The organism is Sphingobacterium sp. UBA2610, assembly GCF_002339225.1.
Lineage (GTDB): Bacteria > Bacteroidota > Bacteroidia > Sphingobacteriales > Sphingobacteriaceae > Sphingobacterium > Sphingobacterium multivorum.
Genome location: NZ_DDKA01000019.1, coordinates 342,226 through 399,896, shown reverse-complemented (window position 1 = coordinate 399,896; position 57,671 = coordinate 342,226). Strand labels below are relative to the sequence as shown.

Annotated in this window: 55 protein-coding genes and 2 tRNA genes (2 of these 57 only partly in view); 33 read left to right on the top strand and 24 right to left on the bottom strand. The window is 41.1% G+C overall.

From position 1 onward, the window contains the following. A protein-coding gene (locus B4Z47_RS14390) for a SusC/RagA family TonB-linked outer membrane protein (RefSeq protein ID WP_070561034.1) crosses the window boundary here: on the top strand, positions 1 to 735 show its end. The gene continues 2,475 nt to the left of window position 1, outside the view; the window shows 735 of its 3,210 coding nt (coding positions 2,476–3,210); its start codon lies off the left edge, out of view; its stop codon occupies positions 733 to 735. Between the two features lie 13 nt (positions 736 to 748). Next, the gene (locus B4Z47_RS14385; RefSeq protein WP_139144865.1) at positions 749 to 2,119 is read left to right on the top strand and encodes a RagB/SusD family nutrient uptake outer membrane protein; all 1,371 of its coding nucleotides are present in this window, start codon (positions 749 to 751) and stop codon (positions 2,117 to 2,119) included. A 56-nt stretch (positions 2,120 to 2,175) separates the two neighbouring features. On the opposite strand, the gene B4Z47_RS14380 is transcribed toward B4Z47_RS14385, so the two are convergent. From B4Z47_RS14380 to B4Z47_RS14370, 3 genes are all read right to left on the bottom strand, one after another. Then, positions 2,176 to 2,538, bottom strand: a complete 363-nt coding sequence (locus B4Z47_RS14380) for a hypothetical protein (protein WP_070561036.1) — start codon at positions 2,536 to 2,538, stop codon at positions 2,176 to 2,178. A gap of 94 nt (positions 2,539 to 2,632) precedes the next feature. Further along, positions 2,633 to 2,845, bottom strand: a complete 213-nt coding sequence (locus tag B4Z47_RS14375; RefSeq protein WP_139144866.1) for a hypothetical protein — start codon at positions 2,843 to 2,845, stop codon at positions 2,633 to 2,635. A gap of 205 nt (positions 2,846 to 3,050) precedes the next feature. Continuing rightward, complete coding sequence (locus B4Z47_RS14370) at positions 3,051 to 4,007, bottom strand: helix-turn-helix domain-containing protein (RefSeq protein WP_070561037.1); 957 nt, start codon at positions 4,005 to 4,007, stop codon at positions 3,051 to 3,053. Positions 4,008 to 4,367: 360 nt separating this feature from the next. Between B4Z47_RS14370 and B4Z47_RS14365 the strand changes: the two genes are divergently transcribed. Beyond that, positions 4,368 to 4,649 (top strand): hypothetical protein, encoded by a 282-nt coding sequence (locus tag B4Z47_RS14365; protein ID WP_070561038.1) that lies wholly within the window; start codon positions 4,368 to 4,370, stop codon positions 4,647 to 4,649. Positions 4,650 to 4,804: 155 nt separating this feature from the next. Here the strand turns inward: B4Z47_RS14365 and B4Z47_RS14360 are convergent, their stop codons facing one another. Beyond that, positions 4,805 to 5,152, bottom strand: coding sequence for a helix-hairpin-helix domain-containing protein (locus tag B4Z47_RS14360; protein ID WP_070561039.1), 348 nt, complete (start codon positions 5,150 to 5,152; stop codon positions 4,805 to 4,807). Between the two features lie 318 nt (positions 5,153 to 5,470). Between B4Z47_RS14360 and B4Z47_RS14355 the strand changes: the two genes are divergently transcribed. Beyond that, positions 5,471 to 6,082 (top strand): hypothetical protein, encoded by a 612-nt coding sequence (locus tag B4Z47_RS14355; RefSeq protein WP_139144867.1) that lies wholly within the window; start codon positions 5,471 to 5,473, stop codon positions 6,080 to 6,082. An 89-nt stretch (positions 6,083 to 6,171) separates the two neighbouring features. Here the strand turns inward: B4Z47_RS14355 and B4Z47_RS14350 are convergent, their stop codons facing one another. The 3 genes from B4Z47_RS14350 to B4Z47_RS14340 form a co-directional block, all read right to left on the bottom strand. After that, entirely contained in the window at positions 6,172 to 7,482 is a 1,311-nt protein-coding gene (locus B4Z47_RS14350; protein WP_083295745.1) for a site-specific integrase, read from the bottom strand. Positions 7,483 to 7,729: 247 nt separating this feature from the next. Beyond that, positions 7,730 to 7,801 (bottom strand) — tRNA-Glu (locus tag B4Z47_RS14345). A 110-nt stretch (positions 7,802 to 7,911) separates the two neighbouring features. Next, complete coding sequence (locus tag B4Z47_RS14340) at positions 7,912 to 8,553, bottom strand: 4'-phosphopantetheinyl transferase family protein (RefSeq protein ID WP_070561499.1); 642 nt, start codon at positions 8,551 to 8,553, stop codon at positions 7,912 to 7,914. Between the two features lie 119 nt (positions 8,554 to 8,672). Between B4Z47_RS14340 and dcd the strand changes: the two genes are divergently transcribed. Both dcd and B4Z47_RS14330 read left to right on the top strand, forming a co-directional pair. After that, the gene (dcd, locus tag B4Z47_RS14335) at positions 8,673 to 9,209 is read left to right on the top strand and encodes a dCTP deaminase (RefSeq protein ID WP_046673098.1); all 537 of its coding nucleotides are present in this window, start codon (positions 8,673 to 8,675) and stop codon (positions 9,207 to 9,209) included. Positions 9,210 to 9,217: 8 nt separating this feature from the next. Then, complete coding sequence (locus B4Z47_RS14330) at positions 9,218 to 10,318, top strand: MBL fold metallo-hydrolase (RefSeq protein WP_175441943.1); 1,101 nt, start codon at positions 9,218 to 9,220, stop codon at positions 10,316 to 10,318. Positions 10,319 to 10,321: 3 nt separating this feature from the next. Here the strand turns inward: B4Z47_RS14330 and B4Z47_RS14325 are convergent, their stop codons facing one another. Further along, positions 10,322 to 11,557, bottom strand: a complete 1,236-nt coding sequence (locus tag B4Z47_RS14325) for a glycosyltransferase family 4 protein (protein WP_286727428.1) — start codon at positions 11,555 to 11,557, stop codon at positions 10,322 to 10,324. A gap of 124 nt (positions 11,558 to 11,681) precedes the next feature. Here B4Z47_RS14325 and B4Z47_RS14320 point away from each other — a divergent pair, with 124 nt between their 5' ends. The 6 genes from B4Z47_RS14320 to B4Z47_RS14295 all read left to right on the top strand — a co-directional run bounded on the left by B4Z47_RS14320 (position 11,682) and on the right by B4Z47_RS14295 (position 18,745). Then, positions 11,682 to 14,276: a phosphatidylglycerol lysyltransferase domain-containing protein gene (locus B4Z47_RS14320; RefSeq protein ID WP_115046358.1), complete on the top strand. Its 2,595-nt coding sequence runs from the start codon at positions 11,682 to 11,684 to the stop codon at positions 14,274 to 14,276. Positions 14,277 to 14,297: 21 nt separating this feature from the next. Beyond that, the gene (locus B4Z47_RS14315; RefSeq protein WP_115046359.1) at positions 14,298 to 14,966 is read left to right on the top strand and encodes an AcvB/VirJ family lysyl-phosphatidylglycerol hydrolase; all 669 of its coding nucleotides are present in this window, start codon (positions 14,298 to 14,300) and stop codon (positions 14,964 to 14,966) included. A gap of 171 nt (positions 14,967 to 15,137) precedes the next feature. Continuing rightward, a complete protein-coding gene (locus B4Z47_RS14310; RefSeq protein WP_115046360.1) occupies positions 15,138 to 16,178 on the top strand; it encodes an Atu2307/SP_0267 family LLM class monooxygenase in 1,041 nt (346 codons plus the stop codon). Between the two features lie 71 nt (positions 16,179 to 16,249). Continuing rightward, positions 16,250 to 16,831, top strand: a complete 582-nt coding sequence (locus B4Z47_RS14305) for a tRNA-(ms[2]io[6]A)-hydroxylase (RefSeq protein ID WP_046673102.1) — start codon at positions 16,250 to 16,252, stop codon at positions 16,829 to 16,831. Between the two features lie 74 nt (positions 16,832 to 16,905). Next, entirely contained in the window at positions 16,906 to 18,006 is a 1,101-nt protein-coding gene (gene rlmN, locus B4Z47_RS14300; protein WP_376782373.1) for a 23S rRNA (adenine(2503)-C(2))-methyltransferase RlmN, read from the top strand. Between the two features lie 40 nt (positions 18,007 to 18,046). Next, the gene (locus B4Z47_RS14295) at positions 18,047 to 18,745 is read left to right on the top strand and encodes a ComF family protein (protein WP_115046362.1); all 699 of its coding nucleotides are present in this window, start codon (positions 18,047 to 18,049) and stop codon (positions 18,743 to 18,745) included. Positions 18,746 to 18,876: 131 nt separating this feature from the next. On the opposite strand, the gene B4Z47_RS14290 is transcribed toward B4Z47_RS14295, so the two are convergent. Continuing rightward, the gene (locus tag B4Z47_RS14290) at positions 18,877 to 19,263 is read right to left on the bottom strand and encodes a VanZ family protein (RefSeq protein WP_083295776.1); all 387 of its coding nucleotides are present in this window, start codon (positions 19,261 to 19,263) and stop codon (positions 18,877 to 18,879) included. 154 nt (positions 19,264 to 19,417) lie between these two features. Between B4Z47_RS14290 and B4Z47_RS14285 the strand changes: the two genes are divergently transcribed. The 3 genes from B4Z47_RS14285 to B4Z47_RS14275 all read left to right on the top strand — a co-directional run bounded on the left by B4Z47_RS14285 (position 19,418) and on the right by B4Z47_RS14275 (position 23,993). Beyond that, positions 19,418 to 19,789: a PadR family transcriptional regulator gene (locus B4Z47_RS14285; protein ID WP_046673104.1), complete on the top strand. Its 372-nt coding sequence runs from the start codon at positions 19,418 to 19,420 to the stop codon at positions 19,787 to 19,789. Then, positions 19,782 to 21,446: a PspC domain-containing protein gene (locus B4Z47_RS14280; RefSeq protein ID WP_286727427.1), complete on the top strand. Its 1,665-nt coding sequence runs from the start codon at positions 19,782 to 19,784 to the stop codon at positions 21,444 to 21,446. The genes B4Z47_RS14285 and B4Z47_RS14280 overlap by 8 nt, the downstream gene beginning before the upstream one ends. A gap of 138 nt (positions 21,447 to 21,584) precedes the next feature. Then, positions 21,585 to 23,993, top strand: a complete 2,409-nt coding sequence (locus B4Z47_RS14275) for a TonB-dependent receptor (RefSeq protein WP_286727426.1) — start codon at positions 21,585 to 21,587, stop codon at positions 23,991 to 23,993. Positions 23,994 to 24,076: 83 nt separating this feature from the next. Here B4Z47_RS14275 and B4Z47_RS14270 read toward each other — a convergent pair whose 3' ends face one another. From B4Z47_RS14270 to uxaC, 5 genes are all read right to left on the bottom strand, one after another. Beyond that, entirely contained in the window at positions 24,077 to 25,696 is a 1,620-nt protein-coding gene (locus B4Z47_RS14270; RefSeq protein WP_286727425.1) for an NADP-dependent glyceraldehyde-3-phosphate dehydrogenase, read from the bottom strand. A 71-nt stretch (positions 25,697 to 25,767) separates the two neighbouring features. Continuing rightward, positions 25,768 to 27,210, bottom strand: coding sequence for an MFS transporter (locus B4Z47_RS14265; RefSeq protein WP_376745389.1), 1,443 nt, complete (start codon positions 27,208 to 27,210; stop codon positions 25,768 to 25,770). A 115-nt stretch (positions 27,211 to 27,325) separates the two neighbouring features. Further along, positions 27,326 to 27,970, bottom strand: coding sequence for a bifunctional 4-hydroxy-2-oxoglutarate aldolase/2-dehydro-3-deoxy-phosphogluconate aldolase (locus B4Z47_RS14260; RefSeq protein WP_070561479.1), 645 nt, complete (start codon positions 27,968 to 27,970; stop codon positions 27,326 to 27,328). Then, complete coding sequence (locus tag B4Z47_RS14255; protein WP_236586150.1) at positions 27,967 to 28,992, bottom strand: sugar kinase; 1,026 nt, start codon at positions 28,990 to 28,992, stop codon at positions 27,967 to 27,969. Before B4Z47_RS14255 ends, B4Z47_RS14260 begins: the two co-directional genes overlap by 4 nt. Before the next feature lie 9 nt (positions 28,993 to 29,001). Then, on the bottom strand, positions 29,002 to 30,402 hold the full coding sequence (gene uxaC, locus B4Z47_RS14250) for a glucuronate isomerase (RefSeq protein ID WP_286727424.1): 1,401 nt from the start codon (positions 30,400 to 30,402) through the stop codon (positions 29,002 to 29,004). 384 nt (positions 30,403 to 30,786) lie between these two features. Here uxaC and B4Z47_RS14245 point away from each other — a divergent pair, with 384 nt between their 5' ends. From B4Z47_RS14245 to B4Z47_RS14235, 3 genes are all read left to right on the top strand, one after another. Continuing rightward, a complete protein-coding gene (locus B4Z47_RS14245) occupies positions 30,787 to 32,088 on the top strand; it encodes a UDP-N-acetylmuramoyl-tripeptide--D-alanyl-D-alanine ligase (RefSeq protein ID WP_070561473.1) in 1,302 nt (433 codons plus the stop codon). Between the two features lie 330 nt (positions 32,089 to 32,418). After that, on the top strand, positions 32,419 to 33,174 hold the full coding sequence (truA, locus tag B4Z47_RS14240) for a tRNA pseudouridine(38-40) synthase TruA (RefSeq protein WP_201639993.1): 756 nt from the start codon (positions 32,419 to 32,421) through the stop codon (positions 33,172 to 33,174). An 8-nt stretch (positions 33,175 to 33,182) separates the two neighbouring features. Further along, complete coding sequence (locus tag B4Z47_RS14235; protein WP_070561471.1) at positions 33,183 to 34,946, top strand: ABC transporter ATP-binding protein; 1,764 nt, start codon at positions 33,183 to 33,185, stop codon at positions 34,944 to 34,946. Here the strand turns inward: B4Z47_RS14235 and B4Z47_RS14230 are convergent, their stop codons facing one another. Beyond that, the gene (locus B4Z47_RS14230) at positions 34,947 to 35,468 is read right to left on the bottom strand and encodes a hypothetical protein (RefSeq protein ID WP_070561469.1); all 522 of its coding nucleotides are present in this window, start codon (positions 35,466 to 35,468) and stop codon (positions 34,947 to 34,949) included. A 194-nt stretch (positions 35,469 to 35,662) separates the two neighbouring features. Between B4Z47_RS14230 and B4Z47_RS14225 the strand changes: the two genes are divergently transcribed. Next, positions 35,663 to 36,145, top strand: coding sequence for a DUF4293 domain-containing protein (locus tag B4Z47_RS14225; RefSeq protein WP_070561467.1), 483 nt, complete (start codon positions 35,663 to 35,665; stop codon positions 36,143 to 36,145). A gap of 67 nt (positions 36,146 to 36,212) precedes the next feature. Further along, positions 36,213 to 36,677, top strand: coding sequence for a hypothetical protein (locus B4Z47_RS14220; protein ID WP_070561465.1), 465 nt, complete (start codon positions 36,213 to 36,215; stop codon positions 36,675 to 36,677). A gap of 68 nt (positions 36,678 to 36,745) precedes the next feature. Here B4Z47_RS14220 and B4Z47_RS14215 read toward each other — a convergent pair whose 3' ends face one another. After that, positions 36,746 to 37,285 carry a hypothetical protein gene (locus B4Z47_RS14215; RefSeq protein WP_070561463.1) on the bottom strand — a complete coding sequence of 180 codons (540 nt, stop codon included), beginning with the start codon at positions 37,283 to 37,285 and terminating at the stop codon, positions 36,746 to 36,748. 228 nt (positions 37,286 to 37,513) lie between these two features. Here B4Z47_RS14215 and ung point away from each other — a divergent pair, with 228 nt between their 5' ends. Beyond that, on the top strand, positions 37,514 to 38,188 hold the full coding sequence (ung, locus tag B4Z47_RS14210) for a uracil-DNA glycosylase (RefSeq protein ID WP_070561461.1): 675 nt from the start codon (positions 37,514 to 37,516) through the stop codon (positions 38,186 to 38,188). Between the two features lie 148 nt (positions 38,189 to 38,336). Here ung and B4Z47_RS14205 read toward each other — a convergent pair whose 3' ends face one another. Next, a complete protein-coding gene (locus B4Z47_RS14205; RefSeq protein ID WP_046673117.1) occupies positions 38,337 to 38,807 on the bottom strand; it encodes an Lrp/AsnC family transcriptional regulator in 471 nt (156 codons plus the stop codon). A 332-nt stretch (positions 38,808 to 39,139) separates the two neighbouring features. Between B4Z47_RS14205 and sufB the strand changes: the two genes are divergently transcribed. From sufB to sufD, 3 genes are all read left to right on the top strand, one after another. After that, the gene (gene sufB / locus B4Z47_RS14200) at positions 39,140 to 40,591 is read left to right on the top strand and encodes a Fe-S cluster assembly protein SufB (RefSeq protein WP_046673118.1); all 1,452 of its coding nucleotides are present in this window, start codon (positions 39,140 to 39,142) and stop codon (positions 40,589 to 40,591) included. A 61-nt stretch (positions 40,592 to 40,652) separates the two neighbouring features. Then, positions 40,653 to 41,411: a Fe-S cluster assembly ATPase SufC gene (gene sufC / locus B4Z47_RS14195; RefSeq protein WP_046673119.1), complete on the top strand. Its 759-nt coding sequence runs from the start codon at positions 40,653 to 40,655 to the stop codon at positions 41,409 to 41,411. A 59-nt stretch (positions 41,412 to 41,470) separates the two neighbouring features. After that, positions 41,471 to 42,778 (top strand): Fe-S cluster assembly protein SufD, encoded by a 1,308-nt coding sequence (sufD, locus tag B4Z47_RS14190; protein WP_286710273.1) that lies wholly within the window; start codon positions 41,471 to 41,473, stop codon positions 42,776 to 42,778. A 518-nt stretch (positions 42,779 to 43,296) separates the two neighbouring features. On the opposite strand, the gene B4Z47_RS14185 is transcribed toward sufD, so the two are convergent. Together B4Z47_RS14185 and B4Z47_RS14180 are read right to left on the bottom strand one after the other, a co-directional pair. Next, positions 43,297 to 43,369: transfer RNA gene (locus tag B4Z47_RS14185), tRNA-Gly, on the bottom strand. A 59-nt stretch (positions 43,370 to 43,428) separates the two neighbouring features. Next, on the bottom strand, positions 43,429 to 44,973 hold the full coding sequence (locus B4Z47_RS14180) for an NAD(P)/FAD-dependent oxidoreductase (protein WP_070561455.1): 1,545 nt from the start codon (positions 44,971 to 44,973) through the stop codon (positions 43,429 to 43,431). A gap of 165 nt (positions 44,974 to 45,138) precedes the next feature. On the opposite strand from B4Z47_RS14180, the gene B4Z47_RS14175 reads away from it, so the two are divergent. The 5 genes from B4Z47_RS14175 to B4Z47_RS14155 all read left to right on the top strand — a co-directional run bounded on the left by B4Z47_RS14175 (position 45,139) and on the right by B4Z47_RS14155 (position 49,250). Then, positions 45,139 to 45,717 carry a LemA family protein gene (locus B4Z47_RS14175; RefSeq protein ID WP_046673163.1) on the top strand — a complete coding sequence of 193 codons (579 nt, stop codon included), beginning with the start codon at positions 45,139 to 45,141 and terminating at the stop codon, positions 45,715 to 45,717. Between the two features lie 155 nt (positions 45,718 to 45,872). After that, positions 45,873 to 46,301 (top strand): TPM domain-containing protein, encoded by a 429-nt coding sequence (locus B4Z47_RS14170; protein WP_070561453.1) that lies wholly within the window; start codon positions 45,873 to 45,875, stop codon positions 46,299 to 46,301. Between the two features lie 199 nt (positions 46,302 to 46,500). Next, complete coding sequence (locus B4Z47_RS14165) at positions 46,501 to 47,262, top strand: TPM domain-containing protein (RefSeq protein WP_046673124.1); 762 nt, start codon at positions 46,501 to 46,503, stop codon at positions 47,260 to 47,262. A 74-nt stretch (positions 47,263 to 47,336) separates the two neighbouring features. After that, a complete protein-coding gene (locus B4Z47_RS14160; protein WP_070561522.1) occupies positions 47,337 to 48,476 on the top strand; it encodes a TlpA disulfide reductase family protein in 1,140 nt (379 codons plus the stop codon). Positions 48,477 to 48,803: 327 nt separating this feature from the next. Beyond that, positions 48,804 to 49,250 carry a hypothetical protein gene (locus tag B4Z47_RS14155; protein WP_070561451.1) on the top strand — a complete coding sequence of 149 codons (447 nt, stop codon included), beginning with the start codon at positions 48,804 to 48,806 and terminating at the stop codon, positions 49,248 to 49,250. A gap of 167 nt (positions 49,251 to 49,417) precedes the next feature. On the opposite strand, the gene pfkA is transcribed toward B4Z47_RS14155, so the two are convergent. The 4 genes from pfkA to B4Z47_RS14135 form a co-directional block, all read right to left on the bottom strand. Further along, positions 49,418 to 50,392, bottom strand: a complete 975-nt coding sequence (pfkA, locus tag B4Z47_RS14150) for a 6-phosphofructokinase (protein ID WP_046673127.1) — start codon at positions 50,390 to 50,392, stop codon at positions 49,418 to 49,420. Positions 50,393 to 50,589: 197 nt separating this feature from the next. Further along, positions 50,590 to 52,293, bottom strand: coding sequence for a protein-disulfide reductase DsbD family protein (locus B4Z47_RS14145; RefSeq protein ID WP_070561449.1), 1,704 nt, complete (start codon positions 52,291 to 52,293; stop codon positions 50,590 to 50,592). Positions 52,294 to 52,379: 86 nt separating this feature from the next. After that, positions 52,380 to 52,829, bottom strand: a complete 450-nt coding sequence (locus B4Z47_RS14140) for a protein-disulfide reductase DsbD domain-containing protein (protein WP_070561447.1) — start codon at positions 52,827 to 52,829, stop codon at positions 52,380 to 52,382. A 155-nt stretch (positions 52,830 to 52,984) separates the two neighbouring features. Next, positions 52,985 to 53,755, bottom strand: coding sequence for a biotin--[acetyl-CoA-carboxylase] ligase (locus B4Z47_RS14135; protein ID WP_083295773.1), 771 nt, complete (start codon positions 53,753 to 53,755; stop codon positions 52,985 to 52,987). 47 nt (positions 53,756 to 53,802) lie between these two features. Between B4Z47_RS14135 and rsfS the strand changes: the two genes are divergently transcribed. The 4 genes from rsfS to B4Z47_RS14115 are packed head-to-tail and all read left to right on the top strand — an operon-like array spanning position 53,803 to position 57,639. Beyond that, positions 53,803 to 54,177, top strand: a complete 375-nt coding sequence (rsfS, locus tag B4Z47_RS14130) for a ribosome silencing factor (protein ID WP_046673130.1) — start codon at positions 53,803 to 53,805, stop codon at positions 54,175 to 54,177. A gap of 46 nt (positions 54,178 to 54,223) precedes the next feature. Beyond that, complete coding sequence (ftsH, locus tag B4Z47_RS14125) at positions 54,224 to 56,305, top strand: ATP-dependent zinc metalloprotease FtsH (protein ID WP_112375078.1); 2,082 nt, start codon at positions 54,224 to 54,226, stop codon at positions 56,303 to 56,305. Between the two features lie 55 nt (positions 56,306 to 56,360). Further along, positions 56,361 to 57,008 carry a LutC/YkgG family protein gene (locus B4Z47_RS14120; RefSeq protein ID WP_115046382.1) on the top strand — a complete coding sequence of 216 codons (648 nt, stop codon included), beginning with the start codon at positions 56,361 to 56,363 and terminating at the stop codon, positions 57,006 to 57,008. Positions 57,009 to 57,015: 7 nt separating this feature from the next. Beyond that, positions 57,016 to 57,639: a rhomboid family intramembrane serine protease gene (locus B4Z47_RS14115; protein ID WP_115046384.1), complete on the top strand. Its 624-nt coding sequence runs from the start codon at positions 57,016 to 57,018 to the stop codon at positions 57,637 to 57,639. Here B4Z47_RS14115 and B4Z47_RS14110 read toward each other — a convergent pair. Beyond that, positions 57,636 to 57,671: the final stretch of a YifB family Mg chelatase-like AAA ATPase gene (locus tag B4Z47_RS14110; RefSeq protein WP_070561518.1), read on the bottom strand. 1,509 nt of this gene lie beyond the right edge of the window; the window shows 36 of its 1,545 coding nt (coding positions 1,510–1,545); its start codon lies off the right edge, out of view; it ends in the stop codon at positions 57,636 to 57,638. The two genes, B4Z47_RS14115 and B4Z47_RS14110, sit on opposite strands and share 4 nt — an antisense overlap.

Genomic DNA, 57,671 nt, shown 5'->3' with positions numbered 1-57,671 from the left:
AACGGCATAATCCGAGCAGGTTATAACAGGACCATATTGGATAAGTACCATGGAAGGATGCTCACAGTAACCAATCAGGCCATGAATGCCGGATATTTTGTAGGCAGGGACAGAAATATACTGACCAGTTTCCGATGGGGAGGACTGACCGCAGAGGAGGGGGCTCCGAAAGGATTTGAACATGGCGAACCTTCAACAAATTACCGAAGTATCATCAGGGATACTCCGCTGGACGAACTTGTATACCATGGATCAGCTGTCCCAAGAACTACTGCTTCATTCAGAAACCGGGTCAGTTATAAAAATCTCGAACTTGCCTTTACCCTTTCAGGGCAGTTCATCTATTTTTTCCGAAAGAACAGCATCAATTATGCTTCTTTTTTTAGCAACTGGACTGGCCACCCTGACGTTTCAGCCCGATGGCAGCATCCGGGCGATGAACAGCATACCAATGTACCGGCTATGTACTATCCCCTGAATACGGACCGGGAAACTTTCTACAGTCTCAGCGAAGTGCTGGTAAGACGGGGAGACCATATCCGGTTACAGGACGTCCGGCTGTCCTATAAACTGTCACCGCAGAAAAAAACAAGGATCAGGTCAATGGAAATATTTCTTATGGGCACAAATCTCGGCTTGATCTGGACGAAGAACAAAGAAGGGATAGACCCGATATATAATGGCGGAATAGTTCCACCGCTTACGATGACGGGAGGATTTAAGGTTGGATTTTAAAAACAGTGATAAAATGAAAAGACTGAACACGTATAAAACTTTCGCAATGATCGGGATGCTGACCTGCAGTATCTCCGGCTGTTCTAAATACCTTGGCCTAAAACCGGACAATAGTTTCTCAGTTCCGGGCAGCCTACAAGATCTACAGGGACTATTGGACAACAGCGAGGTGGTCATGAATTTTGCAGCAACTGGCCTTGCGGAAATCGCTAGCGATAGCTATTACCTAAATGAAACGTCCTGGACAGCAATGACGGACGAAAGGGACCGGTTCCTTTACCTATGGCAGCCTTATAGTCCCATTGCCAGTCAGTGGACGGGGCCTTATCAGGCAATCCTGCACGCCAATACCGTCCTTAAATATCTTCCCTCGATAAAGATATCCCCTGGTGAAATTACCGTTGCCAACAGTCTCAGGGGAGCTGCTCTTTTCCACAGGGCGTACCAGCTACTGCACCTGTTACAGGTATTTTCACTTCCCTATGATCCTGCCGGGAGCAATGACAACCTGGGCGTAGTATTACGGAAAGAGCCTTCACTTGATGAGAAAATTTCAAGAAGCACCGTCAGGCAATGCTATGATTTTATCATTGGTGATCTGAAAGAGTCCGTTAATCTACTTCCGGAAAAAGCGGATATTCCGACCAGGCCTTCAAAAGCTGCCGCCTACGCAGCGCTGGCAAGAGCATATCTTGTGATGTCAGCATTTGAAAATGCAGGACGATACGCGGATTCCGCGCTAATGATCCAGCCGGATCTTATCGACTATGGCACGGAAATAAATACAGCTTCCAATGTCCCCTTCTCCAAATGGAACAAAGAAGTGATATTTGATATGGCCATGAATGGCGGCGCACCACTTGCACCTGCTAGAAGACGGGTAAACATCGCTGAGTATGGGAATTATGAAGAAAGCGACCTTAGGAAAAAGGCTTTCTTTTCCCTGAACAATCAGGGGGAGGTTCTCTTTAAGGGCAATTATAACGGGCTGAACTCCTCCCAATTATTCTGTGGACCGACTACCGCCGAAATGTACCTTATCCGTTCTGAAACAAATATCCGTAAAAACCGTTTGTCTGAAGCCGCAAAGGACATCAATACGCTCCGTGCAAAGCGTTTTGCCTCAAGTGACTTTAGCGAGGTCGAATTTACGGAACAGAAATGGGCAATGGATTTCATAAAAAAGGAACGGCGAAGGGAACTCATATTCAGGGGACAGCGCTGGCCGGATGTCAGAAGATATATTCTTCTTGGGGAACAGGAAGAAACGATGACACGGATTGCCGGAGGCAAAATATATACAATGACCGCACCCGATATTGTCGGATATACCTACAAACTGCCCGATGAGGTGATCGACAACGGCTCGCTCATTCAGAATTGACATGTAAAAAGAGCGGAAAACTGAAGTGATTTTCCGCTCTTCTGAGCCTGGCCCACTTAATCTCTTACACGTACATTTGCCGAATGCTGCTGACTGGAAGTCGCATTCTGTATTTCATTCTGCAGTGTACTGTCAATGATAGGCTGTCCGTTTGAGTCTACAGTTGCTTTTAGGGCACATACCTGATCGCCGGGATTACAGGTCGGCATCGGTTCGCCTTCTTCTATGGCCCGATATTTCGTCGGATCAGTGGGCGAGTCGGATGAAGATCCTGTAAATTCAAACCACTGGGTTACCAGCACCTTTGGTGCAACTATAGATTCGGGGCTGCTCTGGCTTGCTTTCACTAGATAGAAAGCTCCGAACAATAAAACTAGTGCTGTCACGCCAGCTACAAATTTTGATTTTAACGTTCTCATAACGCTGTGCTTTAAGTTTTAAAATTTTGTTGTTTACTCTTTGCCTTTCGGTTTAACCTCCCGGTAAAGCTATCGAGGGATCCTGTACACTGGCTTACCTGTCTCCTTGAAACCGGTAGACCGGCAATCCCGGGAATAGTGCAAACCGTTTGGCGTACCGAATTTTAGTGATGCAGATACTGGGTGGAATATTCTTAAAAATCGCCATAGTAGGAACTCTCCGCCATATCGGTATGGCCACGAATATTTCTATGGTCTTAAAAAGAACACCTATTATATGCTTTACTGCTGTTTCCTGTCCGTTCATGGTTCATAATTTTTTATCGCTGATGGTGGTTCTCCTCTATCATCCGCTCTTACCGTATTCGGAGACAAACCTTTAATACAAAGTTCAGGGTCAAATTTTAGCTGGGAAAGGAATAAACGGACAACTTTTGGCGATTTTTGATCAAAAATGTCCGTTTATTCCCTTTATTGGTAACAAAGCAGATACAATTGAGAATTAATTGACGTTATTTTTTCCCTTTTTTTCGGTAGTAACCACGATAGATACGAGAGAAGCTGGCGAGATCTGTGTAACCGACCATGGGATATACTTCTTTTTTGGATAGCCCCTGTTCACCCATGAGCTTCCGGGCTTTCTCCATTCTTAGTCTTACACAATAGTCATAGGGCGTAGTTCCAAATATGACCCTGAACTTTCTTCGAAAAGTTTTATCGCTCATCGGTAGATCCTGTAGCAGCGACTGGATATCAATTTCTGGATCTGTAAAATTTTTCATTATATATAATCCTGCCAGATAGATCCTGTCCAGTCCCGAGCTGACCAGCATTTCGTGGTAAGACTTCAAGACCATAGCAATCTTCTTGCGCATTTTGAGCTTGACGATCCCGATATTGGCATCATTGAAGTCCAGTATCTCGTCAAGTTCTTCTCCCAGCACATGATCAATCCTAAGGCGCGGAAGGATGCTGAACTGTCTATCGGAAAGCGCTATTTCCCTTAACGCCTCCCATAGGACCCTATAGGGCCGGACAATACTTTCTGTCCATTTCGGATCAAATGAAATAATGAGAGCCTTTACTACAGACTCTTCTACAATTTCTCCTCGGTAGACTCCGGCCCTACTATGTGAGGGATAAAAACTGTTTTCGTTTGCCGTGGTAACTTCTGTACCATCTTCTGTTGAAAACCTGAGATCTCCCTGCATCGTAAATAAAAGGAACAGCCTGTCACGGTCCAACTGAAATCGAAGTCTGAAAGGTTCTTCTGTACGGATCTGTAAAAGCTCAATATGGTATTTTTTTAGGAGTAGCTTCTCACGGAGGACTTCTGCTTTCGGAAAAAAATACCTTAAGGACGAAGTTGCTGACTTCAAAGCATTTTCCGTCCAGTCAGCAGGACAGCTACCTAAATCAAGTACGGAAAGGGGCTCAGTGAGAAAAATAATATTAAAATGATCCGTCATAAACGCAAAAAAATAATTGTATACTGTTCTACTTGGACTACTTTAGGGGTACGAAATACATTAAATGTAGGGTGTTACATTTCACATTAGCAAATTTTTTCGACAAACAGAGGTCTGACCACTATAAGTTGCACGATTTCCTCGATATCTGACTTTTTCGTACAGCCTTTCTCCTGACCAGATAGCTGTCTGCCTCGTTTTCAGCAGCAAATTGGTTAACTTTAAGAAGCGGTCAATACCTACGGTCAAAATAGGGAGCGATCTGGACATGGTAACGGGCAGAGAAATATTTTCGTAGTATATTGCCTCAAAGGACCAAAATATAACCGAAGGGAATACTGAAAAACAAAACTTATTTCTATGGCGACCAATAAAAAATGCAGGGAAACCGGAAAGGTGATATTTGCTTCCTGGATAGAGGCCCGGCTCGTCATGCTCGACATTAAGTGGAACTACTTTTTCAAAAGGGACGAAACAGGCCGCCGCATCAAGCACAGGCAGGGACGGCCTGTACAGCGGCGTGCATATTACTGTACACATTGCGGGGGCTACCACCTGACCAAATGGAAAAAATCAAATTTTAACTCCTATACCGAGAAAAAATGGAGAAGGGATAAAGGTGAAGAAAATCCAGACCTATAAAAGCGTCGCCCCATACCATGATCCTTATATCCGATGGACTGTCCACTGAGGGGTATCCATAGTAAAACGGCCACCCTTTCGGGGCAGCCGCTTAAAGATTAGTTTATGGGATTTGTTTGAAAAACAATATCAAATTACACTTTTCGGAAGATCTTTCAAAATTCGATGGGCCATTTTCCAAGTTCCTTAACAAAGCCGGATATTTCTGAAAGGGATTTGTTTCCCAATCCGCCTATAGCAGCCAGATCCCCATACGAACAGGCCATCAGGTCCGCAACAGTTATTATTCCATTCTTGTGAAGGGCACTGACGGTCTTTCCGCTGAGCTCCTGCCGGAAATAAAAGAGGTCGCTTTCAAGGACCAACTCATGGATATACCTGTTATCTCCCAATAGCCGCTGCAATTTCAGGGAAAGGTTCCGAAGCGAGGTATAATCCATCTTGCGAAGATTGATCCTCGTTTTCACTCCTTCCAGATAAATATCAATTTCGAATTCTTTCATGGTTATTCGGGCTGTCCAGTTCTGTACTTATGGCTATCTATTCTGACCGTTGTCCAGTTCAAAAAAACAATATTCAAATTAGATAAACTCGGATAATAATTCAAAAATTATTCGACCAACTCCCATTTGACCATGCCCAAGCATTTAATACGCTCGATTAATTAAACTTGTAGGCCAAACCCACCACAAATTTTACCGACAAGAAGGCCTCATGATAAAGTTCTATATGCGGGCTATCACAGTCCGACACTTAAACCCTCATAGATTGTAAAATTAGATTTAAATTATTTATTTTAGCTACTCAAACCATAACAGGCCATGAAGAGAAACCGATTGATTATTTTATTCATTTTCCTCCTATTGTTTGTTTCCTGCAAGAAGGAGAATTCTGGACAACACATGGCCAACAGCCTTAAAGGTAAATGGAAGTTAACCAGCTATGAAACGATCCTGTCCACCGGCGACAAAAATGAAAACAGTATTGCTCAGAATGAGCATCTTCCTTACGAATATCTGAGTTTTGATGGACCTGACAGTGCATCACTGCGCTTGACAACCCCTTACTTTGTCAGCTCTACCGCGAATGGTACTAATTGGAATCCACCGGGAGCAGATGTAAGTATTAAAGATGGAGGGAGCCAGATCGGAGAACCTGTCTATTTTCGAAAATACTATTATCGTCTCATAGAAAACCGGCTTTTGCTAAAGGAGACCAATACATTTAGCCCATCTGCATGGGTAGAGAAATGGGGTTCCCTTTCAATGGGAATTGTCGATTCCCTCGCCGATTATTACCCAAAACTCAGGGCAGATATAGATTGGTGGGATATCTCTGTCGATGAAAATTCATTAAAATTACAACAGCAAATCAGCTACGGGGGCAAGGATAGCTTTCGTTCCAAAGTAATAATGCTCTTTTCGAGGGAATAAAGAAGTACAACTATTCTTTGTTAAGGAAGGATAACATATTTTTTATTTTATTATGGAAGCGATACATGATGTACCGCTTCCTTTTGTGATTAAGCAATATTTCTTCCGTTATGGCCTGCTTTTATGAAAGTAAAAGTCTGTGGAGTACATAGCTCAGTAATTTTAGCCTTATTTGTAGGCATCGATTTGTTCTCGATCTTTCTTTCCAGCCTATCCATATCAGCTGCAACTCTATTATCCAATAACTTCGCATAATGCTGTGTGGTCTTGATATCCGTGTGTCCAAGCATCTTGGATACTGTTTCGATAGGTACGCTATTAGCAAGAGTAATGGAGGTTGCAAAAGTATGGCGTGATTTATGGAAGGTCAGTTCTTTGGTGATCTCACACAGGTCGGCAATTTCCTTGAGATAACTGTTCATTTTTTGATTACTGAGAACAGGAAGTACCATATCTTTAGCTACGCAGGGTGGATAATCACGATATCTTTCAATAACTTCAAGTGCCTTTGGCAATAGCGGAATATTTGATGATGTTTCTGTTTTTTCCCTGCTTGTGAAGATCCAGAGTTTTCCGTCCACTCCTTCTGCGATATCTGTCCATTTTAATTTCTTTACATCGGCATAAGACAGACCGGTATAGCAACAGAAGACAAAAATATCACGCACATGCGCAAGACGTGGTATTTTGAATTCCTTTTCCTCTATCCTACGAAGTTCAGCATTTGTTAGAAACTCCTTCTCTTTAGCCTTCGCCTTGATCTTGTAAAATGCAAATGGATCTTCGGTGATCCAGCGGTGTGCGATACAGATCTTGATGATCTTGCGCAGATGTTTCATGTACTTTGCAGCCGATACAGCCGAACAGCCCATTGTAGAACGTAGAAAGAACTCGTATCCTGTGACGAAAGCATGGTCAATCTTTCTTGTGTCGATATCCTGCGACCTGTATTCTTTTTCCAGATATCCACCAACATGGGATAAAGAGGTTTTATACCCTTTGAGCGTATTGGGCTTAAACCCATTGCCCAAAAGCGCTTCAATCTGGTTGTTGTGCTCCCTGAACACATCTAAGAATTTTTTGCGTTTGATATCTTTTCCTTGAAACCGCAGCTTAATGGACTCCGCTGTAATTTCTTCTCCTGCCGCTACCATAGCAGTATGGATCGTGCTTACTTTAGTTACGAGCGTATCAAGGTAACTGTTCAGGGTTTTTACAGCTTCTGTTGTGCCTTTTGCGCGGTTAGCTTTGGAATTCCATTTCGATGGCTCGCATTCACGTCCCACCGAGGTCTCTTTTGGAAAGCCGTCGACAGTGATCCGCATGTAAATTGGCTTGGGGCCAGTAACATAATTTTTTGGTTTCTTCAAGTAGAAGAGCAAGGAATAATTTGTACTCATGACAACATCATTTAAGTGAAACAAAATTAGCCTTGCAACTAAAACGGATCAAGATGTTTTATTTTTAAACAACTTGATTATAAGAATGTTATTGTCATTTCAGTGAGTAAGTAAATGAGCGAAAATGACTCACTGAATGACTCACTTTTTTCTTGAGAATACGTGTAAGTTTTGTAGATACTGAAAAACAAAAAAGCCTGCAAACGTTTAATTTGCAAGCTTTTGTATGTTTTGACTTTTAGATGTGTAGCCCGTAGGGGAATCGAACCCCTGTTTCAAGAATGAAAATCTTGCGTCCTAACCCCTAGACGAACGGGCCATATCGTTTTCGATGATGCAAATATAGAAGCTTTTTCAAAAAGCACAAAAAAAAAGTGCTGTCTGTGTGCTAATTCATTGAAATTGAGAAAAATTATTTTTTTAAAGGACCTATTCTACAGCGTAAGCGAGCATATATTCATTGAACTTCTCGTAATGTACATCATAAATATGCTTATTTTGATCGCTGTCGAGTTCAAGTTTTAATATACCTTGCGTTTGGTATTCGAATGGTTGTATGGTCATGTTGTTCAAGAAGGAGACCCCTGCATTGCCTTGAAGTTTATAAATCGCTTCTTTGGCGCACCAGCAAGCATAAAGCTGCTCATAGCGGCTATCATCCTGCGCGATGAATGCAAGCTCCGCAGGTTTTAAAAACTTATGTTGGATGCGCTCTACTTTTGTTTTGATGATTTCCATGTCGATACCAACCTCTCCTTTTGTACTGATCATAGCTGCTGCATAATCAAATGAGTGCGAAAGTGATATTTTTTGGGGAAAATTGGCGAGATAAGGCTTGCCATTTGCATCCGAAGGACATTCGATATAGCGGGATGTGTTTAATAAGGTTCGCAGGAGAACACGTGTGGCAAGCCAATGTAACCGTCTTTTCCCTTTATTGAAGGACCCCAATTTTGCTTTTTCACGTTCATCCAATTGAAGTTTCGACAGTAAATCGTCGTCCGATTCCTCAATTCGCCAAATTGCAAATTTGGTTTGATTATCAATTTCACGTAGATACACTAGACTCATACCCAAATTTAAAAAACAAATCGCAGATTTTTGTTTTGAAAAATGAAGTAAAATTAGTGGGAGAACTGTATTTTTGAATTTGTATAGCATTGCCTGACGCTTTTGCTATTTTGATACACATGATTTTATCTGATAAAAGAATTCTCGAAGAGATTGAAAATGGCAGTATTGTCATTCAACCATTTGATCGTAAATGTTTGGGAACAAATTCCTACGATGTGCATTTGGGGAAATATTTGGCAACGTATGCAGACCGTGTACTTGATGCCAAGAAACACAATGAAATTCAGCATTTTGAAATCCCGGAAGAAGGTTTTGTATTGGAACCCAATACCCTTTATTTAGGCGTTACGCAAGAATACACCGAAACGCATAAGCATGTTCCTTTTTTAGAGGGCAAATCGAGTACTGGTCGCTTAGGGATAGATATCCATGCAACTGCAGGAAAGGGTGACGTCGGTTTCTGTAATACCTGGACCTTGGAAATTTCGGTTGCCCAACCTGTTCGGGTTTACGCGGGAATGCCTATTGGACAATTGATCTATTTTGCCGTAGAAGGCGATATCGAAACATTTTATAATACCAAAGGTAATGCAAAATACAATGGGAAAACCATCCGTCCTGTGGAGTCCATGATGTGGAAGAATAATTTCTGATGCGGAATATGGGATGGATTATTTTAGGGGCTCTATTGATTGTTCTTATCAGTGGAGTACTCTATTATTTTGTTCATCCAATGTTTGGTGGAAGTTTCAAAGGAGCTCGACTGGAACGGATGAAACAGTCACCAAATTTTAAAAATGGTATTTTTCATAATCTCGAAGTAACGCCGTCGTTGAAAGGCGATGTCAATATGGCCTCTTTGCTGTGGGATTTCCTTTTCAACAAAAATCCCCACTTGAAACCAATCAACGTATTGCCTGCTATGGAATGCGATTTAACACATCTTCCCGCAGATGACGTTCTGATTTGGTTTGGTCACTCCTCCTACCTGATGAAATTAGATGGGAAATTAATATTGGTTGATCCGGTGTTCAGCCAAAATGCTTCTCCTATCCCAGGTAGCAATAAAGCATTTAAGATGTCTGTCGACTATGCGACGATGGTTTTTCCGAAAATTGACTATTTGTTTATCTCTCATGATCATTACGATCATCTGGACTATGAGACTGTTGTGAAATTGAGGGATAAAGTCGGTCAGGTGATTTGTGGTCTTGGCGTGGGGGCGCATTTTGAGTCTTGGGGATATAAGGCCGATCAGATCATTGAGGGTGATTGGTACGACCAGATAAAACTGGCGCCCGATTTTCAGGCAACTTTCACACCCGCAAGGCATTTTTCGGGACGAAGATTTACACGGAATAATACCTTGTGGACATCCTTTGTGTTAAAAACTTCCCAGTACACTATTTTCTTGGGCGGAGACAGCGGATATGGTAAGCACTTCAAAAAGATAGGTAACCAATTCGGTCCATTTGATTTAGCAATCTTGGAAAATGGCCAATATAACGATGCCTGGCATTATATCCATTCCTTACCTGACGAATGGGCTGCTGAAACGAAGGATCTGAAAGCTCAAGCTATTTTGCCTGTTCATTCTTCTAAGTTCGCGTTGGCTATGCACGACTGGAAAGAGCCAATGGAGAAATTTTACGAGACAGCGAACAAAGAACAGATCACTCTCCTTACGCCAAAAATAGGGGAAATGATCCATTTTAATAGATTAGATACAGTATACGCGCCTTGGTGGCGTGACGTCAACTAAAATCTATTTATTTTTTTCCTCAATCCATAAAGACATATATTTTGTGCTTTGCATCGTGTGGTGCAACAATATCTGACTAATAAAGTTTTGTTGGCGGTGCTTGTCAATCTGCGCTTTTAACAAAGATAGATTCGTCATAAAGTCGGCCTGATACTTTCGTTTTTCATAACGTTCGTTGATAATACGGATACCATGTTCTTGGGCCGTTTTCCAAAGATCTTCGTTTTCGTAAAGCTCGACAGTCTTTCGGCAGAAAGTTTCGGGATCGTCTTCGATAAAACCATTCCAGTCCAAATTACCCTTCATGGCTTCTGCTCCAACTGTCGTGGTGACAGATGGTGTGCCGGTTTGCATGGCGTCGATAAACTTTCCTTTTACGCCGGCACCAAATTGAATTGGAGCGACCAGTACACGGTAGTTTTCCATGGTAAGACGAGCAGATTCCGCCCGCCCCTTGATCAGGAAATTCTCTTTAGAGTTGTTTAACTGGAGTACTTTTTGGGTTGCGTAGGCACCATAAATGTGCAATTCTACTTTGGGAAGCATCTTCCGTAATTGGGGCCAGATTTGTGTTTTTAGATATTGAACCGTATGCCAGTTCGGCTCATGGATAAAATTTCCGATAAATAATAAGTTCTTGCGCTCTTCAAAGGGCTTCCATTGATTAATTTCAGTAGAACTGATCTCATTTTCCAGGAAAGGGAGGTAATAGAGGATATCGGGTGAAATGCGAAATTCTTCGATCAGAATCTTCATTTCGGATTCGGAAATGATCAACGAGAGGTCACTGCGCAATATCGCGGCAATTTCCCGTTTGGCCGTATTGGTAAATAACTCTTGAAAGGAAAAATCACCGTTATTTTTGACGGATGTCTGTCTCGCCTGACGCAAAAAATGCAAATCTTCCGTGTCAAGTACGCGGAGTGCATTTGGACAATGCTGTGCAACACGCCAACCATATTGCTCTTCTACCATAAAGCGGTCAAATACAACAATGTCGGGCTTAAGTTGCGCAATAAATTCATCAAAGCTGTTGCTATTCAGTACGATGGCCTGTTCCTGGATCCCGAGAGACTGTAAAGGTGCACTATACGGCGATTTGGCAGCAGCAGAAGCAAATGTAATCTGATAAGAGCGATTAACAAACGTCTCAATTAATTGCATCATACGGAAGCCCGCTGCTGAAGATGTTGGCTCTGGCCACACCAGTCCGATGAACAAAACCTTTTTCTCTTTCATGCCGGAAAATTACTGATTAATGTGAAAAGAATTGACGAAAAATTAACAATTAGTCATTTTCAAACGATTAGCTTTATTTCGTGTTTATACTATATCTCAAGGTTATTCATCATTAAACGATTATATGGCCAAAACTATTGCGCAACGAATTCGACATTTTTCACCAAAGACCTATTGGAAGGAACTAATAGCTGTTTTGGTTATTTTGTTGGCCTTTGTATTTTTTAGAAATGAACGAAAAGAGCTTGCTGCCATCATTCCACATTTGCGTGCGGCCAATCTAACCTGGGTTTTGGTCGGCGTTGGAATTACTCTCGTCTATATTGTACTTCAGGGATTGATGTATGTTCAGAGTTTTAAAGCGATAGGCCTTTCTATTAATCTGAGAATCGCTATTGATCTTTTCCTCAAGCGAAATTTACTCAGTGTGTTTCTGCCTGCGGGTGGGATTAGTTCTTTGGCCTATACCACAACGCAGTTGCGAAAAAGAAATTTGAATACGACGCAAATTCATCAAGCAGGGGCGCTGTATGGCTATGTCGGACTACTGACGGTCTTTCTGATCGGTGTACCTGTTATATTGTATACGATTTGGCACAATAAAAATTTTGGTGATGCCTGGATCTCATTGGTGGTTTTGGGGCTGATTCTGGGCGTCGTATTTTGGCTCGTTTGGTCTTTTAGAACACACAAAGGCGTCTATCGTTGGGTTGAACTAAAATTTCCTGCTGTAGCCTCTAATATTGATGAAATATTCTCAGGAGAGGTCAAGCTAAAATATTTGTTGGGTACCATGCTGGCATCGATGGTCGTTGAATGTTGCGGTATTGCCCATGCTTTTGTAAGTATGTATGCCCTTGGTTTGGACCACTCTTTCGAGGCTGCGGCTATTGCCTATACTGTTTCGGTGGTATTGATGATTGTTTCTCCTTTTCTACGGGGGCTTGGGGCTGTAGAGTTGACTATGCTGTATATTTTTAAAGCGTACGGCTACTCGCAGGCAGAAGGATTGGGCATTACAATTCTCTACCGGGCATTCGAATTTTGGCTACCTTTAGTCCTGGGGCTTCTGGCTTTTGCATGGCGTGGGAAACAATTGCTGGCACGTATTGGCCCAGCGCTGCTTATCTTCTTCTTGGGCATGGTAAATCTCGTATCTGTATTGACGCCTCCTTTGGCCGACCGGATGAAACTTGATCGTTTCTATTTGCCTTTAGAAGCAATTCACGCTTCCAAATTTATGGTGTTAGTCTTAGGCTTAGGGCTGTTGGTGACCTCGGCTTACTTGATCAAAGGTTTCCGAATTGCATTTTGGATCGCCGTAGTGTTTAGCGCCTTGTCGCTTTTTGGGCACGTGTTTAAGGCATTGGACTATGAAGAAGCTTCGGTTGCTTTATTGACCTTGATTTTACTGGCCGTGAGCTATAAGCAATATCGGATCAAGAGTAATATTCGCTGGGTGCGAATCGGGTTTATCACATTTTTTGTTGCTCTCCTAGCCATATGCCTGTTTGACGTATTGAGCTTCTACTTCATTGATAAACAGCATTTCGGTGTCGACTTCACCTGGCGACAATCTATCTATCATACAGCACGAAGCTTCCTCTTGTTTGCTGATGATGAATTGATGCCCCAAACGGCATTTGGACAAGAATTCCTGCGGATTACGCAAGTACTTGGACTTTTTTGTTGGCTCCTACTAATCTACGCGTTAGCTCGTCCCCGTCTCCTCGCAGATGAAGACTCCAGCCAATCTGAATTGGAACGTGCAGAACAATTATTGATTGAGTTTGGTCAGTCTCCCATGGATTTCTTTAAATTGGGAAAAGATAAGAGTTTGTTTTTCTCAGAAGTCTCGGAGGGATTTACCGCTTATCGCTTGGCGAATGAATTTGCTATTGTATTGGATGAGCCTGTCTGTGAACAGGGGGATAAGGAAGAGTTGGTCCAGGAATTCGATCAATACTGTTATGCGAATGGTTTAAAGGCCATTTATTACCGTGTTGATGAAAATAGTTTGGTTCATTTTTCATCCCTACGTAAACAGAAGATCACCATTGGACAAGAGGCTGTATTAGAATTGGAAACATTCAAGCTCGAAGGAAAAGAACGTAAGTCATTACGCAATGGACTTAATGCAATTCAAAAAAAGGGTTTTACAACAGAAGTGTTGAAAGCGCCGCAGGAAAAGGCAATTATAGATCAGTTAAGGATAATTTCCAACGAATGGTTAAAAGAATTTGATAAAAAGGAAATGGTTTTTTCGCAAGGGATGTTTGATGAAAATGAGCTTATTTTGCAAGATATCATTGTACTGAAAAATGAGCAGAATACTATCGTAGCCTTTCTGAATATCATCCCCGACTATGCGAAAGATGAGTGCACCTACGATATGATTCGGAAGTCTCTTGATGCACCGGGTGGTAGCATGGATGCATTGATTGTTGAACTTATTGCGTATGCTAAGGCCAAAAAGTACGTCTATCTAAATTTGGGCATGGTACCGATGACGGGCTTGGGGGCGACAGATAGTCCCGCAGAAAAGATTATGAAATTTGCCTCAACGCGATTGGGTAACTTTAAACATTACCATAGCCTGCGCGACTTTAAAGAGAAGTATGCGACATTTTGGGAAAATAAATACCTTATATTTGATAATGATTTTGATCTCATACAACTTCCTGTAGCACTGGTCAAAGTAATGAAACCGAACGAATAGATTCATGTAGATGCTGTACAGATGAAAAAAATAGCTACCTTATTAATAATTGCTGGCATGGCGTTTCATGCGTTTGCACAACAGCGTTTGATTGACATGAAATATTGGAACAATAAAGCTGCATTACCTTTGGTTCTCTATCTGAGTGGCGATGGTGGATTTAATTCATTCTCTAACAAGCTTTGTGAGCTGATTGCTGGAGTAGGATATACTGTGGCAGCGATCGATTCGAAAACCTATTTCTGGAAGAAGAAAAGCCCGAGTGAGATTGCTGCCGATGTTTCGAATACACTGAAAAACGTACTCTTAGCACGGCAAAATATGCGTCTTTTTGTAGTGGGGTATTCATTTGGCGCAGACGCGGTTCCTTTTATTATTAATCGCCTGGATCCCGTCATTAAGAAGAATCTCAAGAGTGTTGTCCTGCTGGAGCCATCTGTGTCAACAGATCTGGAGATCCATATAGCGGATATTTTGGGTCGGAGTAATACAAAACGGAGTCTTGACGTGATCGCGGAAATCAATCGAATGGGTGCAGTCAAAACGGGCGTTATTCTTGGTGATGATGAAGCTGATTTCCCGATACAGAAGATAACACTTAAGAATTTTACAAAAAAATACCTCTCCGGCGGGCATCATTTTAGTGGCAATGCAGACCAGGTCGCGAAGAATACTGTTGCACTCTTTTAGCCGAGGAGCCTAGTATAACTTTGTTGATGGTCAGATCAAGTAGGCGACCAAATAGACAGCTCTTTATTTTTTTGTGATCCAGGGTATGGTGCGGTATCATTTTCTTATCCTAGATCAAATAATTCAGGGAAAGAAGGTGTTACTTTTGAATGACTTATAAAATAGATAAAAATGGAATTAGGAATAGGAATGTTTGGCGACTCGAGGATAGATCCTGTTACAGGTCAAATCCAGGCAGCACAAGATAGAATGAAAGAAATTATCGAAGAGATCAAGCTTATGGATCAAGTAGGATTGGATTTCTTTGGAATAGGGGAGCATCACCGTGCAGATTATGCGGTTGCAGCACCCGAAATTATCTTGGCTGCGGCTTCTACTGTTACCAAAAATATTAAATTGGGCAGTGCAGTTTCGGTATTAAGTTCTGCCGATCCGGTTAAATTATTTCAGGATTTCGCAGCCGTCGATCTTTTATCCGATGGACGTGCTGAGCTCATGGCAGGAAGAGGATCCTTCATTGAATCCTTCCCTTTATTTGGTTATGATCTAAAAGATTATTCCGAGTTGTTTGAGGAAAAACTAGAGCTTTTGCTTCGCCTGAATAAGCAAAATCCAATTACTTGGCGCGGTAATTTTAGAGCACCATTAATCAATCAGGAAGTTTTCCCAAGACCTAAAAATGGATCACTACCGATTTGGGTTGCAGTAGGTGGCACAACATCTTCTGTGATCCGTGCCGGAAAGTTGGGCTTACCGGTTATGTTTGCCATCATCGGCGGGATGTATGAAAGCTTCGATCATTTATTTGACATGTATCGTCAGGCTTATGAGGATAATGGACACGATATGGCTAACTTTCAGGTTGGGGTACATATGCATGCGTTCTTTGGCGACAACAGCGCTCAGGTAGCAGATTATTACTATCCGATTTATTCTGCACAGATGGATCGTATCGGTGCAAGTCGTGGATGGCCGCCATATCAACGGACTCAATATGACTTCGGAAGGTCTTCGAGAGGGCACCTCATTGTTGGGGATGCTGCTTATGCCGTGGATAAAATATTGCAAATACAGGAGAAATTTGGATTGACACGCTTCTCTGCACATATGGATGTGGGCGCCCCTGGGCATAAAGAAATGCTGCGTTCTATAGAGATTTTTGGTGAGAAAATAGCACCTGAAATTCGAAAGGCTCTTCATAAAGATGCCTAAAGAGCGATTATCATTTTTTTAACGCTGAGATATTCGCTACCTTTGTGTCGTAAATCATTTTAGAGAGTAAGATGCTTGGATTAAAGTTGTTGACAGATCCGCGATGGGCAAACATTGCAGAAGGAAATTTAGAAGAGATTTTGACAGATCATGCCTGGTGTGAACAAAAGGCTGCTTCAAATGCCATATCCTTAATTACCAACAACTCAGAACACGAAGATTTGGTGCATGAGCTGACAGCAATCGCAATCGAAGAAATGGAACATTTTAAGATGGTTATTGATATCATCAAAGAACGGGGCTATACCTTGGGTCGTGAACGGAAAGATGATTATGTCGGTCAATTGATGAAATTCTCTAAAAAAGATGGCAGTAGAAATATGGCTTTTATTGACCGTTTATTATTCGCGGCGATGATTGAAGCCCGTAGCTGCGAACGTTTTAGAGTGCTTTCACAAAATATTCAAGATAAAGATCTTGCGAAGTTTTACTATGATTTAATGGTGTCTGAGGCAAATCATTACACCACATTTCTAAATTTTGCACGCAAATATTCCGTAGACGTCGACGTAGAAAAGCGTTGGAAGGAGTGGTTGGAATTTGAAGGGAAGCTAATTCAGTCGTACGGAAGTAAAGAAGCCATTCATGGCTAATTGAACCTCGCTCCTACCTATTTTAAAACACATACATAACAGTTGTCCCGTTCTATTTCTTAGAACGGGATTTTTTGTCACTTATTTATTCTTATCTTTGTACCGTGATTGAAAAAAGTAAAATAATAGATATCAGGAGTTTGTCTTTGGATCAGATCAAAGATCAACTTACCGCGTTGGGGGAGCAGGGCTTTCGTGCGAAGCAGATTTATGAATGGATTTGGGTGAAATCTTGCGTAGATTTTGATCAGATGAGTAATTTGAGTAAGCCCCTTCGTGAGAAGCTGAAAGCGAATTTTACGATCAATGCAGTTACAGTCAAAGAATCTCAGATCAGCTCAGATAAAACAATTAAAAGTAGTTTTTGGCTCTATGACAACAACATCATTGAAGGGGTGTTAATACCTGCTCCGGAACGAATGACCGCTTGTGTCAGCTCACAGGTGGGCTGTAGCTTAACCTGTAGGTTCTGTGCAACAGGTTATATGGACCGTAAACGGAACCTTAATGCCGATGAGATCTATGATCAAGTCGTTCTTATCAGCAAGCAAGCCGAAGAGTACTATGGGCAGCCACTGACAAATATCGTTTATATGGGGATGGGCGAGCCCTTGTTGAATTATGCCAATATGATGAAGTCTGTTGAGCGCATTACAGCGCCAGATGGATTGAATATGGCCGCCAAGCGGATCACGGTGTCCACAGCGGGTATCGCAAAAATGATTAAGAAATTGGGTGATGATCAGGTACGTTTTAACCTAGCACTTTCTTTGCACGCGGCAAATGATAAAAAGCGGAATGAAATTATGCCTATCAATGAGCAGAACTCACTGAAAGCATTGGCAGAAGCACTCAAATATTTTTATGCGAAAACAAAGAGCCCAATTACATTTGAATATATTGTCTTTAACAATTTCAATGATGAGTTGGAGGATGCAAAAGAACTGGCCAAGTTCTGTAAACATGTTCCTTGTAAGGTCAACCTGATTGAATACAACCCTATCGCACTGGCCGATTTCCTGAACGCTGAAGCAGATAAAATCGAGGTATTTGCAAATTATTTAAAAAGCCAAGGTATCATCACGAATGTGAGACGTAGCCGTGGTAAAGATATCGATGCAGCCTGCGGACAATTAGCAATTAAAGATAAGGAAAAAGAGGAATCCGAAGCATAATCTGAAGGATAGTTCCTATCTTTAATAGGGAATTAACCAGATGAAATCCGAATTAAATAAGGTTTTTAGCGATTTTATAGCCATATTTTTTCCAAGGGAATGTGGCTGTTGCGGCTGTGTGCTAAAATATCAGGAAAAGTTTGTCTGTACAGCATGCGATTTCCATTTGCCTTATACTAACTTTCACGAATATTCGGATAATGATACCGCAAGACAGCTCTGGGGGAAAGCTCCTGTGGAAGAGGCCTGTTCATTCTTATTATTGCAAAAGGATAGTCGCGTAGAGCGCCTCATTTATCAGATTAAATACAATAACCAACCTTTTCTTGCAGAATATTTTGGTTATCTATACGGCTTAAAATTAATCAAAATAAAAGCCTATCAGGATATCAATTGTATTGTTCCTGTGCCATTGCACCGTAGCAAATTCCGAAAAAGAGGCTACAACCAATCCACTTACTTCGGAAGAGGGTTGTCCAGAGCAATGGGAATCCCCTTGCGGGAAGATATTTTAGTCAGGAAGAAAGCGACAATGAGCCAAACGGGTAAGGGGCGGATCGACCGGTACGACAATGTAAGTGATATTTTCGATTACAAAGGCACTATGTTGCCGGCTAACGTACATATCCTTGTGGTTGACGATGTATTGACCACGGGAGCAACGGTTGTTTCAGCAGCATTGACACTCTTAGATGCAGTTGATTGCAGGGTATCTGTTGCTACGCTGGCAAGAGCCTAGTTCGAAAGTCTATCCCATAACTTATACCCTTCTCCGTCCGGATAAAGCGAATTTCAATAATTACGGTAACCACTATTACGAGCAGGCCATGCCTTCAATAGTAATGACCAGGTCAAAACGAATTCAACACGTTATTTGCGACGTCGGTTGACATAGTTTAGGAGATAGGCAAATCCTGCCATGCCGATTCCGATGCTGTCTGCAAATAAATCCCACCAGTCACCGCTGCGATACGTAAAAATATAAAGCTGAAGTAACTCTGTCAGTCCTGCAAATAAAAAACCAAGGATGGAAACGACAAAGATTGGAAGCCAACGGGTCGGTTTCCCATGGAATTGCTGGATTACACCGTTGTATAGCAATGTACAGAAAACAAAGAACATCCCACAATGGACTAATTTATCCATACCTGGATAGGCGGGAACTGCATCAAAATTATTGCCCGGGAGGGTGCATAAAACAATAACTATTATGGCCCAAATAAAACACCACTTATAGTCTAATAAGATTTTAATCATGGCGATAAATATCTAAAAATTTCCTGATAGAAATAAAAATATTATTTATTTAAAAATTATTTCACTGTAAATCAGTTGTTTAGTTATATTGTTTTGTTTTATATGGTACTATGTATTGCATGGTACCATAAAATACATATATCTTTGTATTGTTATGATAGCTGAAAATACACAAATCCAAATGAGGAAGGGGATACTTGAATATTGTATCCTATCCATAATTTCTCGAGGAGAAATTTATGCCTCCGATATTATCAGCGAACTGAAGAAAGCTCAATTATTGGTTGTGGAAGGAACCTTATATCCGCTTCTAACACGTCTAAAAAACAATGGACTGTTAAGCTATATATGGAAGGAGTCAACTTCAGGTCCGCCTAGAAAATATTATGAAATTACCCAAGAAGGGTTAGAAGTCCTTTCGCGACTAGATGTTACCTGGAATGAGCTCGTGTTTGCTGTAAACACGTCATTGGTGGGTAGAAACAATGATTCAACTAAACCAGTTAAAGATAATAACGATGAATAAGACAATAATTATCAACATAAATAGTATCGTCTTCCATATTGAAGAGGATGCTTATGAGGTGCTTCGCTCCTACATGATTGATATAAAGAAGCACTTTGGACAATCGGAAGATAGTAAGGAGATTTTGGAGGACATCGAAAATCGTATTTCTGAAATGTTTACCGAGAAGATTCAGGCTGGCAGCAAAGAAGTTCTGAATATGGACGATGTTAATGCCGTTATCGAGCAAATGGGGAGCGTCAGCGATTTCGAGTCTGAGGATGGTTATGCGTCTTTTCAGCGCCAGCCAAATGCAGATGATTTTAAAGTAGGGAAGAAGCTGATGCGCGATCCCGATGACAAAGTTTTCAGTGGAGTATGTAGTGGATTGGGGCACTTTTTTGGTATTGAGGCGAAATGGGTACGCTTACTCTTTGCTTTATTTGTTGTGATCGGTGGATCGGGCGTATTGGTCTATGTTATCCTATGGATCGTAATGCCGCTCGCTGTAACCCGTGCAGATAAGATGGAAATGCGTGGTGAAGCACCGAATATTCAGAACTTCAAACGTTCTTTTGATGAAGAAATGAGCGGGGTAAGGGACTCGTTCTCGAGGGGAATGGACCGCACCGGAGATGGTGTTGCTAAATTATTGCAGGTCTTTGTGAAAGTTATCGGCGTATTCTTTGTTATTATCGTCGGGTTAACGCTCATCGGATTGATCATTGGACTTATCTTCTTTGCACTGGCTATTGTGAACGTAATTCCTGACGTCATGGACGATTCTGGTCCTTTCTACCTCATGAATCCGAGCGATGTACCTTTCGCTTTGATCGCGGGTTTCTTGGCCATTTTTATCCCTTTCGCCGGCTTGTTCTATTTGCTTCTCCGTGTTCTCTTCGAGAAAAAACCAATGAACAATTATTTGACAACCACCTTGTTTTTAGTCTGGTTGGCATCGATAGGCGGTATCATCTACTACGCTACATCGGTAGCAAAGGAATTCAAAGAGTCTAGTACGATTGTTGAAGAGAAGCCACTGCAAAAACAGGCTGTTTATTACTTAAATGAAAATGATATTCGGGTAATCCGCTTAAAAAATGGTGTGAGAAGTGGTATCGGTATTAAAAATGAAAACGTTTCAACCTATTTGAGGCGTAATATCCGTATTCGAATTGAGCGTATTGACTCTTTGCAAGAACCATATGTACGTTATGAGTATTCGGCTAAAGGAAATTCCTATAAAGTTGCAACAGACAGAGCGGGTAAAATTAATTATGCGTTGAGACAAGATAGTACGTCATTAACATTTGACAACGCGTTTCAATTGAATGAAGGCGAACTTTATCGGGATCAAGAAGTTAATATTACTTTATTCCTGCCTGTGGGCACAAAATTGGTCATTAATGCTCGTCTGGAAGATAAATTAAGAGATATATCATTCTACGAGTGCAGAGATCGCTATAAGGAAGATTTAAATGATGTAAAAGACGTCGAGTTTGTGGTCACATCACTCGGGTTGAAATGTGCCTTGCCGCCCGAAAAGCCAGATGACAGTGAAGAAACAGATACCGAGAGGAATGAGGTAGTTGCACATGATACGTCTGTTGTCATCCGTCGGGATACCATTATTAATCTCAAAAAAGATGGTGTTACCCTAGAGACAAAAAAGAAATAACATAAACCAAGTCTTCCGCCTTCAGGCGGAAGACAAATTATTACCGCTATAACCAATCGAAAATCAGTACTGACCTTCGTGTTATAAGCCTATTTAATACCATTAAAAGTAAATGCTATTACACCTATTTATAAACGAATGAAAAGATATTTTTACCTCTTACTCTTAAATTTTTTAATTACTTCATTTGCCTATGCGCAAGTGAAAGTTACAGGCAAAGTACATGTAGAAAATAATGTGCCTTTGGCCTCGGCAACTGCTTATCTGATGAAGGCAAAGACGACTGTCATTCTGAAAGCCGTTGTTACTGATGAAAATGGAGAATACCAATTTTCGGATATACAAGCTGGAAGTTATTATGTCGAGGCGAAAATGGTCGGGTATACCGCCAATAAGAGCAATGTTTTTGATATCAGTAAATCAGACCACAAGGTCCCGGCGATCCTGCTGAACACGGATACACGAAAATTGCAAGAGGTCGCCGTAGAGGGTAAGCGGCCGATGGTTGAAAGCAAGCCTGGTAAACTGGTTTTAAATGTGGAAAATTCGCCTTTGGCCGCAGGGAATAATGCCTTAGATATTGTACAGCGGGCTCCTGGAGTGAGTTTAGATAACAATAATAACCTACAGTTGATGGGGCAATCTGGTGTATCCGTGACCATCGATGGTCGGCAGACCTATATGTCCGGTGAACAGTTGGTGAATTTTTTGAAGAGTACGGATGGCAATCAGATTAAGTCCGTCGAAGTGATTACTACGCGTGCAGCAAAAGATGACGCTGAGGGGGCAGTGGGTACAATTAATATTGTCCTCAAAAAAAATCGGATGGAAGGTTTTAACGGAACCTTTAACATGACGGCAGGGAGGGGAGAAAAATTCAGAGGGAATAGCTCCTTATCCTTAAACTATAAGAAGAACAATACGACAGTATTTGGATCGTATGCGTATTCGGATGAAAAAAGCCACCGGAAGCTTCTGCTTGATCGTGTTATTCAGAATAAAGGTGAAAAGACCTATTTTAAACAAAGGTCGATATTGGACGAAAAGGAACAGAACCATTCCTATCGCTTCGGTGTTGAGCAAAGGACATCGGCCAGAAACACCTTAACCGTGCAGTTTAATGGATCGAATAATATCGAATACAACGATAACGATAGTAAAACCAATGTAGGAAAGTCTTTTACAACATTGGATTCGCTTTTGATTTCAACATCGCAGTTCAAAGAATTATTTGATCGTTACTCCGCTAATTTAAACAATGAGTTTAGAATTGATTCGAATGGCAGAAAACTTACCCTTGACCTGGATTGGAGTAAATTCAAAAGCAGCAAACGCGTAGGTTATAATAACCAATATTTTGATGGTCAGATGAATGCGATTACGCCCGAAGAGATCCAACGCAGTAGAATGCCTATCGGAATCGATATCTATGTCGCCAAACTGGATTATGAACAACCGCTACCGAAGGTCTCCAAGCTTGAGATGGGGGCTAAATATTCTAACGTTACGTCGGATAACGATTTAACCTTTGAAGACTTTTTGAACAATTCCTGGATTAATAATGAAAAGCGTACGAATCATTTTGTGTATAAGGAGCAGATCGCCGCTGGATATATAGACTATAATAATACCATAGGGAAATGGGGCCTGAAGGTCGGCGCGAGGGGAGAATATACATTTTCTGACGGGAACTCGTTGACCTTAAATAAGCAAGTGAAACGGAATTACTTTAAACTTTTTCCGAATGCAAATCTGACGTATACACTCCATGAGAATCATATCCTTTCCTTAGGTTACGCAAGGAAGATCACGCGTCCTAATTACCGACAGTTGAATCCTTTTGATTATTTTATTGATAAACTAACCTTTGAACGTGGTAATCCTTACCTGAATCCGCAATTTTCCAATGAATTCACCCTAAACTATACCTTGATGCAACGTTATAATGTGACATTGGGTATTAACGATGTGCGGGATGCGATTGTAGAGAGCATGGGGCAAGATTCGGTGCTAAAACAAACGTGGGTTATACGTGAAAATTTAGGTAAAAATTTGACGGCTTATCTGAATCTGAACATCCCGGTTACGGTATCCAAGATTTGGAGCATGAATAACAATATTACAGGCATCCACTTTAACTTTGATGGCATGGTGAGTGGTTATCCGCTGAAAAGGACCTCCTTTCTTTTGCAGGCTACATCGATGCACAATTTAAAACTGGCGAAAAGTCTGTCCGCTAATGTCAATTTGAGGTATTTCTCGCCGTTCAACTATAATGTATACGATATGAAGGCCCGTTGGGATATGGAGGTAGGAGCGACCAAGACATTTAAAGATCAACGTAGTTCGTTGAAGCTGGCGGTGAGCGACTTGTTTAATACAGGGAATCAGAATCTGAAAACCAATTTCGGCGATTTTGACTCCAGTATCAGGCAATACCAAGATCGTCGCGTGGTTCGATTGACCTATTCGTATAAATTCGGAAATTTAAAAAACAACTATCGTAAGAAAGATACAAGTAATGAGGAGAAAGAAAGAGCGCTATAGGCCCTCGAATTTTCTAAAAAAAGCGACACCGCAGGATGATTTTAGATCATCCGCGGTGTCGCTTTTTTTTATAGACAATGCTATTAGAAAATGTATTTGGTACTTAAAAAGTTCGATTCATTTTCACTAACAATGTCATTCAACAATTTCTTGTTTTCTTCGGTGAACTTTGCCGCGACCAGGGAGCGTATCGAGAATGAACGCAAAGCATCCACAACGGATAATGTTCCCTCAGCGCTATCTTTTCTTCCGGTGAAAGGGAAGGTATCTGGACCACGTTGACATTGGCAGTTGATATTGACACGACTTACCTGATTGACCAATGGATCGATTAAAGACGACACAACAGCCGCATTGTTACTAAAGATACTGACCTGTTGTCCATGCGAAGAGCCGATCAGGTACTCGATAGGTTCCTCAAGGTCATCAAATGGCACAACAGGGATAACTGGACCAAATTGTTCCTCTCTGTAAAGTTTCATTTGAGAATTGACCGGATAAACGATCGCTGGGTAGAAGAAAGATTCTGCTACTTGTCCACCATTTTCGTTAATCACCTTTGCACCATACGCTTTTGCATCTTCGATACATTCCGTCAGATAAGCTGGTTTGTTAACCTCTGGAAGAGGTGTCAAAGACACGCCTTTTTCCCAAGGCATACCATACTTTAATTTAGCAACTTCCGCAGAAAGACGTTTTAGGAACTCTTGTGCCAAGCTGCGGTGTACATAGATAATTTTAAGTGCGGTACAGCGTTGGCCATTGAATGAAAGAGAACCCAGTACGGTTTCAGAAACAGCAAGATTTAAATCGGCATCCTTCGTGATGATTGCCGCATTTTTTGCGTCAAGACCAAGAATTGCGCGTAGACGGTTAACTTTAGGATGTAATTTCTTAAGTTCGTCAGCAACACGGCTTGAACCGATCAACGTCAACACATTGATCTTTCCAGACTGCATAAGACTTGGAACGATCTTGTTTCCACGACCATAAATTGTATTGACAACGCCTTTCGGGAAGCTTGTTTTGAAAGCCTCTAATAAAGGGTAATGTAATAATGTACCATGTTTAGGTGGTTTGAACAACATCGTGTTCCCCATGATCAAAGCAGGGATCAACGTTGTGAAGGTTTCATTCAATGGATAGTTGAATGGTCCCATACATAAAACAACTCCTAGTGGAGATCTTCTGATTTGGGCTATAATACCTTGTTCGATCTGAAAACGGGAAGAATCGCGGTCAATATCTTTCAATGCGTCGATCGTTGCGTAGATATACTCTACCGTACGGTCAAACTCCTTAACAGAGTCAGCATAGGATTTGCCAATTTCCCACATAATAAGCTTGACAACAATGTCCTTCTTGGCAATCATCTTTTGTGTGAAATTTTCAACACAAGTAATACGATCGGCAACGCTCATTGTCGGCCATTCTCCACGGCCATTGTCGTATGCTTTTACAGCAGCTTCCAAGGCTTCCATGGACTCTTTTTCAGTACAAACAGGGAAACTACCGATGCGCTTACGTTTCAAGCCGTCCTTAGTCTTTACACAGATAGGTGAAAATACTTCGTTTACTTGACCCGTCCAAGAAATCATTTCTCCATTGGAAAGGAACTCTCTTTGATCGACCTGTTCGTCTAGCGTAAATTCTGTGGGAATGTCTTTCTCCTCGTAGAAGATACCTTCTAAGTTTAAGCTCATTGTTTTTAAAAGTGGTTTAGATTGATATTTATAAAGATATTGCTAATATACTGTAAATATTACAATATTTGTTAATTTTTTATTAAAATAAGTTTAGGTACTAGTGTTTTCATTACAATCCATGCAATTAAATATGCGATTGAACAGAACGAAAAAATAATAAAATATCCCGCTTCTTCTCCCTTGAAACCCATAAAGACAAGTTGAGTCTCTTTGGCATAGTCGAATAGCCAGCCCGAAGTTTTATTGATAATAAAGGCTCCTACACCGCCCGCAAGCCCGCCGATTCCTGTAACAGTGGCAATGGCGCGTTTTGGAAAAGAATCGCCAATAGTGGAAAAAATATTGGCCGACCACGATTGATGTGCCGCACCTGCAAAACCAATTAAAATAACGGGTATCCAATAGGAAATATGCCCCAAGGGTTGTGCAAAGAGTACGACTAATGGGACGAAAGCAAACAGCAACATAGCTTTCATTCGACCTTCATAGGCATTCATTCCCTTTTTCTCCACAAAATACGTCGGCAACCAGCCGCCGTAAATTGACAGCATGGTGATCGCATATAAAACAAATATGGCCAATTGCCCTTCTGTATCAGAAGACTTTATGTCGTAAACGGCTGATAGATAGGCTGGCATCCAGAATAAGAAGAACCACCAGACGCCGTCGGTCATGAATTTTCCGAAGACAAAGGCCCAGGTTTGCTTGTACTTGAGGCATTCTGCTATGGTGGTTTTGGGCTGTTTTGTTAAGGCAGAATGCTCCGTTTGGTGTTCATGGTCATCTTGGTGAATGTAAGCCAATTCAGCCGCATTTACTTTTGGATTCTCGTGCGGTTTTTTATAAAGAAAGATCCAGAAACCCATCCAGACAAACCCAAGGGCTCCTATTATGATGAAAGACATCTCCCAGCCCCAGTGTGCTGCGATGACCGGAATGGTCAATGGAGCAGCCAATGCTCCTATGGTTGCCCCTGAATTGAAAATACTGGTGGACAATGCACGATCTTTCTTTGGAAAATACTCTGCGGTCGCTTTAATGGCAGCTGGGAAATTTCCAGCTTCACCGACAGCCAATACAAACCGGGCGAAAATAAATAAGTTTACACTAACGCTGATGATTAAACCGACATTGTTCACATGAGAAATAGCTTCTTTTGCACCCTCAAATCCAACAAACCACTCGCCAGCGACAATTCCTGAGGTTGCAATACCACAAAAAGCATGTAATATGGCGCCAATGGACCAAATAGCAATCGCCCATAGAAAACCTTTTTTTGTATCCATCCAATCGACAAAACGTCCCGCGAAAAGCATGCTGATGGCGTAAAAAATAGAAAATAAAGCGGTAATATTTCCATAGTCCGTATTTGTCCAGTGGAATTCAGGGCTGATAAAATCTTTCCAGGTTAAGGATAATACCTGGCGATCCAAGTAATTGATTGTGGTAGCAAAAAATAGGAGGGCACAGATTACCCAACGGTAATTACCCTTTTTCTCTGTATTAATCATAATGGGTTTAATTGTTTATTTTTCTTGAACCTATCGCTTCAAATGACGAATAATGAACGCTGTATGCCTTCCTTTTACGATGCTCGTGGAAGGCATACAAGCAATCTTATTGTTTTTAACGTGCTTTTGAGACAAGATCAAGTGCTTTTTGTGTATTTTCGAATAAATTGCTGGTGTCCTTTGGATCAATCAGTTTACTGCCCATACCTACCGCACATACACCTGACCTGAACCATGCTTTTAGATTTTCTATTTCGATGTCTACACCCCCCGTTGGTATAAAGTTCTGACCTTTAAAAAGATCCCGAATAGATGACATAAATGCTGGTCCCAAAATATTTGCAGGGAATAATTTTATCAATGCGGCCTGTTGCTGTTGAGCCGTGTAGATTTCGGTCGGTGTCATGCAGCCCGGAATCCACAACTTATGGTGCTCATGTACAAGCGAGCCAACCAAAGGATTCACTAAGGGTGCCACAATAAAATCAGCACCGGCCTGGAGAAACTGTTGTGCATCGTCCACCGATTTGATGGTGCCAATACCCAAGTAGAGGTCTGGCATCTCAAGGTCCCTCGTTGCAACAAGGCGCTCAAAAACAGCCAACGCCTCGGGGCCACGATTTGTAAATTCAAAAACGCGTACACCCGCTCGGTATAATGTTCGTAGAATATCGATACTTTCTTCCTGATCATGATGGAAGAATAAAGGAAGTGTTCCTTGTTCGATAATTTTATTTAATACAATCTCTTTTAAATTCATGTTGTTAATCTCTTTTTAATATCGTCCACTGTACTTGTTGTTGCATCGCTGGCGATAAATAGTTTATCGAATGCCGCGCTTGTTGCAAATTCTAGCGTCTCCTGCGGCGAAAGGTTGGAATACAATCCATAAATCAGACCCGCCATAAAGCAGTCGCCACTTCCTACTTTATCCAAAATCTCTTCCGCTATATAGGTTGTGGATTTGATCAAACGGTCTTTATCAAATAATGTGCTGTAGTATTCTATCCCTTTGGTATGGTGGTCAAAACGGAAGGTATTGGCGACATACTGGCACATGGGGTTGGAAGCAATGATTTCTCGGCTGGTTCGATCTGCTTGCGCGAGTAACTCTTCTTCGGTGTATCCTGACGTGTTTGTTAAGAATTGTTCGTCAAGCGGCGTGCCCAGCATCTGATGCGCGGCCCATATATTGCCCATAATTAAATTGCAGTACTTGGCAATCCGAGGCATAACCTCTTTCGGTGTTTTACCATATTTCCAAAGCTTCGATCGGTAGTTAAGGTCTAAGGACACAAAAATTCCTTTTTCCTGTGCTTTTTGCACAGCTTCAAGACAGAGGTCTGCAATATCCTGGCTAATTGCTGGGCAAATTGCCGAAAAGTGAAACCATTTCACATCCTTCAAGGCTTTGTCCCAATCAATACTGCCGACTTTGAGGCTTGCAAAAGATGAATTGGCGCGATCGTAGATAACCCCCGCATTTTTAAGATCTTTACCTTTGGGGAGATAGTAAATGCCCAAGCGCTCTCCGCCCCATTGCATCGCCGATGTGTCTATGTTTCTACGTTTCAAATAGACATCTATACCTTCACAAATGGCATTTTGCGGTATCGCAGATAAGTAGGATGATGGCACGTTCCATAGGGCCAAAGCTGTAGCGACATTTAATTCTGCTCCTCCAACGTAGAAAGGCAATTGGTGCTGTTCAATCCAATTGTCTTCAATATCCGGACAGATCCGTAACAGCAATTCCCCAAAGCTTAAAACTTTACCCTGCATGTTCATTTATTAAAATTCAAAATATTCTTTTGCGTTATTGTAGCTGATATCCTGTATGATTTTCCCGACCCATTCGATATCATTTGGTATTTCTCCTTTTTCGATGTCCTGTCCAAAGATGTCACAGACCAATCTTCTGAAGTATTCATGTCTTGGAAAAGAAAGAAAACTTCTGGAATCGGTCAACATGCCTACAAGACGACTTAACAAGCCCATATTCGACAAGGTATTAATCTGTTTTGTCATGCCGTCTTTTTGGTCCAAAAACCACCAAGCTGAACCAAACTGAATTTTTCCTTTGATAGAACCATCATTGAAATTCCCAATCATTGTCGCAATAAGTTCATTGTCGGCTGGATTGAGATTATAGATAATTGTCTTGGTTAGCTTATCTTGGTTATCTAATTTATTCAAAAACTTTGATAATGCACGTCCCTGACTAAAATCCCCAATGGAGTCCCAGCCTGTATCAGGACCGATCAAGCGATGCATGCGGGAGTTATTGTTACGTAAAGCGCCCAAATGGTATTGTTGCACCCAGCCTTTTTCATGATCCCATTCTGCAAAATAGACTAACATGGCCGATTTAAACTTCAGGCTCTCATCAAAAGTTATTTCTTTGCCTGCACGAATTTTATCAAAGATGAATGCGATTTCAGTTTCGGTGTAATCTTCAGCATAGATCTGTTCCAAACCATGATCTGAGACTTTACAGCCGTTGGTCGCAAAGAAGTCGTGCCTTGCTTTCAAGGCCTTGAGGTAGTCGCTTAAACTGCTTATCTGCATATTGCTGACTTCTTCAAGCTTATTGATGTATTGGTTCAATGCAGGCAGGTCATCGCAATTCATTGCTTTATCCGGACGAAATGCCGGAAGCATTTTAAATGATTCACGCTCTTTCGCAAACTGCTGATGAAATTCCAGACTATCGATTGGGTCGTCTGTTGTGCAAACGACTTCAACATGCATCATCTTGAGTAGTCCGCGGACAGAATGACTATCTTGTTGCAGTAAAGCACTGGTATCTGCATAGATCTTGGCCGCGGTTTTTGGAGACAATACATCTGTTATGCCAAAATAGCGTTGTAATTCAAGGTGCGTCCAATGGTGTAGTGGATTACGTAAGGTATAGGGGACAGTTTCTGCCCATTTGATGAATTTTTCTTCATCTGAAGCGTCTCCGGTCACATAATGTTCGTTGACACCGTTGGCACGCATGGCCCTCCATTTGTAATGATCACCATGTAACCAAACCTGACTAATATTATCAAACTTGACATTATTTGCAATCTGTTCCGGGATTAGGTGATTATGGTAATCAATAATCGGCAGATGTTTTAAATAATTATAGTACAGCTCTTCAGCCGTTTTTGTGTTCAATAAAAAGTTGTCGTCTAAAAAAGTTTTCATACAATGTATTGATTTGTAGGTTCATCTGTTTTCTATCCTCTTTTGCTTGTCAAACTTTTTATTGCTGAAGTAATCGGACATAAAAAATGCAAAAAGGGGTGAAAGTACGGTCGCCTGAATTTCCCAAACTGTTTAAATGGTCAATGAAATTACCAATATTCAGGTCATACTTAAAGGAAATTCAATAAAATAAATGCGCAAACGTTATCGGTAGCGTTTAAGGCAATCGGGTTATACCGCATTTTCTACGTTTTCTAAGCACGTTTTCGCTATCGCAGATTGCTTGAAATTTTGAATAAGTCCCGAATAATATGATCTGCTAAAGCGTAATTGTATTGCATATAAAAAGCAATTTCTCTAAGTTTGTTCAACAAATTGCTCAACATGGATATCCAATCACTTTATCAGATTTATAAACAGTATCCGAATATTACAACAGATACACGTAAAATTGAAAAAGATAGTCTATTTTTCGCCTTAAAAGGGGCCAATTTCAATGGGAATACTTTCGCCGAGAAAGCGCTTGAAATGGGTGCTAAATATGTTGTTATTGATGACGAGACCTACCGAAAAGGAGAAGCGTATATTCTTGTTGATAATGTTTTAAAAACATTACAGCAACTAGCGAATTACCACAGACAGCAATTGGATATTCCAGTTATTGGAGTGACGGGAACCAATGGAAAAACCACGACAAAGGAATTGTTGTACGCTGTTGTTTCGCAGAAATACAAGGCCTATGCAACAAAAGGAAATTTGAATAATCATATTGGTGTTCCATTGACATTATTGGCCATAGATAATTCTGTTGAGCTAGCAATCATCGAAATGGGGGCAAATCATTTGGAAGAAATTGCTTTTTTGTGTGGGATTGCCGAACCGACACATGGTTTGATTTCTAACGTTGGCAAAGCACATCTAGAAGGTTTTGGATCTTTTGAAGGAGTAAAGAAAACCAAGGGCGAGCTGTACGATTGGCTGCAGGACCATCAAGGGATATTATTTTTGCAGGCAGATAACCCACATCTTAAAGAGATGGCTTCCGCCCGCAAGATAGCCAACATTGTCACTTATGGTTTTTCTGAAGGTAATGATGTGATTGGAAAGCTTCTTAGGGCAAATCCCCTCTTGCAAATTGAATGGCACAAGAAAGGTACGACCGAATCTCATGTTGTCGATACCCACTTAACAGGATCTTATAATACCGAAAACTTTCTTGCAGCTATTGCAGTAGGTTTGCATTTTGGCGTTTCTTCTGCGTCAATCAATCGGGGTATTGAAGGATATACCCCTACGAACAATCGTTCGCAGGTTATGAAAACTGCCCAAAATACGCTAATCTGCGATTATTATAATGCAAATGCAACAAGCATGGCTGCTGCATTGGATAATATTCGGATTATTGAAGCGGATAAGAAGGCTATTGTATTGGGTGATATGTTTGAATTGGGGACAGAATCATTTGAAGAACATAAAAAAATTGTCGAGAACGTAAGAGCTATTCCTGCAGATCGCAAAATTTTTGTAGGAAAAGAATTTTTCGCACATCGGTATGAGGGTGGAGCGTTTTATGAAACTACTGCCGAAGCAAAACAGGCAATCAGCGAAAATCCTATTGTGGACAGCACGGTCTTATTGAAAGCGTCAAGGGGTATGGCCTTTGAAAATCTGGTCGAACTACTGTAGCCTTTTTAGCTTTATGCTATGCACAACGAGGGGATAAGTTCGGGGTGCGAACATATGGCGACCATGGTGCTCCCGCATTGAATGTACTTAAAAAGGTGGACTCAACGTGGACTCACTGTGGACTTACCGTGGTTGCGGGACGAAGTTGATAGGATGTTGCGGAAACCTTCGTTCCACTGAATCCCGAATGACTCGCCCAGTAGCATCGAGCGAAAGGAAGTGCAAAACAAACAGTTTTGTCATGTAAGGATTAAATAATAAGGAAAATGAGCAAATTCGTTCTACGGAGAAATGATGCTCATTTGGAAAAACGTACCTTTGTTGCATATAATGGATAAAAGACGTTTTTTTTTAGAAATAGCCTATTTTGGACAGGCTTATCATGGTTGGCAAATTCAGAATAATGCAATTTCCGTGCAGGAAGTGCTGAATAAGGCGCTTGAAACCCTGTTGCGGGAACCCATTGAAACAACTGGAGCTGGCCGTACAGATGCAGGTGTTCATGCCAAGCAATTGTATGCACATTTCGATGCGGCCCCCGTGGGTATTCTACAAAATGCTGATCGTTTTATTCATTCGCTCAATGCCTTATTGCCCTTTGATGTGGCCGTGAAGCGCCTGATCGAAGTGGAACCCGAAGCACATGCTCGCTTCGATGCGACGCAAAGATCCTATGAATACCACCTTCATTTTTATAAAGATCCTTTTATCTATCCCTATTCATGTTTTATGCGCGATCGTCCGGATGTTGAAAAGATGAATAAAGCTGCACAATTTTTATTGGGTAAACAAGATTTCGAATGCTTTAGTAAGTCTCATACGCAGGTGTTTACAAATATTTGCGATATTCGTAGAGCCGAGTGGGTATGGCATACCGAACAACATTTGGTCTTTCATATTACCGCTGATCGCTTTTTGCGCAATATGGTCCGTGCTATTGTGGGTACATCGTTGGAAATAGGCATAAAAGGTAAACCTGTTTCATTTATGCAAGAGGTTATCCAAAGCAAAAACCGGGGGAAGGCAGGTGTTTCCGTGCCGGCACATGGGTTGTATTTAACAGAAGTAGCATATCCTTATATATAGAATTTAACGTGAGTCAAGATAAAATAACTGGTAAAACCTACGATATCAATTTGGTGAAACGCATGAGTCGCTATATGCGTCCATATCATATGGCATTTTGGATATCGGTCGTCCTAACGATATTGCTGGCTGCAGTAGCCCCCGCTTTACCTATGCTAATCCAGCATACGCTGGATAACTATATCCTAAACTTCGATACCAATGGATTGTCCCTCATGCTGATTGCAATGTTGGCATTGGTCATCCTGCAGACTTTGATCCGTTATTACCATACCTTAATGACAAATACTCTGGGGCAGTCGGTTATCCGTGATATTCGGATTCAGGTATTTAACCACATTGTTCAACTCAGGCTGAAGTATTTTGATCGCACAGCACTGGGAAAATTAATTACCCGTACCATCTCTGATTTGGAGACTCTTTCCAATATTTTTTCTGAAGGTTTGATTCAGATTATCGGTGATTTATTACAGTTGGTCGTTATTCTGGTTGTGATGTTTTACTCCGATTGGAAGCTGACATTGATTGTTTTAATTCCGATGCCTTTGATGGTGGCAGCGACTTACGTATTTAAAGAGGCGATGAAGTCTGCCTTTATCGATGTGCGGAAATGGGTTTCTAACTTAAATACCTTTTTGCAGGAACACATTACGGGCGTCGGTATTATCCAATATTTTGCGCGTGAAAAGCAGGAAATGGATAAATTTAAGGAAATTAATGCGCAACATCGTAATGCCCATATTCGGACCAATTGGTATTTCTCCATCTTTTTCCCTGTTTTGGAAATTATCATGGCCATTGCTTTGGGATTGTTGGTCTGGTTCGGTTCCAAACAAATTATGGGTGATGTGATCTCTCCGGGTGTAGTGGTGGCCTTTATCATGTATATCAATATGATCTTTAGGCCCATTCGGGAGCTTATTGACAAATTCAATACGCTTCAAATGGGCATGGTTAGCGCTGAACGGATCTTTGAAGTGTTGGATACCGATGAAAAGACCCCAAATTTGGGTACATTGAAACCTGCACACATCAAAGGTGAGATTGCGTTTCGCGATGTTTGGTTCGCCTATAATGAGGAAAACTGGGTCCTAAAGGATGTTAACTTTAACGTTAATCCGGGTGAGACGCTGGCTTTAGTTGGGGCTACTGGTGCTGGAAAATCTTCTACCATCAATATTCTAAGCCGTTTTTATGAAATCAATAAAGGTGAAATTCTGTTGGACGGCCGTAATATCCGCGATTATGATCTCGATTATCTGAGAAATACCATTGCGACGGTATTGCAGGATGTATTCCTCTTCTCGGATAGCGTCATCAATAACATCACATTAGGTGATCCAGCGATATCTAGAGAACAGGTCATTGAAGCCGCAAAAGAAGTGGGGGCGCATGATTTTATTATGCGACTACCTGGGGGCTATGATTATGATGTGAAAGAGCGGGGTGCAACCTTATCCGCGGGGCAGGCCCAATTGATTTCTTTTATCCGGGCCTTGGTACACGATCCCCGGATTCTAATTTTAGACGAGGCGACATCTTCAGTAGATACCGAAACGGAAGAAATGATCCAGCATGCAATCGATAACCTCATGAAAGGAAGAACATCGATTGTTATTGCCCACCGCTTGTCCACCATTCAGAAGGCGGACAAGATTATTGTGTTGGATAAAGGCGAAATCAAGGAAATTGGAACGCATCAGGAATTGCTATCTTTTGATGGGTATTATAAAAAACTATACGACTTGCAATTTCATTCCGCGGGGATTTAATTAAGCGATTATACTCTCTTTGGGGATCGTTTCTTCATCTTCGATCCGTGTATTTGCTTTAATCTCTGAACCTCGCCCTACGAGAACGTTTGCTCCGATTGAGACATTTGGTCCGATGTTGACAAAATCTTCAATAATGGTATTGCTTTCGATAACAGCAGAACCGGCGATAACGCAATGGTTGCCTATCTGTACATCGGGGGCGATGGAAGCGCCGGGGAGGATAATGGTGCCTTCACCAATCTCCGCTCGTTTTGATACGTAGGCTTTGGGATGGATGAGGGTCTGGTAATTCCAGTCTGCATTTTCCGATACAATCCGTTGGCGAAGGCCTGGGTTCTTGACTGCAATAAAGAAATCTTCCTCCGTGCCTTTTACTTGATGGTGAAGTTGAACCTCATAATCGAATACATCTTCAATGAGCAATGATTTGTCAATAAGACCACCAATTTCAATCGCTAAATCTTCTGCTACATCTACCGCAGTTTTAGCGTGAGCAGTTGCACCGTATATATATAACATGGTATTTTTTTTTTCGCAAAGATAAAACTTTCTAAAATGAAGCCCTTTGGTATCGTGTAAAAAAATGCAACAAAATATAGGGTTTAATTGTTTTGCTGTTTAATGAGCTGTAAGGTTGATTGTTTTTTCGATCGCAATTATATTGCATATAAAAATCAATTTATCTAAGTTTGTTGGTATACAAAAATTAAACTATGATTCAACGTATCCAAACTGTTTATTTGCTGATAGCAGGATTAGTCATATTCGGCTTGTTTCTATTTCCCTATGTTAATTATAGCGATTTAGTTGGTTTAGGAAAGAATGTGAAGGTGACCGGTGTGTATAGTGTCGCTGCGGGTCAGCCGGTACACGAGGGGGGATTTGGTTATATTCTCCAGACTGTGGCCACCGTATTATTAGGCGGGCTTCCCCTGTTCACGATATTTAAATTTAAACAGCGTAAAGTTCAACTTTTGCTTATTTGGGTAGAGGTTGTCGCAATTATCTTATTTGCAGTGTGGCTATATTCTTCTGCAAGTACTCATCTCGCTACGGTGAACCAATTTTTGGGTGCTGGGAATATCGGCGTAGGATTCTTTTTGTTGCCTATCTCGATTATTTTCTGTGCGTTAGCCATGGGAGGTGTACGTAAAGATGAAAAGTTGATCCGGTCTGCCGATCGATTGAGGGCATAATTTTGAAAGAATAATCCAATAATAGTTAAAGCCACGAAGACCGTGGCTTTTTTAAATATAATATGATATGAACGTTTTTTTTAGATATGTTGTTGTCTTAATGCTCTTCCTTGTCGGTGGGTTTGTAAAGGCGCAGTCGGCAGATTCATTGTTGGTTGTTGATGATATTCAATTCGATGTAAAGGAATTTCACGTAGATGAGCCTAAGCATGAATTGGTGATCAATTTGTTTGCTATATCGTATAGTAAGAATCCTCGGGAATATAAAATGAACACCTTTTCCACGCAAGTGTTGGATCAGAAGAAACAGCCCCATTTCTTTTCCACGATTCAGATGGGAAATGTATTGGTTAAATTTGAAGATAAGCAGAATTATCTGCACTATTTGCTAGAAGAAGATAAGCCTGTGGATATACAGGTCGTTGTAAAGGATTGGAAGAAAACGGATAAACCGGTTATGGTTAAACTGGTCTTTGAGAGCAGTACAGAAGAGGGGGAGTTTTTGGAGGTTCCTATTTCATTAAAGAAATAATTGATTTTGTCTCTTGACAAAAAAAGCTTCGAAGTTATAACTTCGAAGCTTTTTTTGATTATTCAATATTATCGATTGTATCTGATCTGCTGTTTGTCCATCATGCCCATCTGGTCTTTCATCATTTTGATCTGATCAGCTAACAACTTATTTTTATCTGCTTTTTTAGCTTCTTGAAGAAGTTTTTCGGCTTCACGTTTATTGCGCTTCGCCATGGCTACACCGGCTAGGCTCAATTTTGCTAAGGCGATGTTATGGTCCATATGTAGACCCAATGCCAATGCTTTCTTAAAATATTTTTCAGATTGCATAGGTGCACGTTGTGATTCGATCAGTCCGATCAGCATGTTGTAGTAACCATGCTGTTGTGGGATCAATTGCTTTTCGTAGTTGGTGATTTTACCTAGCCATTTTTCAGCTGCGGCCATATTTTGTTTACGCATATGCCATTGCGCAATCAGCATATATTCATGGAAAAATACAGTAACAAAACCCAAGATCGTGACCAAGATCCCTAAAATTCCCCATCCCCAATTTCCGGTCCAGAATAAGGCAACTGTTCCGATAAGCAATGCACTGCAAATAATGATTCTAACGAGATTTGACATAAATCTTTGTTTAAAATATTTGTATTCAATTTAATTCTGCAAATATCCGTTAATTTCACCGTTTAAGCAACTCGTTCAGGTTGTTATTTTGTAAAAATGTGTTTTTCTAGAAAATGGTAGCTTTTATGTTAATCGATGTGTTCTGATAATCTTGCTTTGGTACAACGCCGAATAGGTGGGCAGCCGGATAAATTTGCCTTTATATGCAACTTTGTCTATGTTTGAATTATGGAAAAGCAATACGATGATTCTTGGGCTCCTGTGTTAAGGCCTTTGTTCGCTCAGCCCTACATGAAACAGTTATCTACTTTTGTGCAAGCAGAGCGTCAGAAAACGAAAGTGTTTCCACCGGCAGATCTGGTGATGAATGCTTTTAAGCTGACGCCATTGGATCAGGTGAAAGTGGTTATTTTAGGGCAGGATCCTTACCACAATGACGGGCAGGCACATGGGCTGTCTTTTTCAGTTCCGGCAGGGATTGCCTTGCCCCCATCTTTAAAAAATATTTTTAAGGAATTGCAAGATGATATCCCTGGTTTTGTTGCGCCGCATGCTGGCGATTTGACTTCTTGGGCCAAGCAGGGGGTATTATTGTTAAATGCGACCTTGACAGTTCAGGCGCATTTGGCTGGTTCTCATCAAAAGAAAGGCTGGGAGATTTTTACAGACAGTATTATTCATGCCATTTCGGAGCGTTGTGAACATGTGGTGTTTTTGTTGTGGGGAAGTTATGCCCAAAAGAAAAGTGTGCTCATTGATGCGAAGAAGCATCTTATTCTAACGGCGGTTCATCCCTCACCGTTGTCTGTCTATCGTGGTTTTTTTGGTAGTAAGCATTTTTCACGCGCAAACCAGTATTTGACGGCACATGGTAAAACCCCAATTGATTGGCGCCTGATTTAAGTTGTGGCTTGGGTTAAATTTTGCGAAGCGTTTGCTGTCCAATAGCTAAAGTAGATAAACATCATTGCCGGTGATTCGCGCATGGCGCAAATGCGTCCAAGAGCGAGATTCCGGTAATGATATTTTTGATTGGGCTTAATTCCCTCGCTTAATATTCTAAAGGAATAATGGGTTCTTTTTTGCTGGTCGACATAATCATCATGGTTTGGAATGTCTTTACAAAAGGTATTTTGGATATTTTTTCCATGATGACGCCTTCATAAGCTTTGATATCTTTTACGTAAACCTTGAGGATGAAATCACAATTGCCTGTAACGTGATGGCATTCGGTTACTTCAGGTATCATTTTGACTGCAGCTACAAATTCAGGAATAGCGTTGTGGGTATGGAAATCGAGTGAGATCTGTATGAACGACTTGATCCCAAGCCCCAGTTTCTCCTCGTCCACAAAGGCATGGTAACTTTTGATGAAGCCTGAGTTTTCCAGTTTTCGCACACGCTCTAAGGTTGGCGCGGGGGACAGTCCGATGCTAGATGCGAGTTGCAAATTAGTTATACGACCATTCTCTTGTAATAGTTTAAGAATTTTTAAATCTGTTTTATCCGGTGCAAAGGGCATATCTTAAGTCTTAATAATCAATAGTATTTGTAAATATACAAAATTATATTTGGAAATTTAAAAATATACAAAATTATTGGTGATAAATAGATTTTAGTTATATCGTGTTTTTATAATTATAATTTTAATCGATGCAAAATCATTTGACTGTCATAATCGATTGAAATGTGCTCATTTTAATGAAATGGAGTGATAAATGTCATTTTTTTATTAAAAATGCCTTCGTAAGGTGCTATTAAATGCTGTTTTATTGGCTTTGAAATTGTAACTTTGCAGTTCGATAGGTGCGGAGGTGAAGCCCTCCCAAATTAGTTAAACCGTGAGAGCGCAATATGAGTACTAAAGACGACGATTTGTTAAAAGAGCTAGAGCTCGAAGAATATAAATACGGGTTCACGACAGATATCGAAATGGAAATTGCAGCCAAAGGCCTTACTGAGGATACGGTTCGTTTTATTTCGGCAAAAAAGAATGAACCTGAATGGCTATTGGAATGGAGGTTAAAAGCTTTCCGTCATTTCTTGACGTTAAGAATGCCTACTTGGCAGAATTTCAAAGCTCCCGAGATTGATTTTCAAGAGATTTCCTACTATGCAGCCCCGAAAGCAAAACCGCAGCTTAATTCGATGGATGAGGTTGACCCTGAGTTGATTTCCACTTTCGAAAAGTTGGGAATTCCTTTGGATGAGCAAAAAATATTGGCGGGAGTTGTGGCTGTAGATGCTGTCTTCGATTCGGTATCTGTAAAAACAACGTTTCGTGAGAAATTAAAAGAGCAAGGAGTTATTTTCTGTTCATTTGGTGAGGCCGTGCAAGAGCATCCTGACCTGGTGAAAAAATATTTGGGTACAGTGGTTCCGCAGACAGATAACATTTATGCAGCATTAAATTCTGCAGTGTTTTCGGATGGATCCTTTGTTTACGTTCCAAAAGGCGTTAGATGTCCAATGGAATTGTCTACCTATTTCCGTATCAATGCACAGAATACTGGGCAATTCGAACGCACGTTGATCATTGCGGATGAGGGGGCTTATGTTTCTTATTTGGAGGGATGTACTGCACCTATGCGTGATGAAAACCAGCTGCATGCGGCAGTGGTTGAATTGATTGCCGAACGTGATGCTGATATTAAATATTCTACCGTTCAAAACTGGTACCCTGGTGATAAAGAAGGAAAAGGTGGTATTTATAACTTTGTAACCAAGCGTGGAATCTGTAAGGGCGATAACAGTAAAATCTCCTGGACACAGGTAGAAACCGGTTCTGCAATTACATGGAAATACCCGGGTGTGATTTTAAAGGGTGATAACTCTATTGGTGAGTTTTACTCTGTAGCCATGACGCGTAATCATCAGGTAGCTGATACAGGAACGAAGATGGTTCATTTGGGTAAAAACACAAAATCTAAAATTATTTCTAAAGGTATCTCCGCCGGTAAGAGCCACAACAGTTATAGAGGTTTAGTGAAAATCGGTCCAAATGCCGACAACTCGCGTAACTTTACACAATGTGACTCCTTATTGATCGGTGATAAATGTGGGGCACATACATTCCCTTACATCGAAAATAGAAATAAGACGGCCAAATTAGAGCATGAGGCGACTACTTCCAAAATCGGTGAGGACCAGGTATTCTATTTGAATCAACGGGGTATCGATTCTGAGAAAGCTGTTGGTTTAATTGTCAACGGGTATGCAAAAGAAGTATTAAATCAATTGCCGATGGAGTTTGCTGTAGAGGCTCAAAAATTATTGGCAATTTCATTAGAAGGTTCAGTAGGATAGATAAAAAATCATTGGGAATGTAGTTAAGTCGCTACATTATACCATACTCAATACGAATAAAATGTTAAGCATTAAAAATTTACATGCGTCTGTAGAAGACAAACAAATATTAAAAGGGTTAAACCTAGAAGTAAAAGCTGGCGAAGTTCATGCGATTATGGGACCAAATGGTGCTGGTAAAAGTACATTAGGGAATGTATTAGCAGGACGTGAATCCTATGAGGTAAGTGAAGGTTCCGCACTATTGGACGGTGTGGATTTATTGGATCTTTCCCCTGAAGACCGTGCGCGTGAAGGGCTGTTTTTGGCTTTTCAATATCCTGTTGAGATTCCGGGCGTATCGAATATCAATTTCTTGAAAACGGCTGTAAATGATATTCGTGAGTACAAAGGTCTTCCGCCAATGGAAGCGAAGGAATTTTTACAAATGGTAAAAGACAAGCAAAAATTGGTTGAGTTTTCAGCTAATTTGGCTAACCGCTCTTTAAATGAAGGATTCTCCGGTGGTGAGAAAAAGCGTAACGAAATTTTTCAATTGGCGATGTTGAACCCGAAATTATCTATTTTGGATGAGACAGATTCTGGTTTGGATATCGATGCACTTCGTATCGTTGCAAATGGTGTGAATCAATTGCGCTCTAAAGACAATGCTTTTATTGTTATTACACACTACCAACGTTTGTTGGATTATATCGTTCCAGATTTTGTTCACGTATTGTATAATGGCCGTATCGTGAAATCGGGACCTAAAGAATTAGCTTTGGAGCTCGAAGAAAAAGGATACGATTGGTTAAAAGAATATGATACACAAAACGCCTAATCTTTTACCTGAGTAAATAGTATTAGAGGAGAATTTTGGCGATTTGATTAAAAAATAACATGAGTACATTAGTTTCAGAATCATTACTTCAACAAGTGTTGGGAGCTTTCAAAGAGCAAGGCGTTTCAGACGAACCTTCGTTTTTCGTGGAAGCCCGCCAACTTGCATTCGAGCGTTTCGAAGCAGCAGGCTTTCCCACCGTTAAGAATGAAGAATGGAAATATACAAACATCCACAGTATTATCAATAAGCCTTATGCGCTTGATGTCGATGTGGATATCGAAGGCTTAGACTTTAGTGCAGGTGAGATTCCGCAGTTGGATGCCTACCGCATTATTTTGGTGAATGGTCAGTATGTATTAGCAGTAAGTGAATTAGAAAATGTAAAGGGACTGTCGGTTATTCCAATGGATGAAGCCACTTCAGAGCCTGCATTTGAGTCCCATTTTGCTAAATATGCGGATAAGTCAGACAATATTATGGTCGCTTTGAATACGGCTGCTTTTACCAATGGTGTTTTTATCCATTTGAAAAAGGGAGTTGTACTTGATAAACCAATACAGATTATTCACGTCGCTACAGGGAAAGAGGATTTCTTTTCACAAACACGTAATTTGATCGTTGTCGAGCCAAATGCAGAACTTGAATTGATCGAAAGCTTTATCACTGCAGAAGGTACCGCAAATAATGTGCACAATAAGGTCTCTGAGATTATCGTCAAAGAGAATGCTAAAGTACAACATTATTATTTGCAGCTCGCGGAATCTGTAAGCCGTTACTTTAATCATACAGAGGTATATCAAGAAAAATACAGTCTTTACAATAATTACAACTGTAATTTTCCAGGCGCTTCGTTTATCCGTAACAATATCAACGTCCGTTTGGATGCCGAGCATGTGGAGAGCCATTTATATGGAATCAACTTAACGGCTGCCGATCAATTGGTCGATAATCATACCATCGTAGACCACCTGAAACCACATTGTGAGTCCTATGAATGGTATAAAAATATTACACAGGACAAGTCCGTTGCGGTTTTCAATGGAAAAATCTTTGTGCGCGAGGATGCGCAGAAAACGAATGCTTTTCAACAGAATAATAATATGTTGATGTCAGACAATTCGGCGGTTTATACCAAACCACAGTTGGAAATCTTTGCCGATGACGTAAAATGTTCACACGGGTGTACCATCGGTCAGTTTGATAATGAAGCGCTGTTTTATCTGAGAGCAAGAGGAATTGGCGAAGAGTCTGCCCGTATCCTGTTGGTGCACGCATTTGCATTTGACGTAACGACACGTTTCTCAAATGAGGTTGTTCGCAAATATGTTGAAGAGCTTGTAGAAGAAAACCTAAGAACAAATTAAATCCATTTAGGATCATATAGCTTTTAAATATGGCGTTTACTGAATAGGTAAACGCCATTTTTTTTCATAGACCAATACATCATAGCCTTCGTATCAAGCGCCAAGTTGCGTCTTGTTGCTCTTGCTTGGACGGAAGAGCGTTTAATCGTATTGGGAGAAGCGCTTAAAGTTATCATTGTTTGCTGTAGGGTAGACCCTAGTAATTTTGGATATCAACTTCGTCATTTTCACGGTATAACAACGGATCTTAATCGGAGCTACAACGCTATTTGTTCGCTCACAACCGAAGAAGCACCGAACAAGTACCGAACAAGCTCCGAAGAAGCACCGAGGAAGCTATGAATGGAACCAACGTTGAAACTAATCCGTTCTTGGTACTTGCTTTAAATTGTGCTAATAATTTTTTCGGCAATTTTAGTTAAAATCAAACAAAGATAAAGGTGATGAAGGGCTGAAATGTAGGGAATAACAGAGCACTATTAAACGAAAAAAGCTTCCAAATTTTGGAAGCTTTTTTGAGCGAAAGACGAGATTCGAACTCGCGACCCCAACCTTGGCAAGGTTGTGCTCTACCAACTGAGCTACTTTCGCGTTGATGTTACAAAAGTAAGGCATTTATTCGTATTCTGCAAGAGGAAAAGCAAAAAATATTAACTTAAATTGATCGCATCAACACAATTAATACCGTCTATAGCCGCCGAAATGATACCGCCGGCATAACCTGCCCCTTCACCACAAGGGTAAAGTCCTTTGACCTGAGGGTGTTGTAAATCTTCTTTATTTCTAGGAATCCGAATCGGTGAAGATGTACGTGACTCTACACCGACTAAAATGGCTTCATTGGTATAATACCCTTTCATCTTTTTGCCAAAGATGGGCAACGCACCGCGTAATGCTTCGTGAACAAAAACAGGTAGCACTTCGGTGAGATCTGCAGATGCTGTTCCGGGCTTGTACGAGTTTTCTGGCAGATCCATAGATACACGTCCTTCGACAAAGTCGACCATGCGTTGCGCCGGAGCAACGAGCTTACCGCCACCTACGGCAAAAGCCTTTCGTTCGATCTCTTTCTGAAAATTCAGTAATGCAAATGGATCCTTATGTGCATTGGCAACGTCCTCAAGGTTGATCTGAATAACGGTGCCTGAATTGGCGTGCGGATTATTTCGTTTGGATGGTGACCATCCGTTGACAACGATTTCATCTAAATCTGTTGCACAGGGAGCAATGACGCCGCCTGGGCACATGCAGAATGAAAATACACCACGGTCATTCACCTGTTCAACCAGGCTATAATAGGCTGGCGGCAAATGCTCGCTTCTTACCTGGCAGTGGTATTGCGCCTGATCAATGATTGCCTGCGGGTGCTCGATACGCACGCCCAAAGCAAATGCTTTGGCTTCGATCAGCCAATTGTTGCGATGAAAAAGCTCGAAAATATCCCGCGCAGAGTGCCCTGTTGCTACAATGACATGATCTGCCTTAATTTCTTCACCATTGGCTAATTTGACACCGCGTACTTGACCGAAGGATTCTAAAATGTCATCGACACGTTGGTCAAAATGAAATTCGCCCCCAAATTCAAGGACGCTCTCGCGCATGGCTTCAATAATATGCGGCAATTTATTTGTACCGATATGTGGGCGCGCATTGACCAGAATATCCGTCGTTGCCCCATGGGAAACGAAAAGTCTGAGTACTTTGTCTACGTCACCTCGCTTATTGGAACGTGTATATAATTTTCCGTCTGAGTACGTTCCAGCTCCACCTTCGCCAAAGCAGTAGTTTGACTCAGGGTTTACGATGCCTTCCCGGTTCAACTTAGCTAGATCGCGTCTACGGTCTTGGACCTTTTTACCGCGTTCGATTACAATTGGTTTGAGACCACGTTCAATACAGCGTATTGCTGCAAACAGGCCGGCAGGGCCCGCGCCAATAATAATAACGGGTTTTCCGTCTTTAACGGACTTAAAATTATTTTCGTAGATTTCTGGAACAGGAAGCTCGTCAATGTAGTAAATAACCCGAGCTCGATAAACAACCTGCTTGCTTCGGGCATCAATGGAACGTTTGCGGATTTTATAACCTTTGACTTGTTGAGGTTGGACTTTCAGGGCTTTGATCCCTTGCTGTAGAATATACTGATCGTCCTCGATTCTTTCTGGAAGTATCGCAATTTCAATTTCTTTTTGCATAGTATAAGGGCTGGGTTTTTATCCCAAAACCGGGACAAAGTTAATGAATATTGGCTATTTGGAGATTTGGAAATAAAAATATTCTTATCTTAGTAAGAGCTTGGTATATGCTTTGATAGTGTAACCGTATAATTTGAATAGTATTTAATTCTTTGAACAATGAAAATTAAAAGATTTTTGGTCGCCCTATGTGGTTTATTTGCATTAGTATCATTAAACTCCTGTGGCTACAATACGATGGTCTCACAAGATGAGAATGTTAAAGGAAAATGGGCACAAGTTGAAAATGCGTATCAACGTCGTGCGGATCTAGTTCCAAATTTGGTTAATACGGTAAAAGGAGCGGCAAAACACGAAGAAAGTACATTGACAGCTGTTGTAGAGGCACGAGCTAAAGCTACTTCGGTGACGATTAATGCCGATGACTTGTCTGAGGAGAATATTGCCAAGTTTCAAAAAGTTCAGGATGAATTCAGCGGTTCGTTGAGTCGTCTTTTGGCGTCTGTTGAAGCTTATCCTGATTTGAAAGCCAATCAGAACTTTTTGGAATTACAAGCACAGCTGGAAGGTACTGAAAATCGTATTTCAACAGAACGTAGATCTTACAATGAAGCGGTACAGCAATATAATACCACCGTACGTAGCTTCCCGAATAATTTAATGGCGGGGATGTTCGGATTTAAGGCAAAAGGTACATTTACTGCGGCCCCAGGTTCGGATAAAGCGCCAACGGTATCATTCTAACAGCAAATTGTTAGGAATGAACAGGATGATGGATGATGCGGCTTTCGTAGAAGCACATCATCCATTTTTTTATCGTGTTTTAATTAGTTTAGACCCTTTGAATCTGGAATAACCGGTATGGTAATCTAGTTTTGGAGTGCAAACGTATACAAACTATGGCATTAAATTCTGAAGAACAAGAGAAGATCGTTCACGCTATTAATGTAGCTGAAAATGAGACTTCTGGTGAGATTCGTGTAGTGGTCGAAAATCATTGCCCCGACGAGGTACATGATCGTGCAACCTATTATTTTTCCAAATTGGGCATGCATAAGACTACATTGAAAAATGGTGTTCTTATCTATATCGCGCTGGAAGACCATAAATTTTCCATTATCGGCGATAAGGGAATTCACCAACGTGTAGAAGGTGATTTTTGGAACAGTACCAAAGATCTAATGGTGGCGGAGTTTCGGGTGGATCGCATTGTTGAGGGCTTGGTCAAGGGGATCGAACATGCGGGTAAACAATTGGCAAAATTCTTCCCGCGTGAACACGATGACATCAACGAGCTTCCAAATGATATTGTTTTTGGAGACCGTTAGTTGTTAAGTGACTAGAAACAGTCCCGAAAAGCTATTTCCTGTCTCACAAATAAACTGATAAAGATCGTGATAAACCCGATTTCGGGATTCACCGAACGCCATTTGCATGAAAACTGCTCAAGGCAAATAAAAATGAATAAAAGAGAATTATAGGATGAAATTTGTATCGAGATTATTTTCTCGGGTTCGGATCCCTGCTATGGCTATGTTGCTTTGTTTGCTGTCGGTAGCCACAGTATTGGGTCAAGATTTCCCAGAAACATCAAATAGGCTTGTCAATGATTATACAAACACATTGACCGCAAGTCAGAAGCAATTATTGGAGCAGAAGCTATTGGCATTTGAGGATTCCGCATCTACGCAGATTGCAGTGGTTATGATGAATTCTACCGGTGGCTATGATATTTCTGATTATGCGGTTCGTTTAGCGAAAAAATGGGGTATTGGGAATAAAAAGTATAATAACGGTATTCTGTTGTTGGTCGCTCTGGGAGATCGGGCGGTGACTATTCAAACAGGTTATGGCATAGAGGGCGCTGTCCCGGATGCCATTGCATATCGTATTATTGAAAATGATATCAAGCCGGCTTTTCGTCAGGGCGATTACTACAAAGGAGTGGACGATGCGACCAGTTCCTTAATTTCCTACACAAAAGGTGAGTACAAAGCTGATCCAAAACAACCGAAAGGAAAGGGATCAGGTTCGGTGATGTTTGTTGTTATTATTGTGATAGTCTTGGTTGTTCTTTTCTCCAATCGCGGTGGACGAGGTGGTGGCGGTGGTGGCCGTGTGATGAATGGACGCGGCGCTTCTGATATCTTTTGGTGGACATTGCTGAATGGTCTTGGCGGCGGTGGCGGCCGAGGTGGCGGCGGTGGCTTCGGCGGAGGCTCTGGTGGCGGATTTGGCGGTTTCGGTGGCGGTGATTTTGGTGGTGGCGGTGCTTCCGGACGTTGGTAACATCTTTGCTAAATAATGTTAAATAGGACGACAGTGAAACGGAAATGTTTTACATTTATGGGAAGTATATAATTATGAAAAAGGGAATATTAATGGGTTTAAGCTTTTTACCAGCCTTGTTAATGGCACAAGAAAGCTTCACGGTTACAGGAAAAGTAAACACGACGTCAGACAAAGCGAAAGTGTTTATGCAGTATGCTGCGAATGGCACTCGTCAGACTGATTCAGCAACGGTCGTAAAAGGCGAATTTAAGTTCAACGGACAGGTAGCTACACCAACAAAAGGTATGATGATCTATTCGCCGGAGGGCTTAACTTTTGCAGAACTTAGAAATAGTCAAAAGCAACCTGAGACAGCACAGTTATATCTTTCTAAAGGCGTTATCAAAGTCGATGCTACCAAAGGGTTTAAAAATGCAACGGTCTCAGGTACGGCGCTTAATGACGATCTGACGCAGTACAAGGCTTTTGTGAAACCGCATACGGATGCGTTCGAGGCATTGAACCAACAATATTATGCGGCTTCGGAGACGCAAAAACAGGATCCTAAATTCATCGAAGGCTTACAAAAACAAGCTGGTGAGATTTCCGAAAAAATGGAAAAAGCAGATGCTGAATTTATTAACAAAAACCCAAAAAGCTGGTATACGTTGGATTTGTTGTCTGAGAATGTCAGCGGTGAAAACGTCAATGAATATGTAGCTTCTTTTGAGAAAATGTCTCCTGAACTGAAAGATTCTGAAAAAGGGAAGGAATTGGCTGAGCGTATCCAGAAATTGAAAGCAGTAGCTGTTGGTTCGGTAGCTCCTGACTTCACATTGCCAGACACAACAGGAAAGAATATTTCCTTATCTTCCTTAAGAGGAAAATATGTTTTGTTGGATTTTTGGGCAAGTTGGTGTGGTCCTTGTCGTCATGAGAACCCGAATGTCGTTGCGGCTTTCAATAAATTTAAAGATAAAGGATTTACCGTGTTTGGTGTTTCTTTAGACAATCCCGGTAAAAAAGATGCTTGGGTGAAAGCTATCCATGATGATAATTTACAACAATGGCCACACGTTTCAGATCTACAGGGCTGGAAATCAGCTCCGGTAAAATTGTACGAAGTACGTGGTATTCCGCAAAACTTCCTCATTGATCCTTCTGGTAAAATTGTCGCATCAAATTTAAGAGGTGAGGCTTTGGATGCGAAGTTAGCTGAATTGCTAAAGTAAACTGATATTTAGTTGCCATTGGGCATGAATAACCCCTAATTGTTATACTCATGTGAACTGAGTCTGCAATTAGGGGTTTCTTTTTATAGTCGTCCTCATCCAATCGCTTTTTTGGCGCCGCGACTAATTGACGACTCTAAAAGGGGAATAGCGTGACGACTGCAAAACATTGAATGAATTCGCTAACTTCGTCTGCTGCTCTAGCGAATGATTTCATGAAACCGCCATATCCTCGTAACAGCGGGATTAGGGGATGATGAATCCTAGGTATTTAAACATGGTGATCAATGGGATTTCTAGCGCTATTGGGGTTATAAAATTGTAAAGATGAAGAAAACAGTAATTTTGGGTATATTCTTGGGGACGGTGATTGCTTCCTGCGGTGGCGATCAAGATAAGGGAATTCCTGTTGTCAACCTAGAGGCGTTGCATGCCATACCTTTGGATCACCCGATTGATCAATTGGCTAAAGACACGACATTTATCGATGTTACGTTGCCGCCTAATGCCCGGATCGATCAGTTGTCACAACAGGAGCTGGGTCAACTAAAGGCTGCGGCATATCGTTTTTATCAGCATGTTACACTGGAAAATAATCAATACCGTGTTGATCTTAAAGATCCAAAGGTCCTACACCTATCGGAACAGGTTATTAAGGCATATGAACAGGCGATCAGCAATACGAATCATTTTGCGGACTCGATGGCCAAAGCTGGTCAGGCCATTCAGTTGCCGCCGGTATCTGAAGAATACCGCAATAATTTGCTTAAATAACAACTGGGATTGATATGGAGCTCATGTACGCTTATGGAATATGACCGTTCGGGTATCAGGCCTTTACAAAGAATTTGAACAAATCAAGAAACACAAGGCATAAAAAAAGAGTATACATCACGATGTATACTCTTTTTTTATTGTTAGTCAAGAATAAACTAGATCATTTACAACGAAAGGATTTCAATGATACGAAGCAGATCTTCATTCATTTTTACGTTATGCTTGATGGCGCTCTTAAAGGGTGTGAATCTTACTTCACTGCAGATCAGTCCGGCCATTTCACCTCTGCGGCCTTGTAGTAAAGCCTCTACCGCTGCAACTCCAAGCCTGCTGGCCAATACGCGGTCCATGCAAGTAGGGCTTCCGCCACGCTGAATATGTCCTAAAATAGATAATCTAACGTCGTAATGCGGGAAATTTTCCTTGATTTTTTCCGATACCACCATACCGCCTTCTTTGTCGCCTTCAGCAACAATAATAATGCGGGATGATTTATTTTTACGGCTTTTGTCAAGTCTTTTCATAATCGCATCATAGTCTACCTCGAACTCAGGAACCAGAACTGCCTCAGCACCGGTACTGATACCAGAACGGACGGCGATAAGACCAGAGTCGCGGCCCATCACTTCGATCACAAAAAGTCTATCGTGAGACTCGGCGGTGTCGCGAATTTTGTCTACGGCTTGGATAACTGTATTAATGGCTGTATCATAGCCAATAGTGAAGTCTGTGCCGGCCAAATCGTTATCGATTGTGCCCGGAAGACCGATGATAGGAAAATCGAATTCTTCGATAAATTTGGATGCGCCGGTAAATGTACCATCGCCACCGATAACAACCATGGCATCAATACCGTGGCTGCGTAAATTTTCATAAGCCTGCTTACGTCCTTCAATTGTTTTGAAAGCCTCGCTGCGGGCTGTTTTTAGGATAGTACCACCACGTTGTATGATATTGGCTACAGATTTAGCATCCATAGGGATAATCTCACCATTAACTAGACCATCATAACCTCTGCGTACCCCAAATACTTCAAGATTATTGTAGATCCCCGCTCTAACAACAGCGCGGATACCAGCATTCATTCCTGGAGCATCTCCTCCAGATGTCAAAACAGCAATTTTTTTAATGTTACTCATACGTACTCAAACTTAGCTATTTTTAAGCGTATATACAATTATATTTCCGTTATTAGAAGTCGCCAATATCGCTATTAAGAACAAGCAATCGCTTTATTAACTGCAATTCATCTAAGTGTGAGCTAAAGATAATGCAAATTTAATAATTGCTTGTTCTCTGCTGTTAATCTCGACGGATACCTTCTGCTGTATACAGGCTATTTTTTTGCCTTAAATGCATCAATTCCGCTCTGTAAAAACGCTTTATATTGTTCAATATTTCTATTTGCACCAGACTGAGGTACCAATACCTTTCCAGTGGCGTCTACAATAACATATAACGGTTGTGAATTGCTATTGAACGTCGATGCTTGGAAATCACTGTTTTTATTTCCTATCGTTTTAATCTTTTTGCCACTGTATTTTGATACGAATTGTTCGTTTGCAGGTAATTCTGTTTTATCATCGACAAACAATTCGGCCATAACAAATTCTTCCTTCAATAGTTTGGCAACCGCAGGATCAGTCCAGACATTTGCTTCCATCTCCCGACAGTTAACACAGTTCCAACCTGTAAAATCTATCAATACAGGTTTATTCAGTTCTTTTGCTGTTTCCAAGGCCTGATCATAATCATAATATGGATCAAATCCTTTTGGTGTACCGCGTTCGTGAAAAATCTCCGCGTATTTTTTGACTTTACCATCACTGTGTGCGGGAGCGGCTGCTATTCCTGCCGACAGGTCAAAGTCCTGTGTTGCCGAGGGTGGCAAGAAAGCTGAAATTGATTTTAGGGGAGCTCCCCATAGCCCCGGTACCATATAGATAACGAAGGAGAATACAATGATAGCGAGAATAGTTCTCGGTACGGAGAGGAATTTTAATTCACTGTCATGTGAAAATTTAATCTTTCCAATAAGATATAAGCCCATCATACTAAAGATGGCAATCCATAGCGATAAGAACACCTCCCGATCCAGCCAATTCCAATGGTAGGCCAAATCTACATTTGATAAGAATTTCAGTGCCAGTGCAAGCTCTAAGAAGCCGAGTACAACCTTCACCGAATTTAACCAGCCACCAGATTTTGGCAGGGATTTTAACATCGAAGGGAACATCGCAAATAAGCCAAAAGGAATTGCAAGTGCTATAGAAAAGCCAAGCATACCGATTGCGGGACCTAGGCGTTCTCCTTTTGAGGCCGCTTCGACCAATAAGGTGCCAATAATGGGGCCAGTACAGGAGAAGGAGACCAGTGAAAGGCTGAATGCCATAAAGAAAAGCCCTACGAGACCGCCTTTGTCGGATTTGGCATCCATTTTATTGACAAAAGAACTCGGTAACGTGATTTCAAAAGCACCAAAAAAGGATGCGGCGAAAACAACTAATAAGAGGAAGAATAGGAAGTTAAATACCCCATTTGTGGATAAAGCATTCAATGCATCCGAACCAAAGGAAATGGTAATAATCATTCCTAAAGCGACATAGATCACAATAATAAAGAGACCGTAGAGGAGTGCCTTGCTGATACCGCTTGCGCGGCTTCCAGCCTGTTTTGTAAAATAACTTACGGTAAGTGGGAGCATTGGAAATATACATGGCATGAGTAGCGCTGCGAAGCCGCCAACTAATCCTGCGATAAAGATACTCCAAAGTGATTTTTTACTTGATTCTTGCCCGGAGGGAGCGTTTGCCTTAACAGGAGCTATTTTGCTGCTGTCCTGACTAACCATTGTGTCAGGTGAAGCTGTAAAATTTAGATCCTCAGGTACCGCTTCAACAGCGGTAGCTGTATCCGGTGATGATTCAAATTGAAGTCCTTCTGTACTTGTTAAACTATCTTGTGCGGAGGCAAAAGTTGCTGTCGTTAAAGAAAGACTGAAAAAAGCAATTAAAAGTAGAATGAATGTGTTTTTTAACATGCGTATGAATTTCTGATGTTATGGTCAAAAATAAAAAAAGGCGATGAGAATCGCCTTATTAATTTATCCGTGTAGAATCATTTTTACTATTTGATTGTCACAGCAAAAGCATATTCGTCTGGAGGAAGACATTGTGATGCATCACATGCTTGCCATTCAACAGTGCCTTTAACGGTGGCAGTTCCTTTGTTTAAAGTTACTTTTTGTTGGAAAATTACCTCGTTTGTAAAATAACCAACATCCATCTTAAATACATCCTCGTGTTTTACTTTTGGTTTCGGCTCTGCAGTTTTACCTACCAATGTATAATCTGCCGCTTTAGCAAAGTTGAAAGAAGTTGGAATTGGGCCACCATCTTTCACATTTTGTGAATATATGTGCCATCCATTTTGGATTGTAGCTTTTACATAAACTACAGCTTCTTTGTTATTTAACTTTTTGCTCGCCACAGTCCATTTTACCGGTTTGTGAATCTGAGCGAATGCTCCCGTAACTGCAAAAATTACCACAGTCATTAACAGTATTAACTTTTTCATCAGAATTTAATTTGTTCTTTCCTTTTTCACTACAATGATTGCAGTGTGTTCTTGTTCTTTGATACTTCGGGTGAATAAAGGTTTAATCACGCTGTTGACAAATTTAGAACAAAGGTTTGACAATCCTAAAATGGGTTATCCTTTTTTTGTAAAGATTAAGTAATAAGATGTGTAATTTCTTTGATATCAAATTCGCGCAAGGTGTCTTCCAAAAGAACCAGTAGCTTCCCGTCATTAGACACCTGTTGAATAATGCCAGTTTTTTTGATGCCGTCGACTAGGAATGGTCTTTCTTCACCTCTCCAAAACAATAACGCGTTGTAGCGGTTTAACTGATATTGAGCCCCCTCCTTATACAGGTTCAGGTACTCCTGTTGGATCACTTGGAATAACTCCTGTGCCAGTTCCTTGATGTTGTAATCCTGTCGATCGGTCAGGCAGGCGAGCGAGGTTATTGTTGTTGCTGTGTCAAAATTAATTTGATTAATATTTACACCAATGCCAATAATTGCGTGGTCTATTTTACTGCCTTTTAATTTATTTTCTATTAAAATGCCTGTTATTTTCTTTGAATTGACGTAAATATCATTGGGCCATTTCACGGCTACAGGCTGCTCGGTTTTGCTTTTCAGCCAATTGACGGTTGCAATGGCGATTGTGGCGGAAAGCGCAAATTGTTCCGCTATGGGCAGGAAATGAGGCTTTAAGAGGATCGATGTTGTTAGATTTTTCCCTGGTTCACTGACCCAGGAGCTTCCACGCTGCCCCTTGCCCTGAAATTGTTCTTCTGCTAAAATGGCAGTCCCCTCAGCTAGTGGCTTGAAATTTGACAATAATTCCCTGAGATAATCGTTTGTAGAGGCGACTTTGTCAAGATATATTGTATTTTGACCGATGATAAGTCCCGAAATATTGTTATTTTGCAAACTGAAAGTATTAAATAAATATTAAGTCAAAACTATCACATTTTTTAATGAGTAAAAATAAAAGTTCAGAATTGTCCCAACGTCTATCAGAAATTATCGTTTATGGTATGCAAGAAAAGAAAGCAAACGAGATCGTTCGCTTGGATTTAAGAGATCTTCACAGTTCTGTTTCCGATTATTTTGTGATTTGTCATGCCGATTCTAACATTCAGGTGAATGCGATAGCAAAGAGTGTCGAAGAAGAAGTCTATAAGGCATTTGGTCAAGAACCCCAATATAAAGAAGGACAATCCAATGGTGAATGGTTGATTTTGGATTTTGTGGATGTGGTTGTACATATCTTTAAGACCGAAAAAAGAGCGCATTATGGTATCGAGGATTTATGGGGAGATGCAGAAGTACAGCATTTCCAAAGCGCTTAATTGTCCTCAACGAAAAAATTTATAAAGAAAATATAATTACGATATAATGAAAAAAATCCCGAGTAGTAAGGTAAGCCCGAAACCGCCAAAATTCAATTTTGTGTGGCTTATGATTGCCATGTTTTTAGGTTTTTTTGCCTTACAGTACGTTTTTGGAGAAAGCCCAGCTAAGGAAGTTAGCTATAGTGATTTTGAGACACGTATGTTGAATACAGGCGCTGTAGAGCGTCTCGTCGCCTATAAAAAGAATGATCTTGTCGAAGTGGAGGTCTATCTAAAAAAGGGCTGGAAAGATAACCCAAGTTTTAAAGACGCTACAAAAGCTGCTGATCCGCTTCCAAGTCTATCAGGACAGGAAGACAAGGGTCCACAATATATTTTTAAGGATGCCTCTCCCGATGTTTTAGAAAAGAAATTAGCTGCATCGCAAGCGGAATTAACGCCAGGTACACCAAAGGTCCAGTTGACTTATGATGATCGTTCCAACCCTTGGGCAAGCTGGTTTATCACGTTTATGTTGCCGTTGTTGGTATTGGCTGCAATCTGGATCTTCTTGATGCGTCGTATGGGCGGTGGTGCTGGCGGCGGTGGCGGTGCGATCTTTAATATAGGTAAATCCAAGGCGACGTTGTTTGATAAAGAATCGCAGATCAATATCACATTTAATGATGTTGCTGGTCTTGAAGAAGCGAAACAAGAAGTTATGGAGATTGTGGATTTCTTAAAAAATCCACGTAAGTATACCAATCTAGGGGGTAAAATTCCGAAAGGCGCTTTGCTTGTAGGGCCTCCAGGAACAGGTAAGACTTTATTGGCTAAAGCTGTAGCCGGAGAGGCTCAAGTGCCATTTTTCTCGCTATCCGGATCTGACTTTGTCGAAATGTTTGTGGGTGTAGGTGCATCGCGTGTTCGCGATTTGTTTAAGCAAGCGAAAGAGAAAGCGCCATGTATCATTTTTATCGATGAGATTGACGCTATAGGTCGTGCTCGTGGTAAAAACTCGATGATGGGCGGTAATGACGAGCGTGAAAATACATTGAACCAATTATTGGTGGAGATGGATGGTTTCGGTACGGATTCAGGCGTTATTATTTTAGCGGCTACTAACCGTATCGATGTACTGGATACAGCATTGTTGCGTCCAGGACGTTTTGACCGTCAAATTTCTATTGATAAACCGGATTTGATTGGCCGTGAGCAAATTTTCAAAGTGCATCTAAAGCCGTTGAAATTATCGGCTGAGGTCGATGCAAAAAAATTATCGGCGCAGACACCTGGTTTTGCGGGAGCTGAAATTGCCAACGTGTGTAACGAAGCAGCCCTTATTGCTGCCCGTAAAAATAAACCCGAGATTGATATGCAGGATTTTCAGGATGCCGTTGATCGTGTGATCGGTGGTCTTGAGAAGAAAAACAAAATCATCTCTCCGGAAGAGAAACGTATTGTCGCTTATCATGAGGCTGGGCACGCTATTGCGGGCTGGTTTTTAGAGCACGCCGATCCTTTGGTAAAAGTGTCTATTGTACCACGTGGTGTCGCTGCTTTGGGTTATGCACAGTATCTTCCCCGTGAGCAGTTCCTATATACGACAGAACAGCTTATAGACAGTTTATGTATGACTATGGGTGGTCGTGTCGCTGAAGATATTACTTTTGGAAGAATTTCAACAGGTGCTCAAAATGACTTAGAGCGTATCACGCAACTTTCTTATGCGATGATTGCAATCTACGGTATGAATGATAAAGTTGGAAATGTTTCCTTCCGAGATAGTTCTGAGGCATCTTTCCAAAAGCCGTATTCTGACAAAACGGCAGAGCTGATTGATGCAGAGGTACGTAACTTAATTAATGACGTCTATGCACGTACCAAACAGTTATTGCTGGATAAACGTGAGGGTTTGATTAAAATAGCAGAAAAGCTATTGGAAAAAGAGATTCTTTTTCAGTCGGACTTGGAAGAGATATTAGGTAAACGTCCATTTGAAACCAAGACTACTTACGAGGAGTTTGTGAATGGTGCTGATGGTGGTGGAGTTCCACAGACAGATTTACCGTTGGATGTTCATCCGGACGAAGCGCGATCTAACGAAGGGCAGAGTTCAGAAACACCCTCCAATAATTTGAATTAATTTGAATGCTGCAGCGCTAGAGTGATCTAGCGCTGCATTTATATATATTTGCGCCATGAACGTGAAGAACGCAACAGCGAAAGAGATAATGTTAAAACGGGTACGTCAGGCATTACTACAGAAAAACGATAATCCACATCCCAATTTCAAAGAAACGCCGCTTTATAAAGAAGAGGATGAGTTGGTGGATATTGTTTTTGTTCGCGAATTGACTGCTGCGGGAGGCAAGTTTCTGTATTGTGATGGCGAGATCGGTCTGATTGAAAATCTGATTTTATTGACCGAGGAGAATAATATCAAAAATATATACGCTTGGGAACAAGGTGTTCAAAATTTACTCAGTCCATATGGTTTCCCTTTTTTAAAAACAGCGGAAGATTTTGAATCAGCAAATGCGAGCATTACCTCATGTGAAGCATTGGTTGCACGTAATGGAAGTGTTATGGTGAGTAATGCAAATGCTTCAGGACGCAGGTTGAGTATATATCCTCCAATTCATATTGTCATTGCCAAAGCTTCGCAATTGGTTTGGGATCTCAAAGATGCTCTAGCTTACATGCAAAAGCGCTATGGTCAAGAAATCCCGACAATGATCTCTACGATTACAGGTCCGTCTCGGACAGCAGATATTGAGAAAAGGTTAGTCTTGGGTGCACATGGGCCAAAAGAATTTTACGTTTTACTTTTAGAAGATAGATTCTAGAACACTTATGTTATTATTTTATTTACAATACATGCCTGTGGCGAGTATTATTTTCGTCCTTACCCTCGCTACCAGTATCTATACGTTTTCACATGAACAACTTTACGGTAAACTGATGTTGCATCCGTATAGTATCGCACGTAATCGAAAATGGTATACCATCCTTACCAGTGGCTTTGTGCATAAAGATTGGGGGCATCTGCTGTTTAATATGCTTACCTTCTATTATTTTGCATTTGGTTTGGAGCGCATACTTGCAGAAGCAAGTCCATACGGTCATATTTTATTTGCCGTAATCTATGTCGGTAGTTTGATCTTGAGCGATATTCCAACAATCATCCAGCAAAAAAATAACCCCGGTTACTATAGTTTAGGCGCTTCAGGTGCGATTTGTGGGGTTCTGTTTAGCTACATTCTTTTCGATCCGAAAATTACCATTGGTGTGATGATGATTATACCGATGCCGGCTTATCTGTTTGCATTTTTGTTTTTAGGTTACTGTGTGTGGGCGTCAAAAAAAGCGCAAGATGGTATAAATCACGATGCTCATTTCTTTGGCGCATTGTCGGGTCTGATCTTGACGATTATCTGTTTCCCTTGGGTTATTAAGCATTGTTTGGCTCAGTTTTAAAATTTTCCACCCCAGGTTTCCCGATCTAAATT

Coding starts and splice junctions, on each gene's coding strand:
- B4Z47_RS14170 (WP_070561453.1), top strand. CDS start 45,873: ATGGCATTAAATTCTGAAGAACAAGAGAAGATCGTTCACGCTATTAAT.
- B4Z47_RS14145 (WP_070561449.1), bottom strand. CDS start 52,293: ATGTTAAAAAACACATTCATTCTACTTTTAATTGCTTTTTTCAGTCTT.
- B4Z47_RS14160 (WP_070561522.1), top strand. CDS start 47,337: ATGAAAAAGGGAATATTAATGGGTTTAAGCTTTTTACCAGCCTTGTTA.
- B4Z47_RS14355 (WP_139144867.1), top strand. CDS start 5,471: ATGAAGAGAAACCGATTGATTATTTTATTCATTTTCCTCCTATTGTTT.
- B4Z47_RS14155 (WP_070561451.1), top strand. CDS start 48,804: ATGAAGAAAACAGTAATTTTGGGTATATTCTTGGGGACGGTGATTGCT.
- B4Z47_RS14360 (WP_070561039.1), bottom strand. CDS start 5,152: ATGAAAGAATTCGAAATTGATATTTATCTGGAAGGAGTGAAAACGAGG.
- B4Z47_RS14385 (WP_139144865.1), top strand. CDS start 749: ATGAAAAGACTGAACACGTATAAAACTTTCGCAATGATCGGGATGCTG.
- B4Z47_RS14215 (WP_070561463.1), bottom strand. CDS start 37,285: ATGTCAAATCTCGTTAGAATCATTATTTGCAGTGCATTGCTTATCGGA.
- B4Z47_RS14310 (WP_115046360.1), top strand. CDS start 15,138: ATGGAATTAGGAATAGGAATGTTTGGCGACTCGAGGATAGATCCTGTT.
- ftsH (WP_112375078.1), top strand. CDS start 54,224: ATGAAAAAAATCCCGAGTAGTAAGGTAAGCCCGAAACCGCCAAAATTC.
- B4Z47_RS14380 (WP_070561036.1), bottom strand. CDS start 2,538: ATGAGAACGTTAAAATCAAAATTTGTAGCTGGCGTGACAGCACTAGTT.
- B4Z47_RS14180 (WP_070561455.1), bottom strand. CDS start 44,973: ATGCAAAAAGAAATTGAAATTGCGATACTTCCAGAAAGAATCGAGGAC.
- ung (WP_070561461.1), top strand. CDS start 37,514: ATGGAAAAGCAATACGATGATTCTTGGGCTCCTGTGTTAAGGCCTTTG.
- B4Z47_RS14370 (WP_070561037.1), bottom strand. CDS start 4,007: ATGACGGATCATTTTAATATTATTTTTCTCACTGAGCCCCTTTCCGTA.
- B4Z47_RS14255 (WP_236586150.1), bottom strand. CDS start 28,992: ATGCAGGGTAAAGTTTTAAGCTTTGGGGAATTGCTGTTACGGATCTGT.
- B4Z47_RS14325 (WP_286727428.1), bottom strand. CDS start 11,557: ATGAAAGAGAAAAAGGTTTTGTTCATCGGACTGGTGTGGCCAGAGCCA.
- B4Z47_RS14120 (WP_115046382.1), top strand. CDS start 56,361: ATGAACGTGAAGAACGCAACAGCGAAAGAGATAATGTTAAAACGGGTA.
- B4Z47_RS14295 (WP_115046362.1), top strand. CDS start 18,047: ATGAAATCCGAATTAAATAAGGTTTTTAGCGATTTTATAGCCATATTT.
- B4Z47_RS14315 (WP_115046359.1), top strand. CDS start 14,298: ATGAAAAAAATAGCTACCTTATTAATAATTGCTGGCATGGCGTTTCAT.
- dcd (WP_046673098.1), top strand. CDS start 8,673: ATGATTTTATCTGATAAAAGAATTCTCGAAGAGATTGAAAATGGCAGT.
- B4Z47_RS14205 (WP_046673117.1), bottom strand. CDS start 38,807: ATGCCCTTTGCACCGGATAAAACAGATTTAAAAATTCTTAAACTATTA.
- B4Z47_RS14245 (WP_070561473.1), top strand. CDS start 30,787: ATGGATATCCAATCACTTTATCAGATTTATAAACAGTATCCGAATATT.
- sufC (WP_046673119.1), top strand. CDS start 40,653: ATGTTAAGCATTAAAAATTTACATGCGTCTGTAGAAGACAAACAAATA.
- B4Z47_RS14350 (WP_083295745.1), bottom strand. CDS start 7,482: ATGAGTACAAATTATTCCTTGCTCTTCTACTTGAAGAAACCAAAAAAT.
- B4Z47_RS14285 (WP_046673104.1), top strand. CDS start 19,418: ATGATAGCTGAAAATACACAAATCCAAATGAGGAAGGGGATACTTGAA.
- B4Z47_RS14330 (WP_175441943.1), top strand. CDS start 9,218: ATGGGATGGATTATTTTAGGGGCTCTATTGATTGTTCTTATCAGTGGA.
- sufD (WP_286710273.1), top strand. CDS start 41,471: ATGAGTACATTAGTTTCAGAATCATTACTTCAACAAGTGTTGGGAGCT.
- B4Z47_RS14280 (WP_286727427.1), top strand. CDS start 19,782: ATGAATAAGACAATAATTATCAACATAAATAGTATCGTCTTCCATATT.
- B4Z47_RS14270 (WP_286727425.1), bottom strand. CDS start 25,696: ATGAGCTTAAACTTAGAAGGTATCTTCTACGAGGAGAAAGACATTCCC.
- B4Z47_RS14365 (WP_070561038.1), top strand. CDS start 4,368: ATGGCGACCAATAAAAAATGCAGGGAAACCGGAAAGGTGATATTTGCT.
- B4Z47_RS14290 (WP_083295776.1), bottom strand. CDS start 19,263: ATGATTAAAATCTTATTAGACTATAAGTGGTGTTTTATTTGGGCCATA.
- B4Z47_RS14115 (WP_115046384.1), top strand. CDS start 57,016: ATGTTATTATTTTATTTACAATACATGCCTGTGGCGAGTATTATTTTC.
- B4Z47_RS14305 (WP_046673102.1), top strand. CDS start 16,250: ATGCTTGGATTAAAGTTGTTGACAGATCCGCGATGGGCAAACATTGCA.
- B4Z47_RS14220 (WP_070561465.1), top strand. CDS start 36,213: ATGAACGTTTTTTTTAGATATGTTGTTGTCTTAATGCTCTTCCTTGTC.
- truA (WP_201639993.1), top strand. CDS start 32,419: ATGGATAAAAGACGTTTTTTTTTAGAAATAGCCTATTTTGGACAGGCT.
- B4Z47_RS14165 (WP_046673124.1), top strand. CDS start 46,501: ATGGCTATGTTGCTTTGTTTGCTGTCGGTAGCCACAGTATTGGGTCAA.
- B4Z47_RS14230 (WP_070561469.1), bottom strand. CDS start 35,468: ATGTTATATATATACGGTGCAACTGCTCACGCTAAAACTGCGGTAGAT.
- B4Z47_RS14260 (WP_070561479.1), bottom strand. CDS start 27,970: ATGAATTTAAAAGAGATTGTATTAAATAAAATTATCGAACAAGGAACA.
- uxaC (WP_286727424.1), bottom strand. CDS start 30,402: ATGAAAACTTTTTTAGACGACAACTTTTTATTGAACACAAAAACGGCT.
- B4Z47_RS14225 (WP_070561467.1), top strand. CDS start 35,663: ATGATTCAACGTATCCAAACTGTTTATTTGCTGATAGCAGGATTAGTC.
- sufB (WP_046673118.1), top strand. CDS start 39,140: ATGAGTACTAAAGACGACGATTTGTTAAAAGAGCTAGAGCTCGAAGAA.
- B4Z47_RS14265 (WP_376745389.1), bottom strand. CDS start 27,210: ATGATTAATACAGAGAAAAAGGGTAATTACCGTTGGGTAATCTGTGCC.
- B4Z47_RS14275 (WP_286727426.1), top strand. CDS start 21,585: ATGAAAAGATATTTTTACCTCTTACTCTTAAATTTTTTAATTACTTCA.
- B4Z47_RS14140 (WP_070561447.1), bottom strand. CDS start 52,829: ATGAAAAAGTTAATACTGTTAATGACTGTGGTAATTTTTGCAGTTACG.
- B4Z47_RS14340 (WP_070561499.1), bottom strand. CDS start 8,553: ATGAGTCTAGTGTATCTACGTGAAATTGATAATCAAACCAAATTTGCA.
- B4Z47_RS14320 (WP_115046358.1), top strand. CDS start 11,682: ATGGCCAAAACTATTGCGCAACGAATTCGACATTTTTCACCAAAGACC.
- B4Z47_RS14375 (WP_139144866.1), bottom strand. CDS start 2,845: ATGAACGGACAGGAAACAGCAGTAAAGCATATAATAGGTGTTCTTTTT.
- pfkA (WP_046673127.1), bottom strand. CDS start 50,392: ATGAGTAACATTAAAAAAATTGCTGTTTTGACATCTGGAGGAGATGCT.
- rsfS (WP_046673130.1), top strand. CDS start 53,803: ATGAGTAAAAATAAAAGTTCAGAATTGTCCCAACGTCTATCAGAAATT.